Genomic DNA, 48,341 nt, shown 5'->3' on the forward strand with positions numbered 1-48,341 from the left:
CGACTGCCCGTTCGACGTCGCGTAGTCGACTGCCCGTTCGACGTCGCGTAGTCGACTGCCCGTTCGACGTCGCGTAGTCGACTGCCCGTTCGACGTCGCGTAGTCGACTGCCCGTTCGACGTCGCGTGATCGACTGCCGGCTCGACGCCGCGTAGTCGACTGCCCGTTCGACGTCGCGTGATCGACCTGCTCGACGCCGCGTGGTCGGCTGCGGTCGGGTTTCTTCCGTGGCGGGACGTCGTCGACGGCTACAACGGCTAAGTCCCCCCACGTGTTAGAGGTCCGATAAGCGAATGCCAGGTGATCAGGAGACGACCGTGCTCGTCGTCGACGACGAGGAGAAGCTCGCGAACATGTTCACGCTCTGGCTCCGCGGGGAGTACGACGTGCGGACGGTATACGAGGGGGAGGCGTTCCTCGCCGAGGTCGACGAGACGGTGGACGTGGTGTTACTCGACCGACGGATGCCGGGGTACTCGGGGGACGACGTCCTGGAGATGTTAGAGCGTCGAGACGCGGACCCGGCGGTGATCGTGGTGACGGCGATCGACCCGGATCTGGACGTCCTCGAGATGCCGTTCGACGACTACCTCGTCAAGCCCGTACAGCACGACGACCTCGCGAACGCGATCGAACTCCAGATGCGGGCGCGCGAGCACGACGCGGACCTCCAGCGGTTCCTCAGGCTGGAGACCAAGCGTCGGGTGCTGCTCGCGGAGCACCGCGAGATGGCGCTCTCGGGCGAACCGGAGTGGGAGGCACTCGTCGACGAGTACGACGAACTGAAGGACCGTCTCCAGCGGACCGTCGACGACTTCGAGGACGTGCTCGAGGCGTACCGCTCGTCGCACCGCGGTCGCGCCTGACGCTCCTGCCGAGCGCGAGTGCCGTGGCCGTCGCTGGTGGGCGAGTCGACGGCAGCGAAAGTGATGGAAGTGGGTGGATGACAGCCAGCGTTGGCGAGGCACCGACTGCGTCCAGAACTATTGGCGCCGGACGCAAAAAGGTGTCCAGAAGCGAATTTCTGTTCGATTTCCTAGCAGTATCGGGGTCGTGGCGAGCGGCGAGAAAAAGGCATTTACGCCGGAGCCACGTACCTGCGTGCAATTATGGTACTCGACGACCTCGGCAGTTCTCTGCGGGGCACGCTCGACACGCTCCGCGGGAAGTCACGCATCTCGGAGGAAGACGTCGAGGAGGTCGTCAAGGAGATCCAGCGGTCGCTCCTGCAGGCCGACGTCGACGTCTCGCTCGTCATGGACCTCTCCGACAGCATCAAGGAGCGGTCGCTCGACGAGGAGCCGCCGCAGGGGACGACCGCCAGGGACCACGTCCTCCGCATCGTGTACGAGGAACTCGTCGACCTCGTCGGCGAGTCCACCGAGATCCCCCTCGAGGGGCAGACGATCATGCTCGCGGGCCTCCAGGGGTCGGGGAAGACGACGTCCGCGGCGAAGATGGCGTGGTGGTTCTCGAAGAAGGGCCTGCGGCCCGCGGTGATCCAGACGGACACGTTCCGGCCGGGCGCGTACGACCAGGCCAAGGAGATGTGTCGGCGCGCGGAGGTCGAGTTCTACGGCGACCCCGACTGCGACGACCCCGTCCAGATCGCTCGCGAGGGTCTCGAGGCGACGAGCGATGCAGAGGTCCACATCGTGGACACGGCGGGTCGGCACGCGCTCGAGGACGACCTCATCGCGGAGATCGAGGAGATCGAGTCCGCGGTCGACCCGGACCGGTCGCTCCTGGTACTGGACGCCGCGATCGGGCAGGGCGCGAAGGACCAGGCGAGTCAGTTCGACGAGTCCATCGGGATCGATGGCGTCGTCATCACGAAGCTCGACGGGACCGCGAAGGGTGGCGGTGCGCTGACGGCGGTCGACCAGACGGACTCCTCGATCGGGTTCCTCGGGACCGGCGAGGAGGTCAAGGACATCGAGCGGTTCGAGCCCGAGAGCTTCATCTCGCGGCTGCTCGGGATGGGCGACCTCAAGCAACTCACCGAGCGCGTCGAGCGCGCGATGGAGGAGACCGGGGACGAGGAGGAGGACTGGGACCCCGAGGACATGCTGAAGGGGGAGTTCACGCTGAAGGACATGCAGCGTCAGCTGGAGGCGATGAACAACATGGGGCCGCTCGACCAGATCATGGACATGATCCCGGGGATGGGCGGCGGCATCAAGGACCAGTTGCCGGACGACGCGATGGACGTCACTCAGGACCGGATGCGTCGGTTCGAGGTGATCATGGACTCGATGACGGAGAAGGAGATGGAGAACCCCCGCGGCGTCGGGCAGACGCAGGTCGAGCGGATCGCGCGCGGCTCGGGGTGCGACGAGGAGGAAGTCCGCGAACTCCTCCAGCAGCACAAGATGATGGAGCGGACGCTCAACCAGTTCCAGGGCGGGATGGACGGCGACATGCAGCGGATGATGAAGAAGATGCAGGGCGAAGGCGGTGGCGGCATGGGTGGCATGGGCGGTATGGGCGGCGGCAAGGGTCCGTTCGGCGACTGAAGCGGTGGGCTCGCGTTCGACCGTCGCGGCGTATCGCTCGCGCGTCTCTCGGCTGGACGCGCTCGTCCTGACGGCGGGCATCTGGTTCCTCGCGAAGTTCCTCCGCTATTTGTTCCCGCCGCTGTTCCCGACCTTGACAGCGGAGTACGGCGTGTCGAACGCCGTCGTCGGCGGTGCGTTCACGGCGCTGATGCTCGCGTACGCCGCGATGCAGTTGCCGTCGGGGATGCTCGCGGACCGCGTCGGTGGGTGGCGCGTCGTCACCGCGGGCGCGGTCCTCGCCGCACTGGCGGCGCTCGCGATCGCGGCCCCAGTCGCTCTCGGAGCGCCGCTCCCGTTCGTTGCGCTCGTCGCGGCGATGGTGGTCGTCGGTGTCGGCACGGGCGCGCACAAGACCGTCGCCGTCCCCCTCCTCTCGCGCGTGTACGTCTCGCGAACCGGGCGTGCGCTCGGCGTGATGGACACGTTCGGGTCGTTCGGCGGCGTCGTCGCCCCGATCGCGGTCGTCGCCGCGACCACTGGCGTCCTCGCCGCGGTCGTCGACTGGCCCGCGATCTTCCTCGCGACCGGCGTCGTCGGGCTCGTCCTCGCGGCCGCGTTCGCGCGGCGCGTCCCCGCTCGCGTCGGCGACGCCGGCGCCGGCGACGCCGCGAACACCGCCACCGTCGGCGAGTACGCCGCGCTCTTCGGCGACCGCGACGTTGCCGCGTTCGTCGCCGTCACCGTCCTCTTTTCGTTCACCTACAACGGCGCCGTCGCCTTCCTCCCCACGTACCTCGTCGACGCCGCCGAGCTCTCCGACGGCACCGCCGGCCTGCTGTACGCGGCCGTGTTCGCGGTGAGCGTCGTCCAGGTCCTCACGGGCGGCGCGAGCGACGAGTTCGGCCGCCTCCCCGTCCTCGGCGGGACGCTCGCGCTCGCCGCCGCCGGCCTCGCGGTCGTCGTCGCCGTCCCGACCGCTCCCGTGCTCGTGCTCGCAGTCGGTATCGTCTCGTTCGGCCTCGGCAGCCACGGCTTCCGCCCCGTCCGCGGCGCGTACCTCGTCGACCTCGTCCCCGACGACGTCGCGGGCGGCGCGCTCGGCGCCGTCAGGACCGCCATCATGGGCGTCGGCGCGATCGCACCGGCGACCGTGGGCGTCCTCGCCGAGAGCTTCGGGTTCCAGGTCGCCTTCGGCGCCCTCCTCGCCGCACTCGTCGCCGCGCTCGCGACGCTCGCGGCCGTCGCGGTCCTCGCGGACTGAGTTCGCTCCGGCACCGAGTCCCGCGTCCCCGAACCCGCGTCACTCGTCGCCGGCGTCCGGTACGCTCGCTCGCGACCCGTCGACGGCGTCGACGACGCGTCCGAGTGCGTCCGTCTCGACGGCGTTCCGCGGCGCGGTCAGACCGGAGACGCCGACTTCGCCGTCGATGACGGCGCGGCGCTCGGTCCCGACGTCGTAGCGCTCGCGGTGCTCGTCGATGCCCGGCATCGGGTTCTCCCAGCCGACGACGTGCGGCCAGAGGCTGTCCTGGAGGCCGATGACGTCCTGGTCGTCTTCGACGTCGACGGGGAGGTCGGCGGTGTCCTCGTGGCGCTCCACGTGGAGGTCGAAGTCGACGTCGGGGCGCGTCAGTCGGACCTTCGCGTCGGCGTCCTCGATGGGTGCGTTCACGTTCACGACGTCGACCGCGTCGAAGACGCCCTCGGCGAGCGCGCGCTCGACGACGTCGCGTGCGACGCGAGCGGGCGGGTCGAAGTCGTGGGCGTCCGGGGGACGGACGAAGAACTCTCGCGTGTGGTACGCGGAGACGGCGACCGCGGGCGTGCCGAGGAACGCCGCCTCCATCGCGGCGCCGACGGTCCCGGAGCGGCCGAGGACGTACGCGCCGAGGTTCGGACCGTGATTGCACCCGGAGACGACGAGGTCGAAGTCCGCGTCGAGCCCCCGGAGGCCGTACGCGACGCAGTCCGCGGGCGTGCCGTCGACCGCGTACCCCCACGGGTGGTCCTCGCGCGTGACGTAACTCGAGCGCTCGCGGCCGACGCCGCTCTGGTTCTCCGTGGGCGCGACGACGGTGACGTCGCCGATCGCTCTGAGTTCCTCGTAGAGCGCGGCGAGGCCGTCGGCGTCGATGCCGTCGTCGTTCGTCAGCAGGACCTCGGTCATTGCACGAGCGTTGTCGCGTTCGCTCAAACGGCTTTCGGAAGGTCGGGCGTCGACGACGCCGACTGCACCCGAAATCGGGGGTTGCGGTCGGCGCGGGCGGCGTCGGGCCGACGGAGCGACGGTGTGGGATACGGTGGCGTACTGGGGTGCGTTTCGGACGGAGCTCCGACCCCGGTCACTGGAGCGCACTCGGGCGATTTCACACTCGAAACGAGGGGGTTCGCCGCGAGCGCGACGGCGAATGCCCTCGCTCGGGCCTGACGGGGCGTCCGCGAGGAACGGACGGCTTCGACCCGAGGTCGATGGGCCGTTCGTCCCGGGCAGGCGGGCGGTCGTGGAGTCGAAACGAGGGGGTTCGATCGGTCGTCTCGGGAGCGACACGGGCCGTCGAACCCCGCTCTGGGGCGTCTACGCGGCGTCTCGGGTGGAACACCTGGAGCGTCAGACGCTCGGTCATCACGCGGTCTACACTCGAAACGAGGGTGTGCGGGGGTCCTCGGCCGGCTCTGGGGAGCGCTCCGGGGGCCTTCACACTCGACCCGACCAGTCACGTGGGGCGTCTCGAGTGGAACGAGTGGAGCGTCAGACGCTCGGTCATCACGCGGTCTACACTCGAAACGAGGGGGTTCGGGCCGCGTCGACGGCGTCCGAGTTCCTCGGGACGCTCGGGGTTCTCGCAGCAGTCGCTCCCTCACAGGGACGAGACGGTCGTCGCGCGGCCCGCCCGAAGACCGGTCAGTCGACGATGATGTCGTCGTCGGTGATCGTCGGCTCGTCGGCCGACCCCGGCTGCATCTCCGCCTGATAGCGGTCGATCCACGCCGCGAAGCAGTCGGGACAGAGCCGCTGGGAGTCGATCTGCGTCCGGTCGACCGCGAGCCGGACCGTACGCGCCAGCGCATCCGACACCGGCTCCCCGCACTCGTCGCACGCGTCCTCCGTCATGCCCGCTACGTGCACGCCACTCGTAATAAACCCCCGCGCCACGCGCGAGCGTTCGCGGCGACGTGAGCCCTGTCGTGCGGAACGCGCGGTCGCGGGCAGTCCGTGGCGGTCAGGTGGTGCGGAACGCGCGGTCGCCGGCGTCGCCGAGGCCGGGAACGATGAAGCCGTTCTCGTCGAGTTCGTCGTCGATGGCGACGGTGAGGAGGTCGACGTCGGGGCACTGGTCGGCGACGCGCACCAGGCCCTCTGGCGCGGACACCGCCGACAGGCAGATGAGGTGCTCGGGCTCGGTTGCGCTCTCGAGGACGTGATCGAGGACGGTCGCCATCGTCGATCCCGTTGCGAGCATCGGGTCCGCGACGATGACGGTGTCCTCTTCCGTGATCTCGGGGAGCTTCACGTAGTCGACGGTGATGGGGAACTCGCCGTCGTCGTTCCGGCCGGCTTCCTCGTCGCGGCTCGCGGAAATGACGCCCTGGCGAGCGCGCGGGAACGCCTTCAGGAGTCCTTCGACGAACGGCGTCGCCGCGCGCAGGACGTTCACGATGACGACGTCGTCGAGGCCCTTGACGCGCTCGCCCATCGTGTCCGCCATCGGCGTCTCGATCTGGACGTACTCCGTCTCCATCCGTCCGTCGATGATCTCGTACCCGCAGATGCGGCCGAGTTTCACGAGGCCCTTCCGGAACGCGACCTGCTCGGTGTCGACGCTCCGGAGCTCCGACAGCGTGTCCTTCGCGAGGGCGTGCGTGACGAGGTACGCCTCGTCCCGGTTCTCGATCGTCATACCAGAACGCCCGATTCGCGGCCAATAGAAACTGTCGGTCGGCCGCGCTTCCCGTGCTCAAAGCCACCACGCGTCGCGATGGCGGGTAGCGGGTGAAGTTTATGTACGCGGCCAGTATAGGGTCGTAGCCAGATGGAAGAGAGCATCTCCGGCTTCAAAGTCCGCGGGTCGTGGTCCGACGTCGTCGAGCACGGCGAACGCGTCACGCGGGCGTTCCGGGACCTCGACGTCCCGGCGTCGTCCTACGAGGCGGCGTTCGAGGAGTGGGAGGCGTGGCGGCCAAAGCACCACGAGGACATCGACGACGACGTGGCGCCGAAGACCGCCGACCAGGCGAGCGTCGAGGAGGGCGAAGGCGAGAAGGCCGGGAAGGAACCCGGCGACGACGTCCAGTCAGCGGGCGAGAAGATCACGGAGTCCTACGAGCGCCTCGGCGACGGCGAGACCGACGACGCCGTCGAGGAGTGGCGGAAGTCCATCGGGTACGTCGCCCGCGCCGCCGACTCCGCCGGCCGGAAGGCCCTCCGGAAGGTCGAGGACACCGTCTACCAGCACGTGATGACCCAGCTCGCGCCGTACTACTTCGACAACGCACTCGTCTCGGCGAACATCCAGCAGACCGGCGGGGACGACGACACGTTCGTGTTCGAGGTGAACGTGAACGACGACGACCTCAAGGACGAGGTCGCCGACCGCCTCTACGAGTACGAGGACACCGTCGACCGCTGGCACGTCGACACCGAGAAGGACACCGAGATGGCCGAGGCCGCCGAGGGCGTCGAACCCCCGGAGTCGACCACCGACGGCCGGTCGCGACCCGACCAGAACTAGCGTCGATGCCCGCCGTCGCAGTCCCCCTCGGAGTGCGACGTGTGGCGTCGCGCAATCGGCCGCAGGCGACGGCTACTTGTACCGGCCGACACTCGGAGTGATACGAGATGGTTGACGCGGGCACGCTCGTCACGCTCGGCGTCGCTGGAGTCGCGAGTCTGTTCATGGCGTGGACGATCGGCGCCGGCTCCTCCGGGTCGACGCCGTTCGCGCCCGCGGTCGGCGCGAACGCCATCGGCGTGATGCGCGCCGGGTTCGTCGTCGGCATCCTCGGGTTCGCGGGTGCCGTCCTCCAGGGCGCGAACGTCACCGAAGCCGTCGGCTCAGAGCTCGTCCTGAACGCGTCGCTCTCGGCGGAAGCCGCGACCGTCGGCCTCATCGTCGCCGCCGTCCTCGTCGCCGTCGGCGTCTACACGGGCTACCCGATCGCGACCGCGTTCACCGTCACGGGTGCGGTCGTCGGCGTCGGCCTCGCGATGGGCGGCGATCCAGCGATGGCGAAGTACCAGGAGCTCGTCGTCGTCTGGTCCGCGATCCCGTTCGTCGGCGGGTTCGTCGCGTACGTGACTGCTCGACTGTTGCGCTCGGAGCGCGTGAGCGAGCGCGTCGTCGTCCCCGTCCTCGCCGCGATCGTCGGCGCGATCGTCGCGAACATCGGATTCACGCTTCTCGGCCCGGCGGGCGAGACGCGGTCGATGGCCGCTGCGATCGCCGTCGCGCTCGACGTCGCGTCGACCGCGGGCGTCGTCGCGGTCACGGCCGCGCTCGCGCTCGCCGTCGCGGGCGTCCTCGCACTCGACCTCCGCAGCGACGAAGCCACCGGCCAGCAGCACTTCCTCGTCGCGCTCGGCGGCCTCGTCGCGTTCTCCGCCGGCGGCAGCCAGGTGGGGCTCGCCATCGGCCCGCTCACGCCGCTCGTCGGCGAGGGCAGCGCCATCGTGGTCCCGCTCGTCGTCCTCCTCGTCGGCGGCGGCTTCGGGCTCCTCGTCGGCTCGTGGACGGGCGCCCCCCGGATGATCAAGGCACTCAGTCAGGACTACTCGTCGCTCGGCCCGCGGCGGTCGATCGCCGCACTCATCCCCGCGTTCTCGATCGCGCAGGTCGCGATCTTCCTCGGCGTCCCCGTCTCGTTCAACGAGATCATCGTCTCCACGATCGTCGGGAGCGGGTACGCCGCCGGGTCCAGTGGCGTCAGTCGCGAGAAGATGCTGAAGACCGTCGCCGCGTGGATCGGGTCGCTCGTCCTCTCGTTCGTCGTCGCCTACGCCGGCTTCTGGGTCGTCGACGCGGTCCTGCTGTAGCGCGTCGCCGATGCCGGTGCGTTCGACCCGCGATCACTCGGTCGGGACTTCGCCGGGGTCGACGTCCACGTCCTCCTCGACGTCGCCGCGTTCGTCGTCGTCGAGCAGCGTGAGTCGCGCCTTCATGATGCGCGTATTCTCGACTTTCTCGACCGTGATGCGGACGCGACCGAACTCCATCACCTCGCCCTCCTCGACGAGCCGGCCCGATCGGTTGAAGATGAAGCCAGCGATCGTCTCGAACTCCTCGCCCTCCGGGAGCTCGATGCCGAGGAACTCGTTGACTTCCTCGATGTTCACCTCGCCCTTGACGAGCACCTCGTCGTCGCTCACCTGCTCGATGGGCTCTTCTTCCTCGCCTTCGAGGATCTCGCCGACGATCTCCTCGATCATGTCCTCCATCGTCACCAGCCCCTCCGTGGTGCCGAACTCGTCGATGACGATGACCATGTGCATCCGGTTCTCGCGCATCTCCGCCATCAGGTCGTCCGCGTTCTTCGACTCGGGGACGTGCAGCGTCGGCTGGATGAGGTCCGCCAGCTCCAGTTCGCCGCCGTTCTCGCCGTAGTTCAGGTCGCGGACGAGGTCGCGGATGTGGACGACGCCGATGATGTTGTCCAGACTCCCCTCGTACACCGGCAGGCGCGCGTGCCCGCCGTGAATGCACTGCTGGATCGCCTCCTCGATGTCCGCGTCCTTCGAGATGGCGTCCATGTCGAGGCGCGGCGTCATCACCTCCTTCGCGATCGTGTTGTTGAACCGGAAGATGCGCTGGAGCATCTCGCGCTCGTCCTCCTCGATGACGCCCTCGCGCTCCCCGGTCTTGATCATGTCCTGGATCTCCGTGCGCGTCACGTAACTCGTCTCGATCGCCGACCGGCCGCCCGTGACCTTGTTCACGAGCCGCGTCAGGTAGTCGAAGACGACGATGAGCGGGAGGAGGACGTACTCGGCGGTCTTCAGCGGACGCGCGATCCGGAGCGCCCACGACTCCGTGTTCTCGACGGCGTAACTCTTCGGCGCGCTCTCCCCGAACAGGAGGACGAGTGCGGTGATCCCGAACGTCGAGATGGCGACCGCGAGCCCCTGGTTGTTCGGCCCGAGGTAGTACCCGAGCAGCCCCGTCGCGATCGAGGACATCGCGATGTTCACGAGGTTGTTCCCGACGAGGATCGTCACGAGGAGCCGATGCGGGTCCTCTTTGAGTTGCGCGACGACGTTCGCGCCCCGCTGCCCCTCTTCGACCAGCGCCTCGATGCGGTGGTTGGCGAGCGAGAACATCGCGATCTCCGAGGAGGAGAAGAACCCCGAGAGCAGGATGAGGAGCACGATGACGACGCTCCCGATGATCGCGATGGCGGTATCTCCCAGCTCGACGCCGACGAACGGGAGGGTGTACGCCGGCACCAGGCCCGCAGATGCAGCACTAAGCGATGAACCCATTCAGTGCCAGACCTTGGTATCCTGCCGGATTAACTCTTTTCTTCCCTCCGAACCGACCGGATACTGTGGTGCGTCGACGCCACGACCGACGCTTCCTCGCGAGCGGGCGCCTGCCGCGTCCCAAGTCCCTTAGTCCGCGCGGCCCCATCGTTCGAGCATGGAAGCGACCCCCGAGATAACGCTCTACCGGCTCCAGGCGTGCCCGTTCTGCGAGCGCGTCGTCCGCGTGCTCGACGAGTACGACCTCGACTATCGCTCGCGGTTCGTGGAACCGCTGCACTCGCGCCGGAACGTCGTCCAGCGCGTGAGCGGGTCGCGGACCGCACCCGCCATCGTCGACGAGTCGACGGGCGTGACGATGAGCGAGTCCGCGAACATCGTCGCGTACCTGCACGCGACGTACGGGAACGAAACTGACTCCGGAGATCAGCCCGCGGCGGCGGACGGAGGCGCGGTCTGATGGAGCTCGACTTCGACGTCGTCTCGCTCCCCGAGAGCGACCACCCGGAGGCGGGCGAGACGGCACCTGCCTTCACGCGGCCGCTCGTGAACGACGAGTTCTGGGAGGACCGCAGCCTCGACTCGCTCCTCGCGAACGGCCCCGTGCTGCTCGTGTTCACGACGATGAACGGCGCGTTCCCGGCGACGTACACGTGGAACGAACTCCGCGAGCGCGACTGGGAGGCGGACTACGACGTCTCGATAGTGGGCGTCACCGTCAGCGACCCCTACGACACGACCGAGACGATTCGCGACCGCGGCATCGACTACCCGATATTCTCCGACCCCCAGAACGGCGTCGCCGAGCAGTTCGGCGTCGTCCACGACCTCGACGGCATGACGGGCGTCACGGAACCACGGCCGTCCGTGTTCCTGCTCGACACCGACCGAACCGTCGAGTACGCGTGGGTCGCCGCGGAGTGGCCGGACTTCCCGCCGTACGACGAGATCGAGGCCGAACTCCCCGACGCCTGAGTCGCACTCGAGAGCGCCCCAGTCGCGCTCGACGACGGCCCGCTCGCGATCGAGGACGCCAGCGTGGACTACTCGCTGGCGAGCAACCGGTACGCGACGATGCAGTCGATGGCGACCAGCGCCAGCCCCGAGACGCCCCAGAGCGCGAGCACCGCGCCGAACCCGACGCCGACGTCGCCGCGGACCATCGATAGCGGGTCCTCGAGGGGGACGAGGAGGAGCGTCCAGAGCGCGTAGACGACGTGGTTGACGACCAGCGTTCGCCCGTCGAAACCGATCTCCATTCGTTCGCACCTGCAGGCCGACGTCATTCAGTCTTCCCTTCCGCGCTCTCGGTCGATTCCGGCGCGAAACCAGCGGCTTCTTTGCCGTGCTGACGGTACGTCTTCGTATGACCGATTCGGACGAGGTAGCGCCGGCTACCGATTCGGACGACGTAGCGCAGGCTGCCGATTCGGTCGCGGCCGCGGCGCAGGCGATCCGCGACGGCGACCTCGTCGTGTACCCGACGGAGACCGTGTACGGCCTCGGCGCGGACGCCCTGAATCCCGACGCCGTCGAGCGGGCGTTCGCGGCGAAGGGCCGGGACCGCTCGAAGCCGCTGTCGATGGGCGTGCCGAGCGTCGCCGCCGCCCGCGAGCACGTCGCCGCGACCGAGCGCGAGGTGGCCTTCATGCGGGCGTTCCTCCCCGGTCCCGTCACCGTCCTCTGCGACCGCGAGCCGCACGTCCCGGACGTCCTCGTCGCCGGCGGCGACCGCGTCGGCGTCCGCGTCCCCGAGCACGACCTGGCGCTCGACCTGTTCGCGGCCGCCGGCACGCCCGTGACGGCGACGAGCGCGAACCGCTCCGGGCACCCGAGCGTCCGCCACCCCGACGACCTCGACTCCGAGTTCGAGGCGTCGGTCGCGGCGGTGCTCGACGGCGGCCGCACCGACGGCACCGAGAGCACGGTCGTCGACCCCGCGACCGGCGAGATCGTCCGCGAGGGCGCGCTCGCCGGCGCCATCGAGGCCTGGCTCGACGAACACCCGCCGTAGTCGGCGACCGACCTGGCGGCGGTCGGCGGGTCGAATACCGTCCAGCGAGTCGACCTATCGTTCTGCGAGCCGCGACCGGAGGGTGCGCGTGGCGACGCCGCACTCGTTCGCGAACCGGCACGGATCGCACTTCGCGGTGTCGTCGAGGCGCTCGGGTGGTGCGTCGAGTTCCCGGACCTCCCGTATCGCCGACCGATAGGCCGCCTTCTTCCGGGTCGTCAGGCGGACGCGGCGGACGACGCCGTACGCGGGGTACTCGACGACGGCCTCGTCGACGCGACGCTCGCGCTCCCAGGCCAGCGCCTTCGCCGCGGCGACCGCCCACACCGCGTGTGGCTCCCAGACGCCCTGCTCGGGCGGCCGCCCCGGCGACACCAGCGACGGGAGCGGCGGGTCCGGGAGGACCTTCGATGCGACGCCGTGGCACTCCCGTCCGGCGAGGAAGACGTCAGTCGCCGCCGGCCGGTCGAGGTCCCGGAACCGCGGTTCGCGCTCGCGGACGCGCTCGACGCGCTCGCGCCACGTCCCAGGCGGCGCCTCGATGGGTGCGTCCGCGAGCGGGTCAGGCTGGCCGGTATCGGTTTCGGCGTCGAGTAGCTCGTGGTAGCGCGTCGCTACCTCGCGGACGGCGTCGACCCGGTCGGGCGGAGCGCGGTCGTCGTGCTTGCGGGCGTACCAGAGCTGACGCGGACAGTACGCGGCGGTTCGGAGGTCGCTGAAGGCGAGCACGCCGACGTTGGCGCGGCATCCGAGAAAAGGGTTCGCTGGGGCGGAGAGCGGTCGTGGCGGTCGGGAGCCGCCGCAGGCCGCAGGGCGGTCGTGGCGGTCGGGAGCCGCCGCAGGCCGCAGGGCGGTCGTGGCGGCCGATAGCTCAGAAGTCGACGTCGACCTCCATCCCCTCGGTCGCCTCGTCTAGGCCGTCCTCGCGGGCGCTGTCGAGGTTCGTGGAGAGGCCGGCGTCGGTGAGCGCGTCGTCGAACGCGTCCCGGTACCGGTCGTTCGCGGCACGGGACTGCTCGACGGCGTCGAGCGCGATCACGTATCGGCGCGCGGTGCGTTCGTCCACGTCGAACGCGTCCGCGACGGCGTCGAGGCCCTCCTCGCGCGCGTCCCGGAGCGCGTCGAGCGCCGTGCCGTCCGGCACGCCGTCGTCGGGGAGGTCGGTCTCGTCGGGGAGGTCGTCGTTCTCGTCGACGATGTGGAGGTCCGTCCGGGCGATGAACACCTCGAACGCGTCCACGTTCGCGTCGAGGGCGTCCGCGATCTCGTCGTCGTCCTGGCCGTCGTAGACGGCACGGACGAGGTGCACGAGCGCGTCGTCGTCCAGGTCGGTCCCGAACCCGTAGCGTTCGCGGAGGGTGCCGACGATCTCGTGGAGTCGGCTGTCGTCGTCAGGGCGGTCGGTGAGGGACCCCCGGGACTCCTCCTGGGACTCGGTGACGGTGTCGTCGCCGGCGACGTCCATGAAGATGTCGCGGAGTTCCTCGGTCTTGCGGTCCATCAACGGAACACTCTACCACCCACGGTACATAAACGTACCACTTGCTTCGCGGGGGTAGGAGGAGGCTACGTCCCGGAACGAGTCGGAAAGCAGGCGGCTACTCGCGATGGTGACGACCAACCGCGAGTATACGGGGTCATGGCGACCACCAATCGCGGAGGATTCGACTGCGCGTCCGGTGGGTGGGCCGTTCGTGGGCGTCGGTCGATCGACTGCACTGGTCGGGCGACGCCCGTCGCGTCGCCGTCGACGAGCTGGCGTCGCGTGCGGGCGAATCGCCAGACGGAACGCCACTCGGACAGAGAAACGGAAAACCTATTTCGAATTCCCGCAAGACGGGAGCGGGCTCCCTGGCGAGTGTAACAAGATTTAAGCCCGAATCGGCCGGGTGATAGACTATGACAGTTCCGCTGGTACCGCTCGCACAGGAGACCACTCGCCCGACCTTCTGGCAGATCAGTCACACGGGGGAGGCCATCTTCTACTACCTCGCAGCCCTCTCCACCATCGTGTTCGCGTGGGGCGTCTACGACCGCTTCGCGCGGTACGCACAGGGCGACGAGGACTGGTTCGAGCGCACGAACGACCTCGGCCGTCGCGTGCTCGAGGCGACGAAGATCGTCGCCTCGAACGAGAAGCAGTTCGACAGGGACCTCTACGCGGGCGTGATGCACACGTTCATCCTCTGGGGCTTCCTGACGCTGTTCATCGGGACGGTCATCCTCGCGTTCGACGAGTGGGCCGTCCGGAAGACGACCGACATCGTCCTCGGGAACAAGCAGTCGTTCTTCGTCGACGAGTTCTACCTCGCGTACTCCCTGGTCATGGACGCGCTCGGACTGCTGTTCGTCGTCGGGATCGGGATGGCGCTCTACCGGCGGTACGTCGTCCAGAACCACCGCCTCTGGGGGAAGCACACGAGCGCCGAGGACGGCCTGTTCGTGTGGACGCTGTTCGCGCTCGGCGTCGGCGGGTACGTCACCGAGGGCGTCCGCATCCTCGGCACCGGCCGCCCGGACTTCGAGTCCGTGAGCTTCGTCGGACTGTTCGTCGCGGACTCGTTCGCCGCCGCCGGGATGAGCGAGTCGATGGCGACTGCGGTCTATCCGCTGACGTGGTGGAGTCACGCCGTCCTCGCGCTCGTGTTCGTCGCCGCGATCCCGTACGCGAAGCCGTTCCACATGATCTCGAGCTTCGCGAACGTCGTCGCGCGCGACGAGAAGGCCGGGAAGCGCCTGCCGGGCGTCCCCGCGGACCTCGACGCCGACACGGGCGCGGAGGACATCGACTCGTTCAGCTGGAAGGAGATCCTCGATCAGGACGCGTGCACGAAGTGCGGGCGGTGCTCGTCGGCGTGCCCGGCGAAGGCGAGCGGACGGCCGCTCGACCCGCGCGACGTCATCCTCGACTTGAAGCAGTACCGAGAGAACCTCGACGCGGGCGGCGACGAGAAACCGATCGTCGCCGACGGCGGCGGCGTCGTCGACGCGGAGACGATGGAGTCCTGCATGTCCTGCATGGCGTGCATGGACGCGTGCCCCGTCGAGATCGAGCACCTGAATAGCTTCACGCGGATGAACCGCGAGCTCACGGACACGGGCGAGATCGACCCGAACATGCAGGACGTCTACCAGAACGTCATGCAGAAGGGCAACACGTTCGGCGACCCGCAGCGCAAGCGCGCGGACTGGGCGGACCCGCTCGACTTCGAGGTGACGGACGCCCGCGAGGAGGAAGTCGAGTACCTCTGGTACGTCGGCGACTACCCGAGCTACGACGACCGGAACAAGAAGGTCGCGCGGTCGCTCGCGACCATCCTCCAGGAAGCGGACGTCTCGTTCGGCATCCTGTTCGACGACGAGAAGTACGACGGGAACGACATTCGCCGCACCGGCGAGGAGTTCCTCTACGTCGAACTCGCGGGCCATCACGTCGAGTCCTTCGAGGACTGCGAGTTCGAGACCCTCGTCTGCACGGACCCGCACTCGTACAACACGTTCAAGAACGAGTACCCGGAGGTCGACTTCGAGGAGTTCGCGGACGACCCGATGATGCCGTTCGAGTTCGAGGGCCAGTGGAACGAGGACGGCGAGATCGACGTCCACCACTGGACGCAGGTCGTCGAGGAACTCGTCGAGCGGAACGCGCTCGGCCTCTCCGGCACCGAACTCGACTACACGGTCACGTACCACGACCCGTGTCACCTCGGACGGTACAACGACGAGTACGAGGCGCCCCGCGAACTCGTCCAGGCGACGGGTTGCGAGCTCCACGAGATGCCCCGTAATCGCGCGGACTCGTTCTGCTGCGGTGGCGGCGGCGGTGGCCTCTGGATGGAGCTCGAGGAGGAGACGAAGCCGAGCGAGGAACGCCTCCGCGAGGCCCTGAACGACACCGAGGCGGGCGCGGCGGTCGAGAAGTTCGTCGTCGCGTGCCCGATGTGCATGACGATGTACGAGGACGGCCGGAAGACCGGCGGGTTCGAGGACGAGATCGAAGTCGTCGACGTCGCGGAACTCATCGTCGAAGCACTCGGCGTCGAAGACCAGATCGAAGCCTGACGCGGTCGCCGTCGTCGTTCTTCGTCGTATCGTCGAAAAGGAGGGGCTACTGTGTCTGCAGACGTTATTCAGGCGATGCGGTCGGCGACGTCGGCGAGGACGGGGATGCGCGTGCGCTCACCCTGGTACGCGCGGAGCATGAGGAACAGCCAGAGGCCGAATCCGGCGAGGGCGACGACGAGCCAGAGTAGGCTGACGACGAGCGAGACGAGTCCGAACGCGAGGCCCGCGCCGGTGCCGGAGCCGGCGAGCACGCCGAGGATCGACGTGACGATCGTGGACGCGATCGCGAGCACGAAGAACCCGACGGAGAGGGCGATGCTCTGGGCGGCGTGGAATCGCACGAACTCGTCCTCGGGTTCGAGGACGTAGAACAGGATGCCGGTGAGGGCGCCGAAGAGGTACGCGAGGGCGCCGGCGAGGTTCGACTCGAGGCCGGTTCCCGAAGTGGGTTCCGCGGTGGTCGGTTCGTCGGTACTGGTGGTGTTGTCGACGTCTTCTGTCGCCATGATGGGTCTCGGTACCATCTACCACTCGCGAGTGCTTAAGTATAGTCTATGTGTAATTAACAATATCGGAATATCATGGACGGCGAACGGTCGGTATCTGGTATGTCTCTGGAAAGGAACAGACTGACACCGCGTCTCGGACGTCGGCGGCGCCGACCTGGCGTCCTCGAAGAGCGCGCAGCGTCGAATCGAATACCGGGAAAAGGGACGTTTCAGGCCTCGACGGGCTCGTCGAGGTCGACCTCCACGGACGCATCCTCGGCGTCCATCGACGCCGGGGACTCGTCGCCGGAGCGGAGGCGGCGGGCGATGGTTCGGACGCCGAGCGCGACGACGACGAGTAGCGCCATGCCGGCGAGCGCGCGACCGGGGGAGCGACCCGACGATTCGTCCGTCGTCTCGTCGTCCATCCCGTCGTCGCTCGTCAGCTCGGCGTCCGCGTCGGCGAGCAGTTCCTTCGCTTCCTCCGGGGTGCTGCCGACCGCGTTGCTGAATCGGGCGTCGTCGAGGTGGAGCTCCAGGAAGGTGAACTTCTTGACCATACCTACCGATACGACCGCCGAGGAGATATAGGTACCGTGACACGTGGTGGCCATCTCCCTGACGGTTGGTCCACGAGTGGTTCCGACGCCGGAGCGACCCCTAGGGCTGCGGACGAACGAAGCGGGCCAGCCGACGTCGTCGTCCTCAGTCCGCTCGCTCGCGCCACTCGCGTTCGAGCAGACCGAAGTAGAGGGTGTCGACGTACTCGCCGTCGTCGTACTGGTTCTCGCGGATCCGGCCCTCGTGCTCGAACCCGAGCTTCTCCCAGATCCGTCGCGACGCGTCGTTCGTCGCCAGCACGCGCGTCTGGAGCCGATGGAGGTTCCGTTCGTCGAACGCGTGCTCGACGAGCAGTCGACTGGCTTCGGTCGCGTACCCGTTCCCCCAGTGCTCTGGCGCGACCGTGATCGCGATCTCGCCGTCTCGCGTGCGGTCGCCGACGTCGAACAGCGCGATGTCGCCGACGGCCTCCGGGTCGCCCTCGTCGCTCTCGACGCAGATGAGGAGGTTAAGGGAGTCCTCGCCGGCGACGACGTTCTCGAAGAACTCCTCGCTCTGCGCCATGTTCGCGGGGTCCGCGGACGTGAGCGGACGGCGCACGCGCGGGTCGTTGACGTTCTCGTTCAGGAACTCGAGGTCGCCCTCTTCGATCGTGTGTAGGGAGACGCGGTCGCCGGGCAGGAAGACGGGTCCGGGCATACCACGACCGTCTCGGCCGCCCTGAAAAACCCTTGTGGGGCCGTGCGAACGCGTGACGCGCCGGTTCGGGTGGGATTCAGGCGCCGTCGCGCTCGCGCCACTCGTCCTCGAGGACGCCGTAGACGTGCATGTCGCGGTACGCGCCGTCCATGAACTCGCTCTCGCGGTGGACGCCCTCGTGCTCGAACCCGAGTTTCTCCCAGATCCGCTTCGAGCCCTCGTTCGTCTCGAGGACGGCCGCCCAGACGCGATGGAGGTTCCGTTCGGCGAACGCGTAGTCGACGAGCATCTCGCTCGCCTCCGTCCCGTAGCCCTCGCCCCAGTACGGCGGCGCAATCCAGAGTCCGATCTCGCCCTCCCGCGTGCGTTCGTCGACGCTCAGTCCGACTTCGCCGACGGGCTCTGGGTCGCCGTCCTCGCCGTCGACGCACGCGAGCAGCGACACGTCGCCGTCGTCGTCGCCCTCGAACAGGTACGACTCGACGTCGTCGCGGTTCTCGGGGTACGGCCAGATGAACGACCGATGCACCGCCGGCTGGTTCTTGTGGTCGTGGACGAAGTCGACGTCCTCTCGCTCGACGGTTCGCAGAGTCACGCGGTCGCCGCGCAGGAAGACTGCTCCAGGCATACCTCGGCGATACGCGGACGCGAGAAAAGCCTTTGTGGGGGCGTGCGAGCGCGTCTCGTGGTCGTCGAGGGGCCGGCTTCCGGCGGACTATACGCTCCGGTCGTCCAGCGGGACCTCGAGGCTCTCGCGAGCGCGCTCCCACTCGTCGGCGAGCAGGCCGTAACAACGGGTGTCGATGCGCTCGCCGGCGACGAGCTTCTCCTCGCGCTGCGTGCCCTCGTGCTCGAACCCGAGCGTCTCGAGGAGCCCGATGGAGGGGTCGTTCGTCTCGAGGACGCGCGCGTTCACGCGATGCAGGCGTCGGTGCCCGAACGCGTAGTCGAGCGCGAGCGCGGCGGCTTCGGTCCCGAACCCGTTCCCGTGAGCGGGCGGTGCGAGCCAGTACGCGAACGACGCCGTCCCCTCCCGTTCGTCGATATGGAAGAGCATCACGAGCCCGATAGGTTCGACGGCGTCGACGTCCGCGGGTGCGTCATCGCCGCGGCGCACGTACGCCTCGTCGAACCCGACGTCGTCGCCGTCGACGCACGCCAAGAACTGCACGCCGTCGTCGACGTCCCCGTCGATGTGGTCCGCGACGGCGTCGCGGTTCCGCGGCCCGGAGAGCGTCATCGGGTCGCGGACCGCGGGCGCGTTCGAGTGGTCGCGGATGAAGGTCGCGTCCTCGGTCTCGACGGTTCGGAGCGTCACGCGGTCGCCGGTCGCGAAGGCGGCACCGGGCATACTATCGACCGCGACGCACTCCACCGAAAACGTTCCGAATCGGTGTCACGACGCGCGTGGTCAGGGGCGCGGCCGTCAGAACACGCCGAGTTCGAGCACGCCGAGCCACGCGAGCGCGAGCCACGTCTGGAACACGATGCTCCCGAGCGCGGAGAGCGCGACGAACTCGGCGTCGCTCATCTCCGCGAACCCCGCGGGCACCGTGAGCATGCCGCGCGTGAACAGGAGCGCGTTCGAGATGGGGACGGCGGCGCGCCCCCAGCGGTCGAACCAGCCCTCGAAGCGCTCCAGGCGGGATTCGCTCACGCGGAACCACGTGCGCTCCAGAAGCCAGTCGCGGCCGGTGCGCTTGGCGAGCGTGAACAGCGCGTACTGGCCGACGGTCGCGCCCGCGGCGGCAACGAGGATCAGCGCCGCGATGGTCGCGTGGTCGCTCTCCGAGGCGGCGAGCAACTGGATGCTCGCGGGGACGAGCGCCTCGCTCGGCGCGAAGTACAGGAGCATCGCGCCCTCGAGGACGAGGATCGCGAACAGCGCGGCCATCCCGTACCGGTCGAGGAACTGTCGAGCGAGGGACTCGTCGCCGACGAGGAACAGCGCGATGCCGGCAACGGCGAGGAGTGCGAACCCGACGGCGACCGCGAGCGGTCCGTACTCCACGAGGACCCATCGGAGGCGACTGCGGTCGGTGCGAGCACCGTCGGAGACGTCCGTCGTCATCCGTTACGACTCGCTGCCGGGCGGGTATATGCGTTGTGTCATCGCCTGCAACGTGATCACCGGCCGGCGGCTCTGCGGGTCCTCGGGCACACCTGCGCGGCGAACGTCACGGTTAACCCGGGAGCGTGCGGAGTCTCGCGCATGGATCGCATCGAGCGTCCGCGTCGCCTCCGGAAGGACGGCGTGCGCGACCTGGTGAGCGAGCACGACGTACGGGCGACGGACCTCGTCGCGCCCGTGTTCGTGGACGCGACGACCGACGAACGGGTACCGATCGAGTCGATGCCCGGCCACGAGCGCGTGCCGGTCGACGAGGCGGTGGCGCGCGTCGAGGAGGTGCTCGAGACGGGCGTCGAGGCCGTGATGCTGTTCGGCATCCCCGAGTCCAAGGACGGGTCGGGGTCGCGGGCGTGGGCGGAAGACGGCGTCGTCCAGGAGGCGACGCGTCGAATCGCGGACGCGACGGACGCGTACGTCATCACGGACGTCTGCCTGTGCGAGTACACGGAGCACGGGCATTGTGGCGTGCTGGAACCGCACGCGCACGACGCAGCGGAGTTGACCGTGGAGAACGACGAGACGCTGCCGTTGCTCGGCGAGATCGCGGCAAGTCACGCCGAGGCGGGCGCGGACATGGTCGCGCCGTCGGGGATGATGGACGGGATGGTCGCGACCATCCGCGAGGCGCTCGACGACGCCGGGCACGCGAACGTCCCCGTCCTGTCGTACGCGGCGAAGTACGAGTCGGCGTTCTACGGGCCGTTCCGGGACGCCGCGGACGGCGCGCCCGCGTTCGGCGACCGCCGACACTACCAGATGGATCCGGCGAACCGCCGGGAGGCCCGCCGCGAGGTCGCGCTCGACGTCGCGGAGGGCGCGGACGTCCTCATGGTCAAGCCCGCGCTCCCGTACCTGGACGTCGTCGCGGACGTCCGCCGCGAGTTCGACCGGCCGGTGGCGGCGTACAACGTCTCCGGCGAGTATGCGATGCTGCACGCCGCCGCCGACCGGGGCTGGCTGGACCTGGAGGCCACGGCGAGAGAGTCCGTCCTCTCCATAAAGCGGGCGGGCGCGGACCTCGTCGTGACGTACTTCGCGGAGCGCCTCGCCGCGGCGCAGTAACGCCGTGGGAGCTCGGCGACGCCCGGTCGCGTTCGCGCGCCCAATAGAATGTTTTTATACACATAGGGCTATGGTACAGGGTATGTGCCGACGCAAGTTAATTGGGGGTGTGGGTGGTGCCGTGGGTGCGAGTGCGACCGCTGGCTGCATGGGGCTGCTGTCGTGTGGCGCTGGCGAGCACGAGGCCGCGAACATCGCGGAGGAACCGGCGGCGTACGACGAGGTGGCCGTGGAGGGGACGGTCTCGGACCTGAACGAGGACGGGTTCGGTATCGTCGTCGACGACACGACGGGGTCGCTCCGGATCTTTCCAGGCGGCGGGTACGCGTACGACAAGGAGGTGCTCGACGAGGGCGATTGCGTCGAGATCGAGGGGACGGTCGACGTGGAGTCGACGCGGGACAGCGAGTACGACGCCGTCATCGACGAGGATACGACGACGCTCTCCTAGCGGTTCGGCGTCTGCTGTCCGGTCCTCGAGACGAGTGCTCGTTGCGGTCGGTGGGTGGCCGCGTGCAATTCTTGCCGCGGGGAGTGGGTCGACGCCGTCCTCCGATTAGTCGCTTCGTTGAGTGACGCGAGGGGCGTCGCCGCGGTTCCAGTAGTCCTCACGAACGTCCAGTTCTGTACGATTGGACGCACGATTACCGGACGGAATACAACCTTAAACACATCGTATCCGATTCAAGTTCGTACGGACGTCCATTAGGAGGTCGTATTCTTGGCCAAACGTCAACGCTTATCCTTATATGCTGTGGTGCTATGACGACTATCCGTGACTCGGAACACGAACGCGTGCAAATTGGAACGTATCGTGGACGAACGTTCAGATAGTTGCGGTAGGGGTGGTGGGTTCGACAGCGAGTCGGCCGACGACCGGACTCTGGACGACCGCACCGCGGACGACGACCAGCCCCGGAGTGATCGCACCGTGAACGACGACCTGCTCGCGACGCTCGCCGAGGTCGAATCCTGATGCTCGAGACGGTACCACTTCAGTCCGACCCCCAGACGATCGCCAACGGCATCAACTACGTCTGGGTGCTCGTCGTCTCCTTCCTCATCTTCTTCATGCAACCCGGCTTCGCGCTGCTCGAAGCCGGCCAGGTCCGCGCGAAGAACGTCGGGAACGTCCTCATGAAGAACATGACGGACTGGGCGCTCGGCGTGCTCGTGTACTTCGTCGTCGGCGCCGGACTGGCCGGCGTCGTCGCCGCGCTCACCTCCGGCTCCGCGCTCGACGTCATGGGCGCGTTCTCGTACGTCGGATCGCCCGGCGCCGTCGGCTGGATCGACTGGGTGTTCGGCGCCGTGTTCGCGATGACCGCCGCGACGATCGTCTCCGGCGCCGTCGCCGAACGCATGGACTTCCGCGCGTACGTCCTCCTCGTCGTCGCCGTGACCGCCGTCGTCTACCCGACCGTTCAGGGCCTGACGTGGGCCGGCGGGCTGCTCTCGGGACCGACGCCGGACGGCACCGGCGGGTTCGTCGGCGCCGCGCTCGGCGTCGGCTACCTCGACTTCGCGGGTGCGACCGTCGTCCACATGGTCGGCGGTCTCGCCGGCCTCGTCGCCGCGAAGCTGGTCGGCCCGCGCAAGGGCCGGTTCGACGCGAACGGCGACAGCCAGCCGATCCCCGGGCACTCGATGCTGCTCGCGGTGCTCGGCACGCTCATCCTCGCGTTCGGCTGGTACGGGTTCAACGTCGGCACGCAAGCGACCGTGCTCTCGGTCGCCGACGACGGCTCCGTCGCGTTCATGGGCGCCGCACTCGGGCGCGTCGTCCTCGTCACCACGCTCGGCATGGGCGCCGGCGCGATGGCCGCGATGGCCGTCTCGACGTACTGGCAGGGCAAACCCGACCCGCTCTGGATGGCCAACGGCCTGCTCGCCGGCCTCGTCGCCGTGACGGGCGCGGTCCCGCACGTCACGTGGTGGGGCGGCCTCCTCCTCGGCGCGCTCGGCGGCGCGCTCGTCCTGCCCGCGTACCGCTTCACCGTCGACACGCTCAAGATCGACGACGTCTGCGGCGTCTTCGCGGTCCACGGCGTCGCCGGCGCGGTCGGCACGATACTCATCCCGCTGTTCGGTGCGTCCAGTAGCGGGACCGCGATCCTCGGCGACGGCTGGGCGTTCCTCGGCGTCGACCAGCTCGCGATGCAGGTCGTCGGCGTCCTCGTCATCGCCACGTGGACGGTGCTCGCGACCGGCGCGGTCCTCCTCGCGCTCGACGCCCTCGTCGGCCTCCGCGTCTCCGAGGAAGAGGAAGAGGCCGGGCTCGACGTCGGCGAACACGGCATCTCGACGTACCCCGAGTTCGTCGGGAACAGCAACCCCGAGTCGAGCCGTCCCACGGTGAGCGCGGACGGCGGCACGGAGGGTGACGTCCGTACCGACGGCGGCACGGAGGGTGACGTCCGTACCGACGGTGCGACCGCCGCGAGTGACGGAGGTGAGGGCGATGACTGACGGCGAGATCCAGATGATCGTCGCCGTCATCCGCCCCGACCGCCTCACGGACGTCAAGCGCGCGCTCTCGGAGGTCGGCGCACCGTCGTTGACGGTGACGGACGTCTCCGGGCGCGGCAGTCAGCCCGCGAAGAAGAGCCAGTGGCGCGGCGAGGAGTACGTCGTCGACCTCCACCAGAAGGTCAAGGTCGAGACGGTCGTCGCCGACGTCCCCGCCGAGGACGTCGTCGAAGCGATCGCCGACGCCGCGAAGACCGGCGAGAAGGGCGACGGGAAGATCTTCACGCTCCCCGTCGACGACGCCTACCAGGTCCGCACCGGCAACACCGGCCCCGACGCGGTCTGACCGCCCGACGAACGCCCTGCGAACCGTGGTTGCCCACCTCGGAGCCGTTCCGTCTCGCCGACCTCGGAGCCGTTCCGTCTCGCCGACCGCACGCGACCGTCGCAGACGTCGGCAAGACTCACCACACCCAACTCTGCTAAGGTCCCCGCCACCCTCGGGGGCGACATGAGCGACGACTCAACCGACGACCGCGAGCGCGGGTTCTCGACGCATTCGCTGCACGCCGGTCAGGAACCCGACCCCGCGACGGGCGCGCGCGCGCCGCCGCTGTACCAGACGACGAGCTACGTGTTCGAGGACGCCGACGACGCCGCCGACCAGTTCGCGCTCGAGAAGCCCGGGTACATCTACTCGCGGCTGATGAACCCGACCCTCGAGACCCTGCAGGAGCGCCTCGCGACGCTCGAGGGCGGCGTCGGCGCGGTCGCGACCTCGTCCGGGATGGCGGCGATGAACCTCGTAACGTTCCTGCTCGCGGACGCCGGCGACAACGTCGTCTCCTCGAACTCGCTCTACGGGGGGACCGCGACGTACCTCACGCACAGCGTCGAACGCAACGGCGTGACGACGCGGTTCGTGGACGCGCTCGACTACGACGCGTACGAGGAAGCGATCGACGAGGACACCGCGTACGTGCACTTCGAGACCATCGGGAATCCCGCGCTCGACACGCCCGACATCGAGCGGATCGCGGACATCGCGCACGACCACGACGTTCCGGTGTTCGTCGACAACACGTTCGCGACCCCGCACCTCTGTAACCCCCTCGAGCACGGCGCGGACCTCGTCTGGGAGTCGACGACGAAGTGGATCCACGGCTCCGGGACGACCGTCGGCGGCGTCGTCGTCGACGGCGGGAACTTCGACTGGGCCGAACACGCCGACAAGTACCCCGAGATTGGCGGAGAGAACCCCGCGTACCACGGCGTGAACTTCGCGGAGACGTTCGGCGACGCCGCGTTCACGTACGCTGCGATCGCGCGCGGCCTCCGTGACCTCGGGAACCAACAGTCGCCCTTCGACGCGTGGCAGACGCTCCAGGGCCTGGAGACGCTTCCCTTGCGGATGGAGCGCCACAGCGAGAACGCGATGAAGGTCGCCGAGTACCTCGAGGACCACGACAACGTCGCGTGGGTGAACTACCCCGGCCTCGAATCGCATCCGACGCACGAGAACGCCTCGAAGTACCTCGACGGCGGCTACGGCGGCATGATCACGTTCGGCCTCGAAGGCGGCTACGACGCCGCACGCAGCACCGTCGAGAACACGAGTCTCGCGAGCTTGCTCGCGAACGTCGGCGACGCGAAGACGCTCATCATCCACCCCGCGAGCACCACGCACCAGCAACTCACCGACGAGGAACAGGACGAGGCCGGCGTCACCGACGACCTCGTCCGCCTGAGCGTCGGCATCGAGGACCCCGCGGACATCGTCGCGGACCTCGCCGACGCGATAGAGGCAGCTAGCGACTGACCAGCGTACGGCGTCCGCGTAGACGCCGTTTCAGGACGTTCCAATCGAGTCACTCCTGTCGAAACTACCAGAACCCAGATAGAACTTGCGTGTTGAATCCAGAGGACGAGGATGTAGCGGGACGAACAGGTTCTATTCAGAGGCGATGATCGAAATCACCTGTTCAATAGGCGTGCAGATCTACCACGGGGCCGTTCTCCAGAAAGACTACAATGCGGATACATAGATAATTGGGCATGTCCCCACCCTATCCCCCCGTCCCCGGTGTGGATGCCCTTGTCCCACCGATAGCGCTGGGTATTGGAGTAATTGCAGGATTCTTGGTGTATAGACACTCCATCCGCCATCAGGTACAGTCTCCGCTTCTGTGGGGTGGATTCGTGGGTGTCACTTTCTTCCTCGCTCCGATTATCCTCACGCCGTTCCTCATCCCGGTTTACTACTCGCTGTTCATCCCATCCGGCCCTGGCCTTCTGGTTAGACCACTCCACGCACTTGCTACAGTTCTCGGTGGAGGAACACTTGCCGCGATGGGGGCTGTTTTTGTCTATTTCGTACAATTGGCGATTGCTCGCCGACAAAGTACTGGCACCCCGTAATCCGAAAAGTACCACCCCTGTATCTACTGATTCGGACGACTGAGACTCGCGACGAGCTCTTGGAATCGAGATCCGCATTGTCCTAAGTACGCAAAGGGCGAGATGTCGCGGTTGGATGGTTTCAACAGAGCCAACGAGTGGCAGGCGGCGTCCTGGCGGACGCCGGTCGCTGATGCGACCGATTCAGTCACCGGTCGCCGGCGGTGGGTCGTCGGCGAGGGCGTCCCGGATGGCGTCGCGTTTGACGAGGAGGAAGCCGACGGCGACGACGACGAATCCGGCGACGGTGGTGATGGAGATTGCGTCGTCGAGGAACAGCCAGCCGACGACGGCGGCGAAGACGGGGGCGACGTAGCCGACGAGGTTGATCTCGACGGGGCCGAGGCGGTCCAGCAGTTCGAAGAAGAGGAGGTAGCCGACGACGCCGGCGGCGAGGACGAGGAACGCGAACGCGACGACGAACTGCTGGCTGAGGACGACGCGCTGGGGTTCGCCGGCGAGGAGGCTGCCGGCGTGGAGGAGCGGGCCGCCGAGGAGCATCATCCAGCCCTGGCGTGCGGCGACGCCGAGGCGCGGGCGTTCGCGGCGGAGGACGACGGTGGCGAGCGCGAACGCGACCGCGGACGCGGCGAGGAGCGCGACGCCGAGGCCGTCGGGCGAGGCGATCGCGCCGGGTGCGGGGACGGCGAGGACGGCGACGCCGACGAGGCCGAGGCAGACGCCGGCGACGCGCGACGGCGTCGGGCGGGCGGTGTCGAGGAGGACGACCGCGAATGCGACCGACCAGATGGGGACGGTCGCGAGCACGACCGCGCCGACGGCGCCGGTGACGCGCGCCTGGCCGGCGAACAGGAGGCCGTTGTGGACGGCGACGATGCCGATGCCGCCGACGAGGATGCTCCGGGCGTCGACTCCCGATGGCCGGATTCGCTGGCCGCGGACGAGTGCGTACGCGAGGACGACGACGCCGATGGCGTCGAACCGGAGCGCGGCCATCAGGAGCGGGTCGACGCCGGCTTTCGCGGCGGTGATCGCTGGGTAGGACGCGCCCCAGAGCGCGGCGAGCGCGAGGAACCCGAGGGCGTTCTCGTACCGGGTCACGTTCGAATCGAGGCGAGCGCTCGTGATAGCGCTTGCGTGGTGCGAACGCTCAACATGATTCGTGGTGCGATGTCGACGTCGGTCGATTCCGCGGCGGCGGACTTGTAAGCCGACCCGACCGCTCGTGGCGCACGCGTCTCGTCGGGACTCGAGCGACGGCACTCGCGGCCGTCGCGTATCTCGACACGCACTTGTGGGGTGCGTCCGAACCCCCTCGCATGACCAGCGACGAGTCGCGGCGACTGTACGACCGCGCGCTGTCCGTGCTCCCGGGGGGCGTGAACTCCTCGGTGCGTGCGACGATGCCGTACCCGTTCTTCGTCCAGTCGGGCGATGGCGGGCACGTCGTGGACGCGGACGGGAACCGCTACGTCGACTACGTGAACGGCTACGGGCCGCTCCTGTACGGGCACTCGCCGCCGGAGGCGGTGCAGGCGGCGATCCAGCGCCACGCCAGTCAGGGCCCGATGTACGGTGCGCCGACGGAGATCGAGGTGGAGCACGCGGAGTTCGTGGCGCGGCACGTGCCGAGCGTGGAGATGATCCGGTTCGTGAATTCGGGGACGGAAGCGACCGTGTCGGCGGTGCGACTCGCTCGCGGGTACACGGGCCGGGACAAGATCGTCGTGATGCAGGGCGGCTATCACGGCGCGCAGGAGTCGACGCTCGTCGAGGGCGAGGGCGATCACGTGCGGCCGTCGACGCGGGGGATCCCGCAGTCGTTCGCCGAGCACACGATTCCGGTGCCGTTCAACGACGCGGACGCGATCATCGAGACGTTCCAGGAGCACGGTGACGAGATCGCGGCGGTCCTCACGGAACCGATCCTGGGGAACAAGGGCATCGTGATGCCGGTCGACGGCTATCACGAGACGCTCCGGGACCTCTGTGACGACCACGGTGCGCTCCTGATCTTCGACGAGGTCATCACGGGCTTTCGCGTCGGCGGCCTCCAGTGCGCGCAGGGGAAGTTCGGGGTGACGCCGGACGTGACGACGTTCGGGAAGATCGTCGGCGGCGGGTTCCCGGTCGGCGCGATCGGTGGGAAAGCCGAGATAATCGAGCAGTTCACGCCGAGCGGCGACGTCTTCCAGTCCGGCACCTTCTCGGGGCATCCGGTGACGATGGCGGCGGGGCACGCGTACTTGACGTACGCGGCGGAGAACGACGTGTACGAGCACGTGAACGCCCTGGGGCGACGGCTCCGCGAGGGCTTGACGGAGATCGTCGCGGACCAGGCGCCGGCGTACACTGTCGCGGGCACGGATTCGATGTTCAAGGTGCTGTTCACCCGTGATGCGCCCGAGAGCTTCGAGGGGCACTGCGAGGCGGGCTGCGAGCAACGCGAGGAGTGTCCGCGCTACGACCTGTGCCCGAAGAACGGCGCGGACGTGGCGGCGTGCGATACGGAGCGCTGGGAGCGCGTGTTCTGGCAGGAGATGAAGGACCGGGGCGTGTTCTTGACGGCGAACCAGTTCGAGTCCCAGTTCGTGTCGTACGCGCACACGAAGGAGGACGTCGAGGAGACGCTGGACGCGTACCGGGAGGCGCTCTGAGGTGCTGTCGGCGGCGGCGATGCGCTCCGCGTTTCAGACGCGGTCGTAGTCGATGGTGACGGTGGCGTTGGCGTCGTCGCCGTCGACGGGTTCGTCCCACTTGGCGAGTCGCGTGTAGTAGTACTGGCGGGCGTTCTCGACGAGCGGTTCGGGCCAGTCATCGATCGTGATCTCGTACGCGACGGTGCCGCCTTCGAGACTGCTGGTGACGTCGACGACGTGGTAGCTCTCGGGTTCGTGGAACTGGTGGGTGGAGACGAACGCGGAGACGGTGTTGTGGTCGTAGTCGACGTTCTGCCAGTCGTCGACTTGGGCTTCCGGGAGTGCGTCTATGTCGAGCGTTCGCGATGCCATCGCCGAGCTGGTGACGAGGGCGGTGGCGAACGGCATCTCGTTGGCGCTCGCGTCGTAGCCGTCGATGACGGGGTCGCGTGGCGTGGTCGAGACGTACGTCTTCCTCGCTCGGGGGACGTTGAGGCTCGCGACGCAGCCGCCGAGTGCGAGGGCGGTGGTGCCAGCGGTGGCTTGCAGGAGGCGCCGTCGGGTGCTGGGTGCCATCGAGGGCGTTCTTCTCGGGCGGCATTCAAGTATCTCGGGTTCGGGGCGGGGGCTTGCAGGCCCCGCGTGCTGTCGGGTGGGCCGCGGCGGTGCGGGGCGCTCCGGTCTCGGTCGCTCGCGGGCCCGGGTCAGGTCACGTCGACGCTGGCTGCGTGCCGGTATTTGAACGTTCGCCAGCGTTCGGTTCGTCGCGGGTCGTCCGATACCGCACCGTTCCGCACCGCACCTCGTCCTCCCCAGCCGACTCCCGCGTCGGCTCCCGGTGGTCGCCGACGCGGTCGTCCCTCGCACGGGATCGGCGCCGCAGGGCTCACCGCCGTTCGCCCTGCGACGCCAGCGCGCGCCGGCCTGCAGTCCGGCGAGCGTCTAGTAGTGGTGACGGTCTGGCGAGCGTCGAGTGGTGGGCAGCGTCTTCGCTCGCTGGCGGCGGTGGACCGCAACGTGAATGTCGGTCGGCCTGCTGGGTGGGGGCGTGAACGTTCGCGCGCTCGGGACGAGTCGAGTCGTGGTGGTCGGGGTGGTGGCGGTCGTGATGGTGGGGATGGCGCTGTTCGGGGGGCTGTGGCGGCCGCTCGTGGTCGGGCTCGGCGCTGGCGTGGGCCTGATCGGGGCGATCGTCGCGGAGCGCATCCCGGACGCCGCGGCGGCGTTGGACGACGTGCCGCCGCCGGTGTTCGCGCTCGTCGGCGTGGCGCTCGCGTGGGGTGGCGCGGAGTACGCGCCGGCGCTCGCGATCTCGTCGTTCGCTGGCATCGCCGGCGGGTACGCAGTCGCATCGACGGTGCTCGTCGTCGCCGCGACTGACTGAGCTATGAGCGGCGCCGCTACTGACTGGGCTATGCGCGGTGCCGCGACTGACTGGGCTATGCGCGGTGCCGCGACTGACTGAGCTATGCGCGGCGCCGCGACTGACTGAGCTGTGCGCGGCCCCGACGGCCGAGGGTTCCCGCTCTCGGGAGTCGATCGCTTTCGGTCCCGCGGTCGTGTCGGGAGGGTGACCCGTGGTCGCGGGCAAACGGACGTACTTTTCCCCGTCGGCCGCCGACTGGCGTACATATGCGAACACGTGGGACGATACGGCTGGCGACGCGCGGGTCGGACCTCGCGCGCCGGCAGGCCGCGACGGTGGCGGAGGCCCTGGAGGACCGCCGGTACGAGGTCGAGCTCGTGGAGGTGTCGACGGCCGGGGACCGCGTCCGGGACGAACTCATCCAGAACCTCGGGAAGACGGGTGCGTTCGTGCGGTCGCTCGACGAGCAAGTGCTGTCGGGCGACGTCGACGCGGCCGTGCACTCGATGAAGGACATGCCGACCGAATCGCCCGACGACCTCGTGGTCGCGGGTATTCCCGAGCGCGGCCCGCCCGGGGACGTCCTCGTGACGCCCGACGGGACGAGTCTCGAGGACCTTCCGGAGGGGGCGACTGTGGGGACGAGTTCGCTCCGCCGGAAGGCCCAGTTGCTCTCCACGCGCCCGGACCTGGCGGTCGTCGGGCTGCGCGGGAACGTCGACACGCGCGTCGAGAAGCTGCTCGCGACGTCGCTCCAGGAAGAGCACGAGGTTCGGAGTGCGGTCGAAGCCGAGAAGCGCGGGGATGCGGGCGATGGCGTCGAGACGCTCGACGCGGAGGACGTCGACGTGGACGCCGAGGAGTACGCGTACGAGCGTAGCGTCGAGGAGTGGTTCGAGGATTTGAGCGAGATCGAGCGGCGAGCGATGGAGCGTGCGCCCGAGCACGCGTTCGACGCGATCGTGCTCGCCGAGGCGGGACTGGAGCGCCTCGGACTGAGCCATCACGTCCGGACCGAGCGTCTGCCCGTCCGCGAGTTCGTCCCCGCGGCGGGCCAGGGCGCGCTCGCGGTGACGTCGCGCGACGACGACGTCGGCGAGGCGATCCACGATGCGATCGATCACGCCCGGACGCGCGTCGAGACGACCGCGGAGCGGAGCGTGCTCGCGGGACTGAACGGCGGCTGCATCGCGCCGATCGGCGTGTACGGCGTCGTCCAGGGCGCGCACGTGAGCGTCACCGCGGCGGTGTACGACGAGCGCGGCGAGACGTCGATCGTCGAGACGCGCGACCTCCCCGTCGAGTCCCACGCGACGGCGGCCCGCGAGTTCGCCGCGGACCTCCGCGAGCGGGGCGCGGACGACCTCGTCGCGAAGGCGCGCGAGGACTGACGATGGCCGAGGACGCACCTGCCGGAGCGGACCGAGACGGAACCGGCGGCGACGCCGGTTCGACTGACCGTGCCGGGACCGACGACGGCGCTGCTTCCGATGTCGGCGTGGTCTCCCTCGTCGGGTCCGGGCCCGGCGACCCCGACCTCATGACGGTTCGCGCTCGCGAGCGAATCGACGGGGCGGACGTCGTCCTGCACGACAAGCTCCCCGGGCCGGAGATCCTCGAGTCGATCCCGGAGGGCAAGCGCGAGGACGTCGGGAAGCGCGCGGGCGGCGAGCGGACGCCCCAGTCGGAGACGAACGCGCGCCTCGTCGAGCTCGCTCGCGAGGGGAAGGACGTCGTCCGCCTGAAGGGCGGGGACCCGTTCGTGTTCGGGCGCGGCGGCGAGGAGGCGGAGTACCTCGCCGACCACGACGTCGAGTTCGAGGTCGTCCCCGGCGTCACCTCCGCGATCGGCGGGCCGGGCGTCGCCGGCATTCCGGTGACGCACCGCGACCACGCCTCGAGCGTGTCGTTCGTCACGGGTCACGAGGACCCGACGAAAGAGGAGTCCGCGGTCGACTGGGAAGCGCTCGCCGCGACGGGCGGCACCATCGTCGTCCTCATGGGCGTCGGTCGCCTCCCCGACTACTCGCGGGCGCTGCTCGACGCCGGCATGGATGCCGGGACGCCGCTCGCGCTCGTCGAACGCGCGACGTGGCCCGACATGCGCGTCGCGACCGGCACGCTCGGGACCGCCGAGGCGACGCGCGACGACGCCGGCATCGAACCACCTGCGATCACCGTCGTCGGGGACGTCGCGGCGAGCCACGACCGCCTCCGCGAGTTCCTCGCGAACGACCGCACGTCGGCCGCTGACGCGGCCGGCGAGCGCGGAGGTGAGGGCGAATGACGACGCGGGATACGACGGTCGCGGTGTTCCGGCCGGACGACGGCCGGCTCGCGGCGGCGGCCGAACTCGTCGAGTCCCTCGGCGCGACGCCGGTCGCGGACCCGATGCTCGAAGTGACCGCGACCGGTGCGACCCCGCGGACGGACGCGGACGTCGTCGTGTTCACGAGCAAGACCGGCGTCGACCTCGCGGCGGACGCGGGGTTCGATGCCGGCGATGCGGTCGTCGCCGCCGTCGGCGACACGACCGCCGGCCGACTCCGCGACCGCGGGTACGCCGTCGACGTCGTCCCCGCGGAGTTCACCTCCAGCGGTCTCGTCGCGGCGCTCGAGGACCGCGTCGACGGCGCGCGCGTGGAGGTGGCGCGTAGCGACCACGGCTCGCCGGTCCTCCTCGACGGCCTCGAGGCCGCGGGCGCGTTCGTCCACGAGACGGTCCTCTACGAGCTCGAACGCCCCGACGGGAGCGGCGAGTCAGCCGCGCTCGCCGCGACCGGCGACCTCGACGCGGCCTGCTTCACGTCCACGCTGACCGTCGAACACTTCCTCGACGCCGCCGCCGAACGCGGCGTCCGCGAAGACGCAATCGCGGGCCTGAACGACGCCGTCGTCGGCGTCATCGGCCCACCGACTCGCGAGACCGCGGAGTCCCACGGTATCGCGGTCGACGCCGTCCCCGACGTCGCCGACTTCGACGCGCTCGCGACCGAGACCGTCGAAGCCGCCGCCCCCACGTACCACGAGTGACGGTCGCTCCACGACGCGGGGACGACCGTTCGCCGCGTCAGTCCACCGTCGCCGCCTCCTGCTCTTCGTCCCTTCTTCTCTGCATCGGCAGCGCTCGGAACCGTCAGTGAGCCGTCGACGACCGTGACGAGCGTGCCGACGCGGAGATTCTATATCGCACTATGGGATTTATGGCCTCTGCTCGGGGGATGCCGACCAAACCGGCGCGGAGGCGGCCGAACTGTCCGCGAGCGGCCGAAACGAGGCCGCTGCGGGCCTGATCCGGTAGCCACCTCAGACACATTGCGAACTCAGACACATTGCGAACTCAGACGCGTAGCGGCTCCGGATGTGGACGCCGAGGACCAGGTCGACGGCGCGTTCGAGGCTTCGCCGTCACGGTCGAAGCGCCGTGGCAGGCGCGAACGAGGCCTCAAGCCGAACGATCGCGGTGCGCCACTCTTCGGCCAGATCCGGGACGGGTACGGCGCTGGGACGACTGCGGGGGATCGCGTCGTTCGTCGTGGTCACGCGGCGACGGGCGATACCCGAACTGAGACGGTGTAGCCTCGTGCGCGTACGGCGCGATCTCACGTCGAGTGGGAGTACGTGACGGGACTGGTTCGAGGTGGTGGCCGCTTCGACGACGGCGGACGACGTCGGTCACTCGATGCCCTCACCGAGTCGGCAACGAACGACCACTCGATGGGGGTCCGGGACCGTGCGACCCGAACGGCACGAGTACGCGCAGCGGCCGTCGCGTCGAACCCGATCCTTGGTGCGGTCGGCCCCGAAACGGCCGACCAACAGCATCTCCTCTCGTTCCTCGAGAATCGGCTCTCGTCCACCGATTTTGGCGACAGATCTGACCGGAGCGTCAGACGCTAGTCTGTCGCTATCAATCGGTGACGACGATACGAAATTTCCCTGGGGCCGCCACGGACCGAGTCGACGGCTGCTCTCGCGAAGGCGAAGTTTCAGGTAGCGATCCTGCGAACCGGTCCGTCGTGACCGACGACCTCGACGCCGTCGCGGCCGAGTTCGACGACCTCGCGTCCTGGTGCCAGAACTCGTCGCCGCTCTACGAGCGCCTCTGCCGCATCGTCGCCGCGGACGAGTTCCTGTTCTCCGTCGCCGCCGACCACACGCCCGGCCAGCCCGCGCCACAGTTGTTCCTCGCCGCCGTCCAGACCGAACTGTTCGCGAGCGACGCGACCGCCGACCCCGGGTCGGTCGACGGCGCGCTCGCCGCGTACTATCCCTCCGTGGTCGACGACGCACGCCCGCCGGACGGCGACCTCGCGGACGCGCTCCGAGCGTTCGTCCGCGAGCACGAGGCCGCGGTCCGCGAGCGCGTCGGCTCGCGGCGCGTGCAGACGAACGCGGTTCGGCGCTGTAGCGCACTCTACCCCGGGTACGCGGCGATAGCGGCGCGCGTCGACGACCCGCTCGCCGTCCTCGAAGTCGGGTCCAGCGCCGGCCTGAACCTGAACTGGGATCGGTACCGGTACGCGTACCGGACCGTGGACGGGGACGTCAGACGTGCCGGCGCTGGCGACTCGCCCGTGACCATCGACGCTGCCCTGCGCGGCGACGGCATCCCGCCGCTGTCCGCCGAACCGATCGCCGTCGCCGGCCGCGTCGGCGTCGACGTCAACCCGCTCGATCCGACCGACGGCGGCGACGCGCGCTGGCTGCGCGCGCTCGTCTGGCCAGAGCACCACGATCGGCGGCGCGTCCTCGACGGCGCGCTCGACGTGGCGCGCGAGCACCCGCCCGACGTCCTCGAGGGCGACGCCGTCACCGACCTCGCCGCGGCCGCCGACCGCCTCCCCGCAGATCGCCCGCTCGTCGTCTCCCACAGTCTCGTCTGCTACCAGTTCGACGACGACGCCCGCGAACGGTTCCAGGGGGCCGTCCGCGAGCTCGCCGCCGCCCGCGACGCCCCCACGTTCCACCTCGCCGGCGAACGTCCCGATCCCGACCGCGACAACGGCATCCAGCTCCGCCTCGTCCGCGTCGACCGGAGCGACGACGAACCAGTCACGCTCGGCACGTTCGAGCAACACGGCGCCTGGGTCGCCTGGCGGGACCGCGACGACGCGGGCCGTCGCGACGACGTGGACGGTAACGACGGCGCGGACGGCCCGGATACCATCCACGCCGACCTCGAGGACTGACCCGAGCGTTTAACCCCGAAGGGGCGTCTACGACCGGTGATGGCAGGTCCCGTTCCCGAACTCCGCGAGCGCGCCGAGGCGTGCGCCGACCGCCTCCGCGACGCCGACGGCGTCCTCCTCGCGTCGCACATCGACGCCGACGGCCTCACGAGCGCCGCGGTCGCCTCGACCGCGCTCGAACGCGCGGACGTCGCCCACGACGTCGTGTTCAAGAAGCAACTCGACGAGACCGAGATCGCGAGCATCGCCGCACGCGAGTTCGAGGTCGTGCTGTTCACGGACTTCGGGAGCGGCCAACTCGACGTCATTGCAGAGTACGAGGCCGACGGAGCGTTCGTCCCGGTGATCGCGGACCACCACCAGCCCGCGGACGCCGACACCGAGTTCCACCTGAACCCGCTCCTGGAGGGGATCGACGGGGCGTCCGAGCTCTCCGGCGCGGGCGCGGCGTACGTGCTCGCGAGAGCGCTCGAGGGAGACGGCGTGGACAACCGCGACCTGGCGGCGCTGACGGTCGTCGGTGCGGTCGGGGACATGCAGGAGTCCGGGGGTGAACTCGTCGGCGCGAACGCGAGCGTGGTCGAGGACGGCGTGGCGGTCGGGGCGCTCGACACCGCGAAGGACCTCGCGGTGTACGGCAAGCAGACGCGACCGCTCCCGAAGCTCCTGGAGTACGCGAGCGACGTCGATGTCCCCGGTATCACGAACGACCCCGACGGCGTCCGGTCGTTCCTCGACGGCGTCGACGTCGACTGTTACGGCGACGGCGACTGGCGGACGTGGGTGGACCTCTCGATGAGCGAACGCCAGACGGTCGCGAGCGCGCTCGTCCAGCACGCGATCAAGCGCGGCGTTCCCGCTCGACGGATCGAGGAACTCGTCGCGACGTCGTACACGCTCCCGCGAGAGCCGGAGGGAACCGAACTGCGGGACGCGAGCGAGTTCTCGACGCTCCTGAACGCGACCGCTCGCTACGAGCGCGCGGACGTCGGGCTCGCGGTCTGCCTCGGCGACCGCACCGGCGCGCTCGAGCGCGCTCGCGAACTCCTCCGGAACCACCGGCGGAACCTCAGCGAGGGCGTGAGCTTCGTGGAGAACGAGGGCGTCACGTTCGAGGAGCACGTGCAGTGGTTCGACGCGGACGACCGCATCCGCGAGACGATCGTCGGCATCGTCGCCGGCATGGCGATGGGCGCCGACGGCGTCGCGCGCGACCGCCCCATCCTCGCGTTCGCGAACGAGGACGACGAGCACGTGAAGGTGTCCTCGCGAGGCACCCACCACCTCGTCCGCGATGGCCTCGACCTCTCCGTCGTCATGCGGGAGGCGTCGCGCGCCGTCGGCGGCGACGGCGGCGGGCACGACGTCGCCGCGGGCGCGACCATCCCCAGGGGCGAACGCGACGCGTTCGTCGCCGAAGCCGACGCGATCGTCGGCGAACAGCTCGACTGATTTTCCTGTCGGAATCGTCGGCGAGCAGCTCGACTGAGTGCTGGCTACCGGGGGTGGGACGACGACGCACGCCTCCACGAGACTTATGCTGGAACTGGACGACGGAGTGGCTATGCCAGAGACGCTCCCCGAGGAGCGGTCGTCGGAGCCGGTCACCGTCCACTCGCTCGCCGCGGACCTCCGCGAACTCGGCGTCGAACCCGGCGGGACGACGCTCGTCCACGGGTCGCTCTCCTCGCTGGGGTGGGTCTGCGGCGGCGCACCGGCGGTCGTCGACGCACTCCAACGCGTCGTCGGCGAGGACGGCACGCTCGTCATGCCGACGCACTCGCCCGGGAATCGCGACCCGAGCGACATGAGCGCCCCACCCGTACCCGAGTCGTGGCACGACACCATCCGCAAGCGGATGCCACCGTACCGTCCGGCCGTGACGCCCACGCAGGGGATGGGCGCGATCGCGGAGTGCTTCCGGTCGTATCCCGACGTCGAGCGGAGCGCGCACCCCCAGCACTCCTTCGCCGCGTGGGGCGCGAACGCCGACGCCGTCGTCGCCGACCACGGACTCGACCACTCCCTGGGCGAGGACTCGCCGCTCGCGGACGTCTACGACCGCGACGGCGACGTGCTCTTCCTCGGCACCACGCACGCGACGAACACGTCCCTGCACCTCGCCGAGTACCGCGCCGACCTCGACCTGGGAACGAGCACGTGCCAGAGCGCCGTGCTCGTCGACGGCGACCGCGAGTGGGTCGAATGGGAGGACGTCGACTTCACCGACGCGGACTTCTCCGAGTGCGGTTCGGCGTTCGAGCGCGAACACCCCGACGCAGTCGCGACCAGCGCAGTCGGCGTCGCGGACGCCACACTTCTGGAGCAGCGACCGATGGTGGACTTCGCCGAGGAGTGGTTCGAGGAGAACCGCGGGTGAATCGGCCGCGCGGTGCGTCGCTGCCGAATCCCGGCCCTCAGTCGTAGAAGCGCTCGGGGACGTACGGCGCGACCGGCTCGGGGAGGGCGCGAGCGAGCGACGACCAGAGGGTCGCGAGGCGCTTCCGGAGCACGACGTACCCCGCCGAGACGCCGAGTGCGGCGACGGCAAGGCCGGGAACGGGGTCGGGGAGCGTCGCCGTGGGGAGGACGGCGAGCGCCCCCGCGAGCGCGAGGTCGTGGGGCGAACCGTCGTAAGGGATCGCGCGCCGCGGCGCGAGCCAGTGCCCGTGGTAGTGACTGTACACCGCCTGCTCGCTGCCGGCCTCCCACGGCCGGAGTTCGAGGCCGCCGCCGTAGACGTCCATCGCCGCGTGCAGGGCTGCGGCGGCGAGGAACGTCGCGAGTGCCACCGTCCACGCTCGCGGTACCGCGACCCCGAGCGCGACCGCCGGCGCCGCCACGAGCCACCCGTACACCGGGTAGTGCAGCGTCTGCCGGTGCCCGCGGTAGATGTCGAGGTCCGGCACGACGCTCCCCGCCACGGCGGCCACCACCCCGACCACCGCGAACTCGGGCGCCACGACCGCCACCGTCGCCCCGAGGAAAGCCCCCGTCAGTGCGTGCGTCGTCCCCATCATGTACCCGTCGTAGGGCTCGCGAGTATTTGCACCTTTTTGTCACTCCGTCACGTACCGCCGGTCGTGTCTCGCTACCGCCGCATGCGCGCCGACGCCGTGTTCGTCACGCGAGCGGCGCGCGTGGGCCTCGTCGCCGTCCTCGTCGTCGGCGCGTTCACGCGGAACGTCTCCGTCGTCGTGAACGCCACCGGCGCGCTCGCCGTCTCCTACCTGCCCGGGGTCCTCCAGCGCGACCTCCAAGTCCCGCTCCCGCCGTGGACCGCCGCGTACGTCGCCGTCGCCGTCCTCCTCCACGCCGTCGGGATGGTCGCCCTCTACGACGACGTCCCCTGGTGGGACCACCTCACGCACGTCCTCTCGGCGAGCATCGTCGCCGGCGTCGCCTACCTCGTCGTCACCGCGTTCGACGAACACGACGACCGCATCGCCCTTCCGCAGCCGTACCTCGGCGCGTACGTCGTCGCGTTCGCGGTCGCCGCCGGCGTCGTCTGGGAGGTCGGCGAAGAGGGCATGCGCCAGCTCGCACTCGCCGCCGGCTTCGAGCCCGTACTCGTCGTGTACGGTCTCGAGGACACCATCCTCGACCTCGTGTTCGACGCCGCCGGCGGCCTCGTCGTCGCCGCGTTCGGGCACGTGCGACTCCAGGAGCCCGCGCGCGAACTCGGCCGTCGACTGCGACGGTGACGCCGACGCTCGCTCCGAGCGCGAACGCTGTTCACCCTTCAGGTGCGTCGTGCTCGGGAGCGCTGGCGACTCAGGCGGCCGTCGCGGCCTCGGTCTGGAGGTACGCGCTCGTGATCACGGCGAGTTCGAACGCGACGATGGCCGCGACGAGGATGGGATAGAGCCAGCCGGGGACGCCGAGCATCCCGAGGCCGACCGTCGAGAACATCCCGAGGAGTAGCAGTACCAGGAAGACGACGACGAGCGCGCCCACGTTCCGCTTGAACGTCCCGTAGCTCTCGCACAGCGCCGCGAAGACGCCGTCACCGGCGAGGACGACGCGTTGCCGGACGAACAGGAACACGAGCGCCAAGAGGATGCCCGGGATCACGGCGAGCAGGAGCCCGATGCCGATGAGTACCCACGCGACGAAGTTCGACGCCAGCGACTTCGCGTACGTCCCCCCGATCCCGTCGAGGAGGTCGCCGTCGGGGAGCGACTCGGGGTCGTCGGCGAGTGCGCGGACGCCGACGACGTGCAGGAACTCCGCGACGAACGGGAGCGTCGCGAGGAACACGAGCACCACCGGGAGCGACAGGTCCAGCCCCGTGCTCGTCGCCTGCTCGACGAACTCCGCGAGCGCGTACTCCTGGCGCTCGATCAGTTCCTGCTGGAGACGACGGACGGACACGTCCGCGTCCGACACCTGATAGCCCATCTCCTGGGCGACGTCGGCGCCGAACTCGTTGATCCCGAACTCGATGAACGACCCGACCGCGGTCTCGTAGACGAGCGACCGCAACGACCCGTACAGTGCGAGCACGACCACGAGCAACCCACCCGATGGCGTGGCGAGTCTGTCGAATCCATCCTCGAACGTCTCGGCAACATCGATTCCCATACCACTTCGGTCCGACGAACTCGAGAATAAAAATAACTCTCATGTCCTGTGTCTCCATTTGCTCGGTCGCATCGGTGACGAGTCGGTCGACGGCCCGAGGACGCATCCTCCCGGCGCACGCGAGGTCTCTCGACGGGCCGAGGACGCTCACGTCAAACGACACGACCTGGATTTCATATCGCGGTATCTAATTTATCGGTGGCTGGTTGGGGTGTTTCAACAATCGCACCCCGTGGGAGCGAAAGCGTCTCTCAGAGCGTCTCTCGGTGGAATTCGCACAACTCAGTTTGGGAGCGGCGTCTGCCGTCGGGAGAATAGGGCTTGCTGCGGAATCGATACCGAGGCACGTCCGTTCGCGGCGGATTCGATGGAGAGCGGTCCGCTTCGAACGCTCTACTCGCGTCGTCGGCTCGCTGCTCCCGTGCGCGAAGCTCGTACGGAACAGTCGCCGATCTGGCGTTCGCGGACGCCAGTCGTTCGGCTCGGGCCAGGGCCGCCCCTGAACTGTCCGATTCGGCGTGCTCGCGACGCTCCGTCTCCCGAGACCAGCGAGGTGGGTCGGACTCCACTATCGATGATCGTCGCGGTCCGCGACGGCCGTCGCTCGAGTGCACTGCCAGCGAGACGAGTACGTGGATACCACTGCCAACTAGACGAGGACGTGGAGACCACTGCCAGCGAGACGAGGACGTGGAGACCACTGCCAGCGAGACGAGTACGTGGATAATTTCGATCCGCGTGCGGGCGCACGACCCATTCGGTCCATTCACCCCGGGTTCGAGGCCGACGTTGGCCGCGCCTCGACTCGACGGAGCGGAACCAGGGGACCGTCGCGTCGACCAGTTCGACGATACAGGACCGATCGATTCGACAGCGAGAGTCGTTCTGGGATTCGACCGACCCAGTTCGATCGCGACGGCCGGTCGGGTGGTCGTCGGTCGCGTGTTCGGCTCGGTCCGGGGTCGGACGCTGGTCGACGGCCAACTCGTGGGTTCGACATGACCCGTCGAATCCCAGACGCGAAGTCGGTCTCGACGGGCGATGCTGTCCGTCTCCGGGGCATTCCGAACGAGCTACGTGTAACGTCCACCGACCGGCGATAAATTAGATACCGCGATACGAAATCGCGGTGCAGGATCTCCACGTCGAGAAGCCCCGGTTGGATCGATCGGTCGATGGGCTTCCCAACGACCGATCGCACCCACAGCAGAATTTTATCAGACCACTGACGATGAGTTGGTGTGAACCGACGTTCGTACCTCGCAGCGCTTGGTGCGAGTATCACGCTCGCCGGGTGTTCAGCGTCAGATGACTCGGTCGACTCGCTTTCCGTAACCAGCCCGACCGTAGCGCAGGGAGATGTGGCGACCATCGCCATCGAAGCGACGGACGTGGGGAGTATGCGATTCACCGAGATCCCGACCGAGTCGGAGCTCTCTGATGACGAGAGACAGCTCCAGATCGAATTCGAGGGTGCGACGTTCACGCCGCCTCCAGAGTTCACGTGGCAGACGCATCCACCGACCTGGAGCTGGTCGTCGGAGCAGCGTATCGAAGGGGCGGTTCCGGTCCGGACGCTCCACGACACGCCTCCGGGAACCTACCGAATTTCGGTCACCGTCTTCGAGGACGGGTCGGACGAGGAGAAGACGGAAAGCCAGATAACGGTCGAAGGCGACTTCGGGGCCTAACGGACGAGGTCTCGGCGAGATACCGATAGTGGGAGGACGCCGCGATCGTGGTGACCGGGACTCGTCCTTCGTCGAGAACGCCGGGGGGAACAGTCGCCGTGCGGTTCGAGGACGTCGCGTTCAATCCCCGAGCAGGTGGCGTGCGGTGATTCGGTCGCTCGCCCAGTGGCGGTCCGCTGCGTCGGCGGAGGCGAGGGTCGCCAGGACGTCGAGTTCCTGCTCGAGTGCGTCGTCGTCGACGGCGGCCATCTCAGCCTCGAAGTGGTCGGCGAACGTCGCGAACCGTTCGCGGTACGCGGCGGAGACCGTCAGGTCCTCGCTCTGTTGCTCCCACTCGCCGAGGTGGTCGTCGGGGACCTCGATGCCGTCCGCGGACGGGTCGCCGTCGCGTTCGCGTTCGTCGACCATCCAGTTCTTCAGGAGGTCGGCGTACCGAGAGAGCAGGACGGCCTTCCGGACGCCGGCGTTCGCGAACTGCTCGGGGCCGCCATCGGGGAACGCGACGGTGGTCTCGCGTTCGTTCGTCGTCCCCGTCCGGTCCTTCCAGCTCGCGCGGAGCGTGAGCGTGCTTCCGCCCGCGGCCGCGTCGTCGGTGCGTGCGACCTTCGCGAGCACCACGCCACCGCGGGTCTCGCCGCCAGCGGTCGGCGACGCGAACAGCGTGTTCACGTGCAGCATCCGGCCGGTCGCCTCGTCGGCGGCCGAGGAGCCGTACACCTGCCGGATCTCGTAGCCCTCGGCGTCCAGTTCGAGCGAGAGGTCGAAGACGAGTGGCGTCACCACGTACTCGAAGTTCTCGACGACGCGCTCGCGGAACTGGCTCGGGGAGTGCACCGAGTAGTAGTTCGCGCCGCGGACGCTCGTTATCTCGTCGACGACGTCGGTGTTGAAGTCGACGCCGACGCCGACGAACGTCGCGTGCGCGTGCTCCGCGGCGGCGGACTCGAGGCGGCCGCGGAGGCCGCCCTCGCTCGTGTCGCCGACGTTCGGCATCGCGTCCGTCAGGACCAGCATCCGGTTCTCGTACGTCGTCTGGTCCGCGTTCGCGTACTCGTCGAGGAGGCGGGTGGCGTCGTCCATGCCCGCCGAGAGGCTCGTGCCACCACCGGGCTGGATGTCCTCCCGGATGTGCCCGCGAATGGCGTCCATGTCCGTCTCCGAGACCGGATTCAGGGGTTTCGCGACGGTCGCGTCCTGGTTGTAGAGGACGACCCCGAGTCGGTCGTCGGGGCGGAGTTGCTCCGTCACTGCGGCGAGGGCGTCCTTCGCGACCTGCATCTTCGACTCGCTCCCGGCGTCCTCGACCTCCTGCTCGTTCCCGTACTGGTCGTAGTAGTACTCGTCGAACGACGAACTCATCGACCCGGAGACGTCGAGGACGACGACGAGGTTGAGGCGCTTCCGGTCGAAGGCGTCGGTCTCGAGCCCGGAGTTCAGGCCGACGGAGAGGTAGCGCTCCGTCTCGCCGTCGAGCGGATCGGCGGTCACGGCCGACAGGTACGTGGGACAGAACAGGTCGCTGCACGTGCCGGTGTCGCCGGAGTCGGCGGAGCTGCCGGAGTCCTTCGAGCCGCCCGTGTCGAAGTAGTAGTCGTAGAACAGGCCCTCGTACGAGACCGAGGACGGGATGGGGAGGTAGTCGTTCTCGACGTTCCGCCGGAACGTGTTCGCGTCCTTCGCGCCGCCAGCGGCGAGTCCGACCGACTCCGTCGATGCACCGTCCGCGGACGCCGATTGATACGTCACGTTCGAGCCGGCACTCCCGCCACTCCCGCCGTCGCCGCCGCCGAGGTCGCCGGGCGAGAACTGCCAGTCGTCGACCTTCCCGTCGTCGTCATCGTCGGTCAGCGTGGGGAGACCGCCGACGCGTGCGTTGCAACCGGCGAGGCTCGCGCTCGCGGCGGTCGCGAGCGCCAGCACCGAACGTCTGCTGCGCGGGGACATACGACCACCATGCAGCTACCACGGCTTAACACCTCGACAGACTGAAACGCGTGTTTCACCTCTCTCACCGCCTGCGACGTCGGTTTCGGCGACCGACGGCGGCGAAACGCCGCACTTTTCGGCGGGCGAACCCCAGACCACGGTATGAGCGACCTGGACCCGGAGACGTTCGAGGAAGAGAAGTACGTCGAGTACTTCCCGAAGCTCCAGCAGGCGTACAAGAACGCGTTCAATCGCGTGAACGAGCGGTACGACGCCGAACTCGTTCACGCGATCGACCAGCAGGTCCTCAACGAGAGCGAACCGCACTACGAGGGCGACGGCGAGTTCACGATGGCGCTCCCCGACGACCCGTACGACCGCCTGGAGGGCGTCATCGTCGACCGCGAGAAGTTCGAGGCCGTCCTCGACGCGTACGTCGACGAGATCAAGACGGAACTCCGGCGCGTCTTCAGCGTCTGAGTCGTCTCGACTCGATCTGCGAGACCGTCAGGTTCGAGGCGTCCGATTCCCGAGTCCGTCCGAGCACCGTCGTCCGAGCGGACGTCGTCCGCAGGCCGGGACGCGAACACATGAGTCCAAAGGCCTAAGCCCGTTCACCGGCTAATCGCATCCATGAGTACGGAGACCCAGGACGGCGACGACCTCGAGGAGCGCGTGACGAACTTCCTTCGCCGGAACTTCCCGCAGATCCAGATGCACGGCGGGAACGCGGCCATTACGGACCTCGACCGGGAGACGGGCGAGGTCTCCATCCAGCTCGGTGGCGCGTGCTCGGGCTGCGGTATCTCTCCGATGACGATCCAGGCGATCAAGTCCCGGATGGTCAAGGAGATTCCCGAGATCGAGACCGTGCACGCCGACACCGGCATGGGTGGCGGTGGCGACAGCGGCATGAGTCCGTCGTTCCCCGGTCACGAGGGCGACGACGGCGGCGACGGCGACGGCGACGAAGGCCCGCAGGCGCCGTTCTGAGGCGCCGCCGGACCACGTAGACCACCGCTCTCCTCGCGGTTCTCGCGCACGACGAGCGACGGCGCTGCCCGGACGGTCCTGGCTGCATCGATCGCTTCCTGCGCGAAAACAACAGTTCTTAGTCGTTGCTTCACTCGAATCCCGGTATGGACCGCACCGATACCGGGCGGAACGTCCTCTTCGTCGTGCTGGACACGGTCCGCAAGGACCACCTCTCGGTCTACGACTACGACCGCCCGACGACGCCCGCCCTCGAGGAGTTCGCGAACGAGGCGGCCGTCTACGAGCAAGCCGTCTCTCCCGCCCCGTGGACGCTCCCCGTGCACGCGTCGATGTTCACGGGCCTCTACCCGAGCGAGCACGGCGCCAGCCAGGAGAACCCCTACCTGGAGGACGCCACCACGCTCGCGGAATCTCTCTCCGAGACGCACCGGTCCGCGTGCTACTCGTCGAACGCGTGGATCACGCCGTACACGCACCTCACCGACGGGTTCGACGACCAGGACAACTTCTTCGAGGTGATGCCCGGTGACTTCCTCTCCGGGCCGCTCGCGAAGGTCTGGAAGACGATGAACGACAACGACCACCTCCGGGCGGTCGCGGACTGGCTGGTCAGCGTCGGGAACATGGTCCACGAGTACACCGCCAGCGGCGAGGGCGCGGACTCGAAGACCCCCGAGGTGATCGACAAGTCGAAGCAGTTCATCGCGGCCGCCGAGCGCGACGGCGAGAACTGGTTCCAGTTCGTGAACCTGATGGACGCCCACCTCCCCTATCACCCACCGCAGGAGTACGCCGACGAGTTCGCGCCCGGCGTCGACTCGACCGCGGTCTGCCAGAACTCCAAGGAGTACAACTCGGGCGCGAGGGACATCGACGCCGACGAGTTCGACGACCTCCAGGGGCTGTACGACGCCGAGATACGGCACATGGACGCCCAGCTCGACCGATTGTTCTCGTGGATGCGCGAGGAGGGCGTCTGGGAGGACACGATGGTCGTCGTCTGCGCGGACCACGGCGAACTGTTCGGCGAGCACGACCTCTACGGGCACGAGTTCTGCATCTACGACCCGCTCGTGAACGTCCCGTGCATGGTCAAGCACCCCGACGTCGACGCGGAACGCCACGACGAGCAGTTCGAGATGCTCGACCTCTACCACACCGTCCTCGACCACGCGGGCGGGGACGCCCCCGGTTCGTTGACGGCGGACGCGACCGCGGTCGACTTCGATCCGGCGCGGTCGCTGCTGCGTGACGAACACCGCGCGTTCGACGACCCGGCGTTCGACGGCAGCGAGCGCGACCGCGGCGAGTACGCGTTCGTCGAGTACTACCGGCCGGTCGTGGAACTGAAGCAACTCGAGCAGAAGGCGAGCGCGGCCGGGATCGCGCTCGAGGAGGACTCGCGGTTCTACTCGCGGATGCGCGCCAGTCGCCGCACGGACGCGAAGTACGTCCGGAACGAACGCATCGACGACGAGTTCTACCGGCTCGACGACGACCCCGGCGAGACACGGGACCTCGCTGGCGGCGCGCGCGGCGAGGCGACCGCCGAGGACGAGGCCGCGATGGACGCCGTCGAGGCGGCGCTCGCCGCGTTCGAGGACCGCCGCGGCGGCGAGTGGAAGGTCGTCGAGGACGACGACGTCCTCGCGGACATGGACGAAGATGCGAAGGACCGCCTGCAGGACCTCGGGTACCTCGAATAACGTGACTCGCGACCGCACACCGACCAGTCGCAGTTACGGAGGACGACACCAGTGACGGACTCGACGGGCTCGCTCGCCGACGTGTTCGGCCGGCAAACGCTCGTGAAGATGGGCGCCGGGTTCCTCATCGCCTTCGCGCTACTCGCCATCCTCGCGAACGCCGTCGGTTGGCGCGAAGCGCTCGGCGAACTCCGGCAGGCGAACCCGCTGTTCGTCGCCCTCGGCTGTCTGTCGACCGCGCTCGGGTTGATGGCGTGGGGGAAGGCGTGGCAGGTCGTCCTTCGCGTCGGCGACATCGACGCGCCGTACCGCAAGCTCGTCGTGACGTACTTCGCGGCGACGTTCGCGAACTACGTCACGCCGCTCGGGCAGGCCGGTGGCGAGCCGTTCATCGCGTACGTGCTCTCCCGGGACACGGAAGCGAACTACGAGCAGAGCCTCGCGAGCGTCGTCACCGCCGACCTCCTGAACCTCCTGCCGTTCTTCAACTTCGCCGCGGTCGGGACCGCGTACCTCGTGCTCTCCTCGGGGTTCGGCGGGAGCGGGACCGCGAACGGGCTCGCGGTCGCACTCGGCGCGATGGCGGTCGGCGTCCCGGCGGCCGTGTGGGCGGGCTGGCACTGGCGGGCGGGCGTCGAATCCATCGTCCTGGCGATCGTGCGGCCGCTCTCGAACGTCACCGCTCGCGTCACCGTCGACGGCGCGCGTAACCGCATCCAGCGGTTCTACGAGAGCGTCGAGCGCATCGCGGCCGAACCACGCCAGTTACTCGTCGCGCTCGCGTTCTCCTACGTCGGCTGGTTCCTGTTCGCACTCCCGATGTGGTTCGCCGTGCAGGCCGTCGACGCACCGGTCGGCCTCCTCATGGTGCTGTTCATCGTGCCCGCGAGCACGATCGCGGGCCTCGTCCCGACCCCTGGCGGGCTCGCAGCCGTCGAGGGAGCGCTCGTCGGTCTCCTCGTCAGCCTCACCGCGACGACGAACGGCACCGCCGCCGCCGTCGCCACGCTCTACCGGCTCGAGAGCTACGTGTTCGCGATCGTGCTCGGCGGGATCGCGGCGGTCTGGGTGACCTACCGGACCTGACCGCGCGGAACCCGCCTCGACCTCGATCAGTCGCTTCGACCTCGATCAGTCGCTTCGAACGTCGTGCTCGCGCTCCCACGCCCGCAACAGCGCTGCGAGCGTCCGGTTCACGGGGACCTCGAGGTCGAGTTCCCGGCGCGCGTCGGCGGCCGCGTCGACGACGTAGCCGTTGATGGCGTCCACCTCCGTCCGACGGCCCGCCTCGACGTCCTGCCGCATCGACGACGCGTTCGTCGCCGTCCCCGCCGCCACCGCCTCGACGCGCTCGACGGCCTCGCGGTTCGACAGGCGAACGTCGCGCGCCCTGGCGACGCGAGCGGTCTCGCGCGCCGCGGCCCGCGCCAGGTCGTTCGCGTCCCCCGACAGCACTGCGCCGTTGTCGGCGCGCGCGAGCGCCGTCACGGCGTTGATGCCCGCGTTCACCGCGAGCTTCGCCCAGAGCCGCCGGGGCACGTCTGCGACGGCGTCGGCGTCGAACCCGACACCGGCGAGTGCGGCCGCGAGCGCGTCGGCGTGCGCGGACTTGCCGCCGTCGGCCGCCCCGACCACGACCTCGCCGCGGCCCGTGCACTCGACCACGCCCGGCGACCGCAGGATCGCGCCACAGGTCGCCGTCCCCGCGAGCACCTCGCAGTCGAGTCTTGCAGCGAGTTCGTCCTCGTTCCCCATGCCGTTCTGGAGCGAGCACACCGCGTCGAACTCGCCGGTCGCGAGCGCCGCCGCCGCCTCCCCGGTATCGAACGCCTTCACCGTCACGAGCGCCACGTCCCCCGAGAGCCCAGTGCCATCCGTCGTCGCCCCCGGCGTCGTCGACACCTCGAACGCGCCCTCGACGCGCAGGCCGGACTCGCGGACCGCGGCGACGTGCGGGTCGCGGCCGACGAGCGTCACGTCGTGCTCGCGCGCCAGCACCCCCCCGACGAGCGACCCCAGACTCCCCGCGCCGAAGACTACGACCTCCATACCTCACGTCCGTCGACCGGAGAGAAAAACGCTCGGCTACGCACTCGCCACCGACCCACCACAGCACTACCGACCGACCGCGAGCAACGTCGCTCGCGCCTACGGCGCTTCGCGACGCTCCGCGACACCACCGCCGAGAACGGAGACGACCGCGAGCAACGTCGCTCGCACCTACGGCGCTTCGCGACGCTCCGCGACACCACCGCCGAGAACGGAGACGACCGCGAGCAACGTCGCTCGCACCTACGGCGCTTCGCGACGCTCCGCGACACCACCGCCGAGAACGGAGACGACCGCGAGCAACGTCGCTCGC

The 48,341-nt window shown here is 69.0% G+C and carries 48 protein-coding genes; 29 read left to right on the forward strand and 19 right to left on the reverse strand.

All coding sequences use genetic code 11. The features are described 5' to 3' along the window. Positions 1–293: 293 nt before the first annotated feature. The 3 genes from G9C85_RS18305 (at position 294) to G9C85_RS18315 (ending at position 3,759) form a co-directional block, all read left to right on the forward strand. Positions 294–866 (forward strand): response regulator transcription factor, encoded by a 573-nt coding sequence (locus G9C85_RS18305; protein ID WP_166042616.1) that lies wholly within the window; start codon positions 294–296, stop codon positions 864–866. A gap of 243 nt (positions 867–1,109) precedes the next feature. Continuing rightward, positions 1,110–2,516 (forward strand): signal recognition particle protein Srp54, encoded by a 1,407-nt coding sequence (locus G9C85_RS18310; protein ID WP_166042617.1) that lies wholly within the window; start codon positions 1,110–1,112, stop codon positions 2,514–2,516. Positions 2,517–2,520: 4 nt separating this feature from the next. Beyond that, complete coding sequence (locus tag G9C85_RS18315) at positions 2,521–3,759, forward strand: MFS transporter (protein WP_166042618.1); 1,239 nt, start codon at positions 2,521–2,523, stop codon at positions 3,757–3,759. A 39-nt stretch (positions 3,760–3,798) separates the two neighbouring features. Here G9C85_RS18315 and surE read toward each other — a convergent pair whose 3' ends face one another. The 3 genes from surE to upp all read right to left on the reverse strand — a co-directional run bounded on the left by surE (position 3,799) and on the right by upp (position 6,397). Next, on the reverse strand, positions 3,799–4,665 hold the full coding sequence (gene surE / locus G9C85_RS18320; RefSeq protein WP_166042619.1) for a 5'/3'-nucleotidase SurE: 867 nt from the start codon (positions 4,663–4,665) through the stop codon (positions 3,799–3,801). A gap of 735 nt (positions 4,666–5,400) precedes the next feature. Continuing rightward, a complete protein-coding gene (locus tag G9C85_RS18325; RefSeq protein ID WP_166042620.1) occupies positions 5,401–5,610 on the reverse strand; it encodes a hypothetical protein in 210 nt (69 codons plus the stop codon). A gap of 109 nt (positions 5,611–5,719) precedes the next feature. Next, positions 5,720–6,397 (reverse strand): uracil phosphoribosyltransferase, encoded by a 678-nt coding sequence (gene upp / locus G9C85_RS18330; protein ID WP_166042621.1) that lies wholly within the window; start codon positions 6,395–6,397, stop codon positions 5,720–5,722. 132 nt (positions 6,398–6,529) lie between these two features. Between upp and G9C85_RS18335 the strand changes: the two genes are divergently transcribed. Both G9C85_RS18335 and G9C85_RS18340 read left to right on the forward strand, forming a co-directional pair. Continuing rightward, the gene (locus G9C85_RS18335) at positions 6,530–7,228 is read left to right on the forward strand and encodes a DUF5828 family protein (RefSeq protein ID WP_166042622.1); all 699 of its coding nucleotides are present in this window, start codon (positions 6,530–6,532) and stop codon (positions 7,226–7,228) included. 107 nt (positions 7,229–7,335) lie between these two features. Continuing rightward, positions 7,336–8,529, forward strand: coding sequence for an inorganic phosphate transporter (locus G9C85_RS18340; RefSeq protein ID WP_166042623.1), 1,194 nt, complete (start codon positions 7,336–7,338; stop codon positions 8,527–8,529). Between the two features lie 33 nt (positions 8,530–8,562). On the opposite strand, the gene G9C85_RS18345 is transcribed toward G9C85_RS18340, so the two are convergent. After that, positions 8,563–9,972, reverse strand: a complete 1,410-nt coding sequence (locus tag G9C85_RS18345) for a hemolysin family protein (protein ID WP_166042624.1) — start codon at positions 9,970–9,972, stop codon at positions 8,563–8,565. Between the two features lie 157 nt (positions 9,973–10,129). Between G9C85_RS18345 and G9C85_RS18350 the strand changes: the two genes are divergently transcribed. Both G9C85_RS18350 and G9C85_RS18355 read left to right on the forward strand, forming a co-directional pair. Continuing rightward, positions 10,130–10,432, forward strand: coding sequence for a glutathione S-transferase N-terminal domain-containing protein (locus tag G9C85_RS18350; protein WP_166042625.1), 303 nt, complete (start codon positions 10,130–10,132; stop codon positions 10,430–10,432). Continuing rightward, entirely contained in the window at positions 10,432–10,947 is a 516-nt protein-coding gene (locus G9C85_RS18355) for a redoxin domain-containing protein (RefSeq protein WP_166042626.1), read from the forward strand. Before G9C85_RS18350 ends, G9C85_RS18355 begins: the two co-directional genes overlap by 1 nt. Before the next feature lie 68 nt (positions 10,948–11,015). Here G9C85_RS18355 and G9C85_RS18360 read toward each other — a convergent pair whose 3' ends face one another. After that, positions 11,016–11,231: a hypothetical protein gene (locus G9C85_RS18360; protein WP_166042627.1), complete on the reverse strand. Its 216-nt coding sequence runs from the start codon at positions 11,229–11,231 to the stop codon at positions 11,016–11,018. 107 nt (positions 11,232–11,338) lie between these two features. Between G9C85_RS18360 and G9C85_RS18365 the strand changes: the two genes are divergently transcribed. Then, the gene (locus G9C85_RS18365; protein ID WP_166042628.1) at positions 11,339–11,986 is read left to right on the forward strand and encodes an L-threonylcarbamoyladenylate synthase; all 648 of its coding nucleotides are present in this window, start codon (positions 11,339–11,341) and stop codon (positions 11,984–11,986) included. Between the two features lie 54 nt (positions 11,987–12,040). On the opposite strand, the gene G9C85_RS18370 is transcribed toward G9C85_RS18365, so the two are convergent. Together G9C85_RS18370 and G9C85_RS18375 are read right to left on the reverse strand one after the other, a co-directional pair. Next, entirely contained in the window at positions 12,041–12,715 is a 675-nt protein-coding gene (locus tag G9C85_RS18370; protein ID WP_166042629.1) for a hypothetical protein, read from the reverse strand. 142 nt (positions 12,716–12,857) lie between these two features. Beyond that, positions 12,858–13,487: a conditioned medium-induced protein 4 gene (locus tag G9C85_RS18375; RefSeq protein WP_166042630.1), complete on the reverse strand. Its 630-nt coding sequence runs from the start codon at positions 13,485–13,487 to the stop codon at positions 12,858–12,860. Positions 13,488–13,885: 398 nt separating this feature from the next. On the opposite strand from G9C85_RS18375, the gene G9C85_RS18380 reads away from it, so the two are divergent. Then, positions 13,886–16,048: a heterodisulfide reductase-related iron-sulfur binding cluster gene (locus tag G9C85_RS18380; protein ID WP_166042631.1), complete on the forward strand. Its 2,163-nt coding sequence runs from the start codon at positions 13,886–13,888 to the stop codon at positions 16,046–16,048. A 68-nt stretch (positions 16,049–16,116) separates the two neighbouring features. Here the strand turns inward: G9C85_RS18380 and G9C85_RS18385 are convergent, their stop codons facing one another. From G9C85_RS18385 to G9C85_RS18410, 6 genes are all read right to left on the reverse strand, one after another. Next, positions 16,117–16,557 (reverse strand): DUF4870 domain-containing protein, encoded by a 441-nt coding sequence (locus G9C85_RS18385; protein WP_166042632.1) that lies wholly within the window; start codon positions 16,555–16,557, stop codon positions 16,117–16,119. 212 nt (positions 16,558–16,769) lie between these two features. Next, complete coding sequence (locus tag G9C85_RS18390; RefSeq protein WP_166042633.1) at positions 16,770–17,099, reverse strand: hypothetical protein; 330 nt, start codon at positions 17,097–17,099, stop codon at positions 16,770–16,772. 145 nt (positions 17,100–17,244) lie between these two features. Beyond that, positions 17,245–17,799: a GNAT family N-acetyltransferase gene (locus tag G9C85_RS18395; RefSeq protein ID WP_166042634.1), complete on the reverse strand. Its 555-nt coding sequence runs from the start codon at positions 17,797–17,799 to the stop codon at positions 17,245–17,247. 76 nt (positions 17,800–17,875) lie between these two features. Next, complete coding sequence (locus tag G9C85_RS18400) at positions 17,876–18,427, reverse strand: GNAT family N-acetyltransferase (RefSeq protein WP_166042635.1); 552 nt, start codon at positions 18,425–18,427, stop codon at positions 17,876–17,878. Positions 18,428–18,514: 87 nt separating this feature from the next. Beyond that, entirely contained in the window at positions 18,515–19,150 is a 636-nt protein-coding gene (locus tag G9C85_RS18405; RefSeq protein ID WP_166042636.1) for a GNAT family N-acetyltransferase, read from the reverse strand. A 75-nt stretch (positions 19,151–19,225) separates the two neighbouring features. Beyond that, the gene (locus G9C85_RS18410) at positions 19,226–19,870 is read right to left on the reverse strand and encodes a DedA family protein (RefSeq protein ID WP_166042637.1); all 645 of its coding nucleotides are present in this window, start codon (positions 19,868–19,870) and stop codon (positions 19,226–19,228) included. A gap of 141 nt (positions 19,871–20,011) precedes the next feature. Here G9C85_RS18410 and hemB point away from each other — a divergent pair, with 141 nt between their 5' ends. The 6 genes from hemB (at position 20,012) to G9C85_RS18440 (ending at position 25,280) form a co-directional block, all read left to right on the forward strand. Continuing rightward, on the forward strand, positions 20,012–20,992 hold the full coding sequence (gene hemB / locus G9C85_RS18415; RefSeq protein WP_166042638.1) for a porphobilinogen synthase: 981 nt from the start codon (positions 20,012–20,014) through the stop codon (positions 20,990–20,992). An 82-nt stretch (positions 20,993–21,074) separates the two neighbouring features. Beyond that, positions 21,075–21,443: an OB-fold nucleic acid binding domain-containing protein gene (locus G9C85_RS18420; RefSeq protein ID WP_166042639.1), complete on the forward strand. Its 369-nt coding sequence runs from the start codon at positions 21,075–21,077 to the stop codon at positions 21,441–21,443. A gap of 363 nt (positions 21,444–21,806) precedes the next feature. Continuing rightward, positions 21,807–21,968 (forward strand): hypothetical protein, encoded by a 162-nt coding sequence (locus G9C85_RS18425; RefSeq protein ID WP_166042640.1) that lies wholly within the window; start codon positions 21,807–21,809, stop codon positions 21,966–21,968. After that, positions 21,968–23,461, forward strand: a complete 1,494-nt coding sequence (locus G9C85_RS18430; RefSeq protein WP_166042641.1) for an ammonium transporter — start codon at positions 21,968–21,970, stop codon at positions 23,459–23,461. The genes G9C85_RS18425 and G9C85_RS18430 overlap by 1 nt, the downstream gene beginning before the upstream one ends. Then, a complete protein-coding gene (locus G9C85_RS18435) occupies positions 23,454–23,807 on the forward strand; it encodes a P-II family nitrogen regulator (RefSeq protein WP_166042642.1) in 354 nt (117 codons plus the stop codon). The genes G9C85_RS18430 and G9C85_RS18435 overlap by 8 nt, the downstream gene beginning before the upstream one ends. A 165-nt stretch (positions 23,808–23,972) precedes the next feature. Then, positions 23,973–25,280, forward strand: coding sequence for an O-acetylhomoserine aminocarboxypropyltransferase/cysteine synthase family protein (locus G9C85_RS18440; RefSeq protein ID WP_166042643.1), 1,308 nt, complete (start codon positions 23,973–23,975; stop codon positions 25,278–25,280). Between the two features lie 782 nt (positions 25,281–26,062). Here G9C85_RS18440 and G9C85_RS18445 read toward each other — a convergent pair. Next, a complete protein-coding gene (locus G9C85_RS18445; protein WP_166042644.1) occupies positions 26,063–26,980 on the reverse strand; it encodes a DMT family transporter in 918 nt (305 codons plus the stop codon). Between the two features lie 218 nt (positions 26,981–27,198). Between G9C85_RS18445 and G9C85_RS18450 the strand changes: the two genes are divergently transcribed. After that, the gene (locus G9C85_RS18450) at positions 27,199–28,536 is read left to right on the forward strand and encodes a glutamate-1-semialdehyde 2,1-aminomutase (RefSeq protein WP_166042645.1); all 1,338 of its coding nucleotides are present in this window, start codon (positions 27,199–27,201) and stop codon (positions 28,534–28,536) included. 33 nt (positions 28,537–28,569) lie between these two features. Here the strand turns inward: G9C85_RS18450 and G9C85_RS18455 are convergent, their stop codons facing one another. Continuing rightward, entirely contained in the window at positions 28,570–29,094 is a 525-nt protein-coding gene (locus G9C85_RS18455; protein ID WP_166042646.1) for a hypothetical protein, read from the reverse strand. 445 nt (positions 29,095–29,539) lie between these two features. Here G9C85_RS18455 and G9C85_RS18460 point away from each other — a divergent pair, with 445 nt between their 5' ends. From G9C85_RS18460 to G9C85_RS18490, 7 genes are all read left to right on the forward strand, one after another. Continuing rightward, positions 29,540–29,902 (forward strand): hypothetical protein, encoded by a 363-nt coding sequence (locus G9C85_RS18460; RefSeq protein WP_166042647.1) that lies wholly within the window; start codon positions 29,540–29,542, stop codon positions 29,900–29,902. A gap of 248 nt (positions 29,903–30,150) precedes the next feature. Next, complete coding sequence (gene hemC, locus G9C85_RS18465) at positions 30,151–31,275, forward strand: hydroxymethylbilane synthase (protein ID WP_166042648.1); 1,125 nt, start codon at positions 30,151–30,153, stop codon at positions 31,273–31,275. A gap of 2 nt (positions 31,276–31,277) precedes the next feature. Further along, positions 31,278–32,171 carry a uroporphyrinogen-III C-methyltransferase gene (gene cobA / locus G9C85_RS18470; RefSeq protein ID WP_166042649.1) on the forward strand — a complete coding sequence of 298 codons (894 nt, stop codon included), beginning with the start codon at positions 31,278–31,280 and terminating at the stop codon, positions 32,169–32,171. Continuing rightward, a complete protein-coding gene (locus tag G9C85_RS18475) occupies positions 32,168–32,917 on the forward strand; it encodes a uroporphyrinogen-III synthase (protein WP_166042650.1) in 750 nt (249 codons plus the stop codon). Before cobA ends, G9C85_RS18475 begins: the two co-directional genes overlap by 4 nt. A 986-nt stretch (positions 32,918–33,903) precedes the next feature. After that, positions 33,904–35,076, forward strand: a complete 1,173-nt coding sequence (locus G9C85_RS18480; protein ID WP_166042651.1) for a DUF2332 domain-containing protein — start codon at positions 33,904–33,906, stop codon at positions 35,074–35,076. A 39-nt stretch (positions 35,077–35,115) separates the two neighbouring features. Beyond that, a complete protein-coding gene (locus G9C85_RS18485) occupies positions 35,116–36,528 on the forward strand; it encodes a DHH family phosphoesterase (RefSeq protein ID WP_166042652.1) in 1,413 nt (470 codons plus the stop codon). A 112-nt stretch (positions 36,529–36,640) separates the two neighbouring features. Beyond that, entirely contained in the window at positions 36,641–37,456 is an 816-nt protein-coding gene (locus G9C85_RS18490) for an aminoglycoside N(3)-acetyltransferase (protein ID WP_166042653.1), read from the forward strand. A gap of 37 nt (positions 37,457–37,493) precedes the next feature. Here the strand turns inward: G9C85_RS18490 and G9C85_RS18495 are convergent, their stop codons facing one another. Beyond that, on the reverse strand, positions 37,494–38,096 hold the full coding sequence (locus tag G9C85_RS18495) for a metal-dependent hydrolase (RefSeq protein WP_193570821.1): 603 nt from the start codon (positions 38,094–38,096) through the stop codon (positions 37,494–37,496). 63 nt (positions 38,097–38,159) lie between these two features. On the opposite strand from G9C85_RS18495, the gene G9C85_RS18500 reads away from it, so the two are divergent. Then, on the forward strand, positions 38,160–38,780 hold the full coding sequence (locus G9C85_RS18500; protein WP_166042654.1) for a hypothetical protein: 621 nt from the start codon (positions 38,160–38,162) through the stop codon (positions 38,778–38,780). 70 nt (positions 38,781–38,850) lie between these two features. Here G9C85_RS18500 and G9C85_RS18505 read toward each other — a convergent pair whose 3' ends face one another. Continuing rightward, positions 38,851–39,660: a hypothetical protein gene (locus G9C85_RS18505; protein ID WP_166042655.1), complete on the reverse strand. Its 810-nt coding sequence runs from the start codon at positions 39,658–39,660 to the stop codon at positions 38,851–38,853. 1,241 nt (positions 39,661–40,901) lie between these two features. On the opposite strand from G9C85_RS18505, the gene G9C85_RS18510 reads away from it, so the two are divergent. After that, positions 40,902–41,351, forward strand: a complete 450-nt coding sequence (locus G9C85_RS18510; RefSeq protein WP_166042656.1) for a hypothetical protein — start codon at positions 40,902–40,904, stop codon at positions 41,349–41,351. A gap of 120 nt (positions 41,352–41,471) precedes the next feature. Here G9C85_RS18510 and G9C85_RS18515 read toward each other — a convergent pair whose 3' ends face one another. Further along, positions 41,472–43,295 carry a VWA domain-containing protein gene (locus G9C85_RS18515; protein WP_166042657.1) on the reverse strand — a complete coding sequence of 608 codons (1,824 nt, stop codon included), beginning with the start codon at positions 43,293–43,295 and terminating at the stop codon, positions 41,472–41,474. Positions 43,296–43,439: 144 nt separating this feature from the next. On the opposite strand from G9C85_RS18515, the gene G9C85_RS18520 reads away from it, so the two are divergent. From G9C85_RS18520 to G9C85_RS18535, 4 genes are all read left to right on the forward strand, one after another. Then, positions 43,440–43,757 (forward strand): DUF5783 family protein, encoded by a 318-nt coding sequence (locus tag G9C85_RS18520; protein ID WP_166042658.1) that lies wholly within the window; start codon positions 43,440–43,442, stop codon positions 43,755–43,757. A 153-nt stretch (positions 43,758–43,910) separates the two neighbouring features. Beyond that, a complete protein-coding gene (locus G9C85_RS18525) occupies positions 43,911–44,270 on the forward strand; it encodes a NifU family protein (protein WP_166042659.1) in 360 nt (119 codons plus the stop codon). 146 nt (positions 44,271–44,416) lie between these two features. Continuing rightward, positions 44,417–45,979, forward strand: coding sequence for a sulfatase-like hydrolase/transferase (locus G9C85_RS18530; protein WP_166042660.1), 1,563 nt, complete (start codon positions 44,417–44,419; stop codon positions 45,977–45,979). A gap of 51 nt (positions 45,980–46,030) precedes the next feature. Further along, on the forward strand, positions 46,031–47,065 hold the full coding sequence (locus tag G9C85_RS18535) for a YbhN family protein (RefSeq protein ID WP_369680841.1): 1,035 nt from the start codon (positions 46,031–46,033) through the stop codon (positions 47,063–47,065). Positions 47,066–47,110: 45 nt separating this feature from the next. Here G9C85_RS18535 and G9C85_RS18540 read toward each other — a convergent pair whose 3' ends face one another. Next, positions 47,111–48,028 carry a ketopantoate reductase family protein gene (locus tag G9C85_RS18540; protein ID WP_166042661.1) on the reverse strand — a complete coding sequence of 306 codons (918 nt, stop codon included), beginning with the start codon at positions 48,026–48,028 and terminating at the stop codon, positions 47,111–47,113. Positions 48,029–48,341 lie beyond the last annotated feature (313 nt).

The organism is Halorubellus sp. JP-L1 (assembly GCF_011440375.1).
GTDB lineage: Archaea > Halobacteriota > Halobacteria > Halobacteriales > Natrialbaceae > Halorubellus.

Coding starts and splice junctions, on each gene's coding strand:
- G9C85_RS18305 (WP_166042616.1), top strand. CDS start 294: ATGCCAGGTGATCAGGAGACGACCGTGCTCGTCGTCGACGACGAGGAG.
- G9C85_RS18310 (WP_166042617.1), top strand. CDS start 1,110: ATGGTACTCGACGACCTCGGCAGTTCTCTGCGGGGCACGCTCGACACG.
- surE (WP_166042619.1), bottom strand. CDS start 4,665: ATGACCGAGGTCCTGCTGACGAACGACGACGGCATCGACGCCGACGGC.
- G9C85_RS18325 (WP_166042620.1), bottom strand. CDS start 5,610: ATGACGGAGGACGCGTGCGACGAGTGCGGGGAGCCGGTGTCGGATGCG.
- upp (WP_166042621.1), bottom strand. CDS start 6,397: ATGACGATCGAGAACCGGGACGAGGCGTACCTCGTCACGCACGCCCTC.
- G9C85_RS18335 (WP_166042622.1), top strand. CDS start 6,530: ATGGAAGAGAGCATCTCCGGCTTCAAAGTCCGCGGGTCGTGGTCCGAC.
- G9C85_RS18340 (WP_166042623.1), top strand. CDS start 7,336: ATGGTTGACGCGGGCACGCTCGTCACGCTCGGCGTCGCTGGAGTCGCG.
- G9C85_RS18345 (WP_166042624.1), bottom strand. CDS start 9,972: ATGGGTTCATCGCTTAGTGCTGCATCTGCGGGCCTGGTGCCGGCGTAC.
- G9C85_RS18350 (WP_166042625.1), top strand. CDS start 10,130: ATGGAAGCGACCCCCGAGATAACGCTCTACCGGCTCCAGGCGTGCCCG.
- G9C85_RS18355 (WP_166042626.1), top strand. CDS start 10,432: ATGGAGCTCGACTTCGACGTCGTCTCGCTCCCCGAGAGCGACCACCCG.
- G9C85_RS18360 (WP_166042627.1), bottom strand. CDS start 11,231: ATGGAGATCGGTTTCGACGGGCGAACGCTGGTCGTCAACCACGTCGTC.
- G9C85_RS18365 (WP_166042628.1), top strand. CDS start 11,339: ATGACCGATTCGGACGAGGTAGCGCCGGCTACCGATTCGGACGACGTA.
- G9C85_RS18375 (WP_166042630.1), bottom strand. CDS start 13,487: ATGGACCGCAAGACCGAGGAACTCCGCGACATCTTCATGGACGTCGCC.
- G9C85_RS18380 (WP_166042631.1), top strand. CDS start 13,886: ATGACAGTTCCGCTGGTACCGCTCGCACAGGAGACCACTCGCCCGACC.
- G9C85_RS18385 (WP_166042632.1), bottom strand. CDS start 16,557: ATGGCGACAGAAGACGTCGACAACACCACCAGTACCGACGAACCGACC.
- G9C85_RS18390 (WP_166042633.1), bottom strand. CDS start 17,099: ATGGTCAAGAAGTTCACCTTCCTGGAGCTCCACCTCGACGACGCCCGA.
- G9C85_RS18395 (WP_166042634.1), bottom strand. CDS start 17,799: ATGCCCGGACCCGTCTTCCTGCCCGGCGACCGCGTCTCCCTACACACG.
- G9C85_RS18400 (WP_166042635.1), bottom strand. CDS start 18,427: ATGCCTGGAGCAGTCTTCCTGCGCGGCGACCGCGTGACTCTGCGAACC.
- G9C85_RS18405 (WP_166042636.1), bottom strand. CDS start 19,150: ATGCCCGGTGCCGCCTTCGCGACCGGCGACCGCGTGACGCTCCGAACC.
- G9C85_RS18410 (WP_166042637.1), bottom strand. CDS start 19,870: ATGACGACGGACGTCTCCGACGGTGCTCGCACCGACCGCAGTCGCCTC.
- hemB (WP_166042638.1), top strand. CDS start 20,012: ATGGATCGCATCGAGCGTCCGCGTCGCCTCCGGAAGGACGGCGTGCGC.
- G9C85_RS18420 (WP_166042639.1), top strand. CDS start 21,075: ATGTGCCGACGCAAGTTAATTGGGGGTGTGGGTGGTGCCGTGGGTGCG.
- G9C85_RS18430 (WP_166042641.1), top strand. CDS start 21,968: ATGCTCGAGACGGTACCACTTCAGTCCGACCCCCAGACGATCGCCAAC.
- G9C85_RS18435 (WP_166042642.1), top strand. CDS start 23,454: ATGACTGACGGCGAGATCCAGATGATCGTCGCCGTCATCCGCCCCGAC.
- G9C85_RS18440 (WP_166042643.1), top strand. CDS start 23,973: ATGAGCGACGACTCAACCGACGACCGCGAGCGCGGGTTCTCGACGCAT.
- G9C85_RS18450 (WP_166042645.1), top strand. CDS start 27,199: ATGACCAGCGACGAGTCGCGGCGACTGTACGACCGCGCGCTGTCCGTG.
- G9C85_RS18455 (WP_166042646.1), bottom strand. CDS start 29,094: ATGGCACCCAGCACCCGACGGCGCCTCCTGCAAGCCACCGCTGGCACC.
- G9C85_RS18460 (WP_166042647.1), top strand. CDS start 29,540: ATGTCGGTCGGCCTGCTGGGTGGGGGCGTGAACGTTCGCGCGCTCGGG.
- hemC (WP_166042648.1), top strand. CDS start 30,151: ATGCGAACACGTGGGACGATACGGCTGGCGACGCGCGGGTCGGACCTC.
- cobA (WP_166042649.1), top strand. CDS start 31,278: ATGGCCGAGGACGCACCTGCCGGAGCGGACCGAGACGGAACCGGCGGC.
- G9C85_RS18475 (WP_166042650.1), top strand. CDS start 32,168: ATGACGACGCGGGATACGACGGTCGCGGTGTTCCGGCCGGACGACGGC.
- G9C85_RS18485 (WP_166042652.1), top strand. CDS start 35,116: ATGGCAGGTCCCGTTCCCGAACTCCGCGAGCGCGCCGAGGCGTGCGCC.
- G9C85_RS18490 (WP_166042653.1), top strand. CDS start 36,641: ATGCCAGAGACGCTCCCCGAGGAGCGGTCGTCGGAGCCGGTCACCGTC.
- G9C85_RS18495 (WP_193570821.1), bottom strand. CDS start 38,096: ATGATGGGGACGACGCACGCACTGACGGGGGCTTTCCTCGGGGCGACG.
- G9C85_RS18505 (WP_166042655.1), bottom strand. CDS start 39,660: ATGGGAATCGATGTTGCCGAGACGTTCGAGGATGGATTCGACAGACTC.
- G9C85_RS18515 (WP_166042657.1), bottom strand. CDS start 43,295: ATGTCCCCGCGCAGCAGACGTTCGGTGCTGGCGCTCGCGACCGCCGCG.
- G9C85_RS18520 (WP_166042658.1), top strand. CDS start 43,440: ATGAGCGACCTGGACCCGGAGACGTTCGAGGAAGAGAAGTACGTCGAG.
- G9C85_RS18525 (WP_166042659.1), top strand. CDS start 43,911: ATGAGTACGGAGACCCAGGACGGCGACGACCTCGAGGAGCGCGTGACG.
- G9C85_RS18530 (WP_166042660.1), top strand. CDS start 44,417: ATGGACCGCACCGATACCGGGCGGAACGTCCTCTTCGTCGTGCTGGAC.
- G9C85_RS18540 (WP_166042661.1), bottom strand. CDS start 48,028: ATGGAGGTCGTAGTCTTCGGCGCGGGGAGTCTGGGGTCGCTCGTCGGG.